This is a genomic window from Psychrobacter halodurans, assembly GCF_017498075.1.
Taxonomy (GTDB): domain Bacteria; phylum Pseudomonadota; class Gammaproteobacteria; order Pseudomonadales; family Moraxellaceae; genus Psychrobacter; species Psychrobacter celer.
In genome coordinates this window covers 1-56319 of the sequence record NZ_JAGBKN010000006.1, presented here as the reverse complement: position 1 = coordinate 56319, position 56319 = coordinate 1, and the positions used below count along the sequence as shown (strand labels likewise).

The following is a 56319-nucleotide window of genomic DNA, read 5'->3' as shown; positions in this document are numbered from 1 at the left end:
CGCGGCTAAGATCACCATCGCTACTGCGCGTCCTGGTATCGTGATCGGTAAAAAAGGCGAAGATATCGAAAGACTTCAAAAAGAATTGACCAAAATCATGGGCGTACCTGCTCAGGTCAACATTGAAGAAATCACATCGCCTGATCTAGATGCACGTTTGGTAGCAGACGGTATCGGTAGCCAGCTTGAGCGCCGTGTTATGTTCCGTCGTGCCATGAAGCGCGCCGTACAAAACAGCATGCGCTCTGGTGCTAAAGGTATTAAGGTTGAGCTGTCTGGCCGTCTTGGCGGTGCTGAGATTGCTCGTACTGAATGGTACCGTGAAGGTCGTGTGCCATTGCATACACTCCGTGCTGATATTGACTATGCGTCAATTCGCGCCGAGACAACTTACGGCACCATCGGTGTTAAAGTTTGGATTTTCCGCGGAGAGATCCTTGACGGTATGAACAGTGTTTACAATCCCGTCAACGAAGAGAAGCCTCGTGCGCCAAAACGCCGTGGTCGTGGAAACCGTCGAAACTCAGACAGAGGTTAAACTATGTTACAGCCAAAACGTACCAAGTTTCGTAAAATGCACAAAGGTCGTAACACAGGTCTTGCTCATCGTGGAAGCACCGTTGCATTCGGACAAATTGGTCTAAAATCACTGACGCGTGGTCGTATGACAGCTCGTCAAATTGAAGCAGCACGTCGTACCATCACTCGTAAAATCAAGCGTGGCGGTAAAATTTGGATTCGTGTGTTCCCAGACAAACCAATCACCAACAAGCCTCTAGAAGTACGTATGGGTAAAGGTAAAGGTCCTGTCGAGTATTGGGTATGCGAAATCAAACCTGGTAAAGTGCTATATGAAATCGAAGGGGTCTCAGAAGAGCTTGCTCGCGAAGCCTTAACGCTTGCTGCGGCAAAACTGCCCTTTAAAACTACCATTGTTAAGCGGACGATAATGTAATGAAGATCAGTGAATTACGTGATAAATCATTAGAAGAACTGACCCAGTTACTTGATGAAAAGCAACTTGATGCTTTCCGTATTCGTATGGCTAAAGCAACTGGTCAGTTGGGTAATACCCATGAAGTACGTGCCAATCGTCGTACGATTGCTCAGCTTCAGACTTTGATTAACGAGAAACAACGAGGCGACTCATGAGCGATAACAATCAAACAGCTACCAATGCTAGCGTATTGACAGGACGAGTTGTCAGCGACAAGATGGACAAATCCATCACAGTTTTGATTGAGCGTCTGGTTCGTCATCCTTTGTATGGCAAACAGCTTCGTCGTTCTACAAAAATCAAAGCCCATGATGAGAATAACGTTTGCCAACAAGGCGACCTTGTCCGCATCAAAGAAACGCGTCCAATCTCAAAAACTAAGTCTTGGACTTTAGTTGATGTGGTTGAAAAAGTAGAAAAAATCTAAGTAAATTGCATTAAAAGCCAGAAGCTGTTAAAATAGCCGCCTTTTTAAGGATGCTGATTGCGCCCGTCGCATATCACTCACATTAAGAGTAAGTCGCGGTTATTTATTAAAAAATGCCGTCTACTCATACTGTGCTAGCGGCAGCAACTGGTTTTTATTGCTCATACGTGTGGAGTAACGCTATGATTCAGGTTGAGTCAATGCTGGAAGTTGCAGACAATAGCGGTGCAAGGCGAGTTCAGTGCATTAAAGTACTGGGTGGTTCTCATCGTCGTTATGCATCAGTTGGCGACATTATTAAAGTAACGGTTAAAGAAGCCATTCCGCGTGGTCGTGTCAAAAAAGGCGACGTGATGAATGCAGTAGTTGTACGTACCAAAAAAGGCGTTCGTCGTCCTGATGGTTCTGTCCTGCGTTTTGATGACAATGCTGCGGTATTGTTGAACCAAAATAAAGCACCGATTGCAACTCGTATTTTTGGACCGGTAACTCGTGAACTACGTGGTGATCAGTTTATGAAAATTGTATCACTAGCACCAGAAGTATTGTGAGGTAATCCATGTCAAAATTACGTAAAGGCGATACAGTTATCGTGATTGCTGGGAAAGACAAAGGCAAGCAAGGTACTGTACAAGCTGTAAAAAATGATCGTATTAAAGTTGAAGGCATTAACATCGTCACCAAGCACCAAAAACCAAATCAGGCGACTGGTACTGAAGGTGGTATCGTTAAGCAAGAAGCTTTTTTGCATATTTCAAATGTCGCAATCTTAAATGCGCAAACCCAAAAAGCAGATCGTATTACTTATCAGTTTGACGAAGACGGCAACAAACAACGCGTCTATCGTTCAAACGGTGAAGTAGTGGCGACTGCGTAAGACACTAAGGGTGTAATGGTAATGGCAAGATTAAAATCTTTATATAACGATAAATTAAAACAGCAAATCAAAGAAGAGCTTGGTTTGGCAAACGTGATGCAGGTGCCTAAAATCACCAAGATCACACTGAATATGGGTGTAGGCGGCGCGTCTCAAGACAAGAAATTGCTTGAAGGTGCTGTGTCTGACATGACCGCAATCGCTGGTCAAAAACCTGTTATCACCAAAGCGCGCAAATCAGTTGCTGGTTTTAAGATTCGTGAAGAATGGCCAATTGGCTGTAAAGTAACGCTACGCGGTGAGCAAATGTACGAATTTTTAGATCGTCTCATTGCCATTGCAATTCCTCGTATTCGTGATTTCCGCGGTTTTTCGCCTAAAGCCTTTGACGGACGTGGCAACTACTCATTGGGTATCAAAGAACAAATCGTATTCCCAGAAGTAGATTTTGACAAGATCGATCGCATCCGCGGTATGGATGTGACCATCACTACGTCAGCAGGTACTGATGAAGAAGGTCGTGCGTTGCTTAAAGCATTCGGCTTCCCATTTAAATAAGGTAAAGACGTTATGGCAAAGAAGAGCATGATTAACCGCGAATTAAAACGCGAAAAAATGGTTGCTAAGTATGCTGAAAAGCGTATCAAGCTAAAACAAACTATCAGTGATATCAACGCATCAGACGAAGAGCGTATGGACGCGATGTTAGAGCTACAAGCACTACCACGCAACGCCTCACCAGTACGTCTACGCAATCGTTGTGCTATCACCGGTCGTCCTCACGGTTACTTCCGCAAGTTTGGCTTATCACGCAATATGCTGCGTGAGCGTGTCATGCAAGGCGATGTGCCTGGTGTTCGTAAAGCAAGCTGGTAAGGAGTAACTACATGAGTATGCAAGATACCGTTGGGGATATGCTAACCCGTATTCGTAACGCACAAATGGCCAATAAAGTATCGGTAGCAATGCCGAGCTCTAAACTACGTAAATCAATCGCTGATTTATTGGTTGCTGAAGGTTATGTGGCGAGCGCAGTTGTGACAGAAGAAGAAAACAACAAAGCGACACTAACTATCGAGTTAAAATATTTCGAAGGCCGCCCTGTCATCGAAACGATCCAACGTTATAGCCGTCCTGGCCTACGCCAGCATCGCGGCAAAGACGCTATCCCTACTGTTAAGCAAGGTATGGGTGTTGCTATCGTATCAACCAGTCAAGGCATCATGAGCGATCGTGCTGCACGCGCTGCTGGTATCGGTGGTGAAATCGTCGCATTCGTTGCCTAATTAGCATTTGTTGCTTAGGTAATCAGACGATAAAGTCTACTTGAACCCATTAAGCCTGTCGTAATTTATAGTGGTACATGACAAGCTTAGAAAACTAAACATCAGGTTTTAATAAAATTGTATGGTGTTTAACGGGGACAATTATGCTAAACTAGCAGGCTTTTTAGCCTGTTAGTTTTTTCGCTAATAAAAGCAAGTTAATTTTTTAAGGAATATTCCTATGTCTCGTGTGGCTAAAGCCCCAGTGACGCTGCCAAACGGCGTAAGCGTTACTTTGAACGATCGGCAGGTCGAAGTTAAAGGCAAGAACGGCACTATGTCTTTACGCCTGCATGAATTGGTCGAGCTGAAACAGGAAGATGATGCTATCATTTTCTCACCTGCAGTCGATTCAAAAGAAGCTATGATGCACACAGGCACCATGCGCGCACTGTTAAACAACTATGTAACAGGCGTGAGCGAAGGCTTTGAAAAACGTCTTCAGCTAATTGGTGTTGGTTATCGCGCGCAAGCTACTGGCAACAAAGTAACCCTAAACGTTGGTTACTCACATCCAGTAGAGTATACGCTACCTGAAGGTGTGTCAGCTGAAACCCCAACGCAAACTGAAATCGTTTTGAAATCAAACGATAAGCAGCAGCTTGGTCAAGCAGCGGCTAATATCCGTGGTTTCCGCCCACCTGAGCCTTATAAAGGTAAAGGTATTCGTTATAGTGACGAGCATGTGATTCGCAAAGAAGCTAAGAAAAAATAAGGTGAGTTGAAATGTTTGATAAAAAAGCAGCTCGTCTACGTCGAGCAAAGAAAACCCGTGCGCATATCCGTCATCTAGGCGTTCATCGCTTAACGGTTAACCGTACACCAAGACATATTTATGCCCAGATTATCTCTCCAAACGGTGGTGAAGTGATTGCTCAGGCATCTACCTTAGACAGCAGCTTACGCTCTGGCTCAACTGGTAATGTTGATGCAGCAACGTCTGTAGGCCAAATGATCGCAGAACGCGCAAAAGCAGCTGGCATTACGAAAGTTGCCTTTGACCGTAGTGGTTTTAAATATCATGGTCGAGTAAAAGCTTTGGCTGAAGCTGCTCGCGAAAACGGATTGGAGTTTTAATCATGGCTAGAAATGATAAAAATGATAAAAATGAACAGACTGACGGTCTAGTAGAACGCTTAGTTACCGTTGATCGTGTTGCAAAAGTAGTTAAAGGTGGTCGTATTTTCTCATTCACCGCCTTGACGGTAGTGGGTGATGGTAATGGCCGTGTTGGTTTTGGCCGTGGTAAAGCACGTGAAGTGCCAGCTGCTATCCAAAAAGCACTAGAAGCTGCTAAGCGCAACATGATTACTGTTGAGCTAAATGATGCAACTTTGTATCATCCGATCAAAGCACGTCATGGTGCTAGTAAAGTCTTTATGCAGCCTGCATCTGAAGGTACTGGCGTAATCGCCGGTGGCGCAATGCGTGCGGTATTAGAAGTTGCTGGTGTCAAAGATGTTTTGACTAAATGTTATGGTTCTACCAACACTGCTAACGTTGTTCGTGCAACGTTTAACGGTTTACGTGATATGTCAACTCCAGAAAAGATGGCAGCAAAGCGTGGTAAATCTGTAGACGAAATCTTGGGTTAACTTAGACTAGGTGAGTTACGATGAAAAAAATGAAAGTCACTCAATTTAAATCGGGTGCCCATCGCCTAAAGAGCCACAAAGCGAGCTTGAAAGGATTGGGTTTACGCCGTATTGGTCATAGTGTGGTCGTTGAAGATACTCCTTCAACCCGTGGTATGGTTAATCGCGTCAACTACATGGTAAAAGTGGAGGAAGCGTAATGGGTCTTAGATTAAATGAATTATCACCAGGTGTTGGCGCAAAGAAAACAGCCCAACGTCGTGGTCGTGGTATCGGTTCAGGTCTTGGTAAGACTGGTGGCCGTGGTGTAAAAGGCCAAAAGTCTCGTTCAGGTTCTAGCATTCGCTCAGGATTTGAAGGTGGTCAAATGCCTTTATATCGTCGTCTACCAAAATTCGGTTTTACCAGTAAAATGGCAATGACAACTGCAGAAGTTCGTCTGTCTGAGCTGAACAAAATTGAAGGCGATGTGGTTAGCATTGAAACACTAAAAGCAGCCAACCTTATCCGTCACGATATGAAACGTGCTCGCGTTATGCTATCAGGCGAAGTTACTAAAGCTTATACCTTCAAAGGTATCAAAGTAACAAAAGGCGCCAAGCTTGCAATCGAAGCTGCTGGTGGTAGCATCGAGGAGTAGTAACGTGTCAAAACAATCAATGACCTCAAGTGGTATACCGCTCAATCCATTTGCCTTCATACGCAAGTATGATGAGCTATGGACGCGTTTATTATTCTTAATCGGCGCATTGATTGTTTATCGTTTAGGGTCGCATATTCCAGTACCGGGTATCAATCCGGTCAACTTGGCTGATCTGTTTTCGCGCAACGAAAATACCATTTTGAGCATGTTCAATATGTTTTCAGGTGGTGCGCTAGAGCGTATGTCGATCATGGCACTTGGCATCATGCCATATATTTCAGCATCGATTATTGTACAGATGATGTCTGCGGTATTGCCATCGCTTGAAGCCCTCAAAAAAGAAGGTGAAGCAGGACGACGCAAGCTAAACAAGTATACCCGTCAAGGAACGCTTGCTTTGGCTCTAGTACAGTCATTAGGAATGTGTGCTGGCTTAATCAGCCAAAATCTTACTTTATCTACCGGCCTGACCTTTTATATTCCAGCGGTTACTTCGCTGGTAGCAGGTGCTATGTTCTTGATGTGGCTTGGTGAGCAGATTACAGAGCGCGGTGTCGGTAACGGTATCTCAATGCTGATTTTTGCCAGTATTGTAGCCGGTACGCCAGGTATGATTTCGCAGTCTATTGAGCAGGTCAATCAAGGTCAGATGAATTTGATTGTACTGTTTATTTTTGTGTTACTAGGCATCGCGGTGACCGCTGGTATCGTTTATATTGAACGTGCCCAGCGCCGTGTCCCTGTCAATTATGCACAGAAACAGCAGCAAGGGCGCAAGATTTATGCTCAGCAGCAGTCACATTTGCCGCTGAAATTAAACATGGCAGGGGTTATTCCCGCCATTTTTGCCAGCTCTTTATTGTTGTTTCCAGCCAGTTTAGGGCAGTGGGTCGGCCAATCAACAGATCCTACTTTTACACAAAAAATATTACAAAATATGGCATTGGTACTGTCGCCAGGACAACCGCTATATTTAGTACTGTTTGGCGCAATGATTATTTTCTTCTGTTATTTTTATACGGCATTGGTCTTTAGCCCGCGTGAAGTAGCAGAAAACCTTAAACGTAGTGGAGCGTATATCCCAGGTATTCGCCCCGGACAACAAACTCAGCGTTACCTCGATCATGTATTAAACCGACTGACCTTTATTGGCGCGATGTATATGACGGTTATTTGTTTAATGCCAATGGTCGTCCAGTCATCGTTTGGTGTACCTTTCCAGCTTGGTGGTACGTCTTTGCTGATTATGGTGGTTGTGGTAATGGACTTCATCTCGCAAATTCAAGCGCACTTGATGACCCATCAATATCATGATCAGACGTTAATTCAATCGCCCACTCAACCTTAAATGAGCGGTACGATATCTCAAAGGAGCATGCTATGAAAGTTCAAGCATCAGTTAAAAAGATTTGTGGTAGCTGTAAAGTTGTGCGCCGTAAAGGCCGTGTACATGTTATTTGTACAGCAGAACCTCGCCACAAGCAACGTCAAGGTTAATATCTAGTAGCAACAAACCTTCGGTTTTGTTACTATAGCAATTAATACTTGAAAAATAACGGCGGATGCGATATCATCCGCCACTTGCCGTAGTTTATGCAAAACTTTTATAATACTGTCGATGAATGGGCTTATTGATGAGTCAAAGCAGCGATAGTCATTATAAAAGCTTTCGTATTGACAGCAACAAATCTGAAAAATACAGCCTTATTGATAAATAACGCTTATTTTTCTTTAATGGAGAGAAATCAATGGCTCGTATTGCCGGCGTAAACATTCCGGATAATAAGCATGCTGTTATTTCACTAACTTACATCTTTGGTGTAGGCCGTACCACTGCTCAGAAAATTTTAGACGCAGTTGGCATCGCTCCTACTACTAAAGTCAGTCAGTTAGATGATACACAGTTAGATGCTATCCGTGCACAAGTTGCAGAATACATGACTGAAGGTGATCTTCGTCGTGAAGTGTCTATGAATATCAAGCGTTTGGTTGATCTAGGCTGTTACCGTGGCATCCGCCATCGCCGTAACCTGCCTGTTCGTGGTCAAAACACCAAAAACAACGCTCGTACTCGCAAGGGTCCGACACGCCCTCTCAAAAGATAATTAACTTAGGAAGCTAAAAGATGGCTAAAGACACTCGTAGTCGCAAAAAAGTGACTCGTCGTTCAGTATCGGAGGGCGTTGCCCATATCCATGCGTCTTTTAATAACACCATTGTTACGATTACCGATCGTCAAGGTAATGCACTGGCTTGGGCCACTTCAGGTGGACAAGGCTTCCGTGGTTCACGTAAATCTACACCATTTGCAGCCCAGGTTGCAGCTGAAGTTGCTGGTAAAGCCGCTCAAGAGTATGGTGTTAAGAATATCGATGTTTTGGTCAAAGGACCAGGACCGGGTCGTGAGTCTGCGGTAAGAGCACTAGGTGCATTGGGTTATAAAGTAAACAGCATTTCTGATGTAACCCCAATCCCACACAATGGTTGCCGTGCGCCGAAAAAGCGCCGCGTCTAATATTAAAGACGAAGCTTTTTATCATAAGAGCTTATAGGAGACATAACAATGGCCCGTTATATTGGACCAAAACTCAAATTATCACGTCGTGAAGGCACAGACTTAGGCCTTAAGTCTGGTGTTAAGCCATATGACGTAAAAACAAAGAAAGCTGCTCGTCCACCTGGTCAACATGGTGTGAGCCGTAACAAAAGCTCAGAGTACTCTTTGCAGTTACGTGAAAAACAAAAAGTTAAGCGTATCTACGGTGTACTAGAGCGTCAGTTTGCGAACTACTATAAAGAAGCTGCTCGTAAGCGTGGTGCTACTGGTGAAAACCTACTAGCAATGCTTGAGAGCCGTTTAGACAACGTAGTATATCGCATGGGCTTTGGCTCAACTCGCGCCGAAGCACGTCAGCTAGTCAGCCATCGTGCTGTTATGGTAAAAAAAGCTGGCCGTGATGAGTTTGTTCGTGTGAACATTCCATCAATTCAGTTGCAAGATGGTGATGTCATCGCTATCCAAGAGAAGTCTCGCGAACAGCTACGTATCAAAAACGCTATCGAACTAGCGACTCAGCGTGGCATTCCAGAATGGCTAGATGTTGATCACAGCAAACTACAAGGCACGTTTAAACAAGCGCCTGATCGTATTGATCTACCTGCTGAAATCAACGAAAGCTTGATCGTTGAGCTATACTCTAAGTAAATGACGTACCGCTCAATGTCATAATCATGGCGTTGAGCAATGAACGTTAATTAAACCAGTTTAATAAATCGAGGTGACATCATGATGCTAAATGCAACTGAGTTTCTAACGCCGAACGCCATTAATGTGGATACGGTGAATGAAACGATTGCGAAAGTCACGCTCGAACCGTTAGAACGCGGCTTTGGGCATACCCTCGGGAATGCTCTGCGTCGCATCTTGTTATCTTCATTACCTGGTGCTGCAGTCATTGAAGCTGAGATTGATGGTGTTGACCATGAGTACTCAACGCTTGAAGGACTACAAGAAGACGTACTTGACTTGCTTTTGAACCTAAAAGGCTTGGCGATTACCCTTCATGACCAAAATGAAGTATTTTTGACCTTGGATAAACAAGGTCCAGGCACTATTACTGCTGCAGACATCACGCTACCGCATAATGTAGATATCATCAATCCAGATTTGGTGTTGGGTACATTAAGTGACCGTGGTCATCTTAAGATGCGTTTGCGCGTAGTAATGGGTCGTGGATATGAGCCAGCAAACCAGCGCCGTGAAGATGGTGACACTAAAGCAATCGGACGTTTAAAGCTTGATGCAAGCTTTAGTCCTGTGCTACGTGTTGCTTATCAGGTTGAGAACGCTCGCGTAGAGCAGCGTACTGATCTTGATCGTCTTATCGTTGAGCTTGAAACTAATGGCACTATAGATCCAGAAGAAGCAATTCGTAAAGCAGCCACTATTTTACAACAACAGATTTCTATCTTTGTTGACCTAGAAGCTGAAGAAGCGCCTGAGCCTGTGAAAGAAAAAGAAGAGGTCGATCCGGTGCTATTACGCCCTGTGGACGATCTTGAACTAACGGTTCGCTCAGCCAACTGCTTGAAAGCTGAAAACATTTACTATATCGGTGATTTGGTACAGCGTTCAGAGACTGAACTACTAAAAACCCCAAATCTTGGTAAGAAATCATTGACCGAAATCAAAGACGTACTAGCGTCTAAAGATTTAGAGCTCGGTATGCGCCTAGACAACTGGCCGCCAGCTGACCTTCGTGTCGATGATCGCTTTTCTTATCGTAGCCGTTAAACTTTAAGGATTTTTGACTATGCGCCATCGTAAGAGTGGAGTCAAGCTGGGTCGTACCGGCAGTCATCGTAAGGCAATGTTTCAGAACATGACCAACTCATTGTTTGAGCATGAACTGATCAAAACTACTTTGCCAAAAGCTAAAGAATTGCGCCGCGTTGCTGAGCCATTGATCACTTTGGCTAAAGAAGACAGCGTTGCTAATCGCCGTTTGGCATTTAGCCGTATGCGTAGCAAAGCTATGGTCGGTAAACTATTTGGCACGTTAGGTCCTCGTTACCAAACGCGTCCAGGTGGTTATCTACGTATCGTAAAATGTGGTCATCGTGACGGTGACAACGCGCCAATGGCTTATGTAGAATTGGTTGATCGCGATTAATTTTGCATTGACGATATAATTTATAAGAAAGGCTCCAATTGAATTGGAGCCTTTTTTTATGTTTCGAGTTTGTCGCTAATTACAATAATAATGAATCAACATCGGCTGCACCTTGTCTGATGATTTCAGGCACCCCACCGGTCATATCTACAATGGTCGTCAGCTTGGTGGTCTTGATACCAGCATTGATCAAACCATCAATTTGATTGCTTAATAACTCTTCGATTTCAAAAGGATCATCAAGGATGTCGTCACGCTCAGGCAGTATCAATGAGCTGGTCAAAATTGGTTCATCCATGGCTTCTAATAATGCTTGAGCGATAGGATTGCTTGGTACACGGATACCAATGGTTTTTTTCTTAGGATGCGCCAACTTTTTAGGGACATCTTTTGTCGCATTTAGGATAAAAGTAATCGGGGCTGGGGTATGCGCTTTTAGTTGTTTATACTGAGCATTGTCTACGGTCGCATAGGTGGCAATCTCGCTTAAATCGCGACAAAGTAAAGTAAATTGGTGTTTATCATCCAGTGCGCGGATTTGCTTAAGTTTGTCTAAGGCCTCTTTTGCGCCCAAACGGCACCCAAAAGCGTAGCTGGTATCGGTAGGGTAGATGATTAGTTGATCTTTGCGCAGCAGTTCGGCTGCTTGAGCGATCAGACGAGGCTGCGGATTGTCGGGATGAATATAAAAAACTTGCATAATCGTTCCTTATTTTATAATTATAACAGTATCGATGAGCAGTACTACGTCGCCTTATTGTGAGTGATACTATGGATCAATGACTGCTGACGTAAGTATGTGATATAGGGGGATAAAGACAAGTGCAGAGCAATCCTTATGCCTATTAATACTTGTATCAAACCCATACCTTATAAAGGCGCTTTACTGGTTTAGTATAGCGCAAGGTAAATATAAGTTTAGTGGTAGGGCGTTACGATGCGTAGAAAATCGTTAACGGTTTATTTTAAGATGAATTATAAATTAATTGCACACGCACAAAAAAGTATGCAATAAGGTTTTAGCATCGCGGGGCAGGGTATGAGGGCGGGCGATATAGTCCTCAGCTTGCTGATATACGTCGAGTGCAAAGGTGCTACTGCTGGTATCGAAGTCCGCAAACAAGTTGTCTTGTGACACTCGAAACACACGCCTGCATGCTAAGGTGAATAAACACTCTAGGGCTTGCGGTTTGATCTCTACGCGCTCAAACGCTTGCTGCTGCGCTTCACTACGGCCATCTGGGGCATACCAGTAGCCAAAGTCTGCCAACTGCCGCCGTGCCTTACCAGCGATGCACCAATGGCTGATTTCGTGCAGGGCGCTGGCAAAGAACCCATGCGCGAACTCAATTCTCGCTGGTAGAGTGTCTGTTGCAGGGAGGTATTCTGGCTCACCCTGACCACGAACCAATACAACCTTTTGATGCGCAAACACTGTATTAAACAAGTCAATCAGCCAATCAGTTGCCGCTTGTTCACTATCTACTACGGAAGGCTGCTGGCCACCGTCTACCTTTGTAGTAGATATTTTTTGCCAGCCCTCTTGCCAGATTGATAGGTGCGAGTTTGTCATGATTGATGATAGCGCATTATCTGGGTGGCTAGAGGCTATTAAGCGGCTCAGACGCTGACGTAATATCGGCGCATGAATACGGGGCTGGAGGGTAGAAAAATCTATCGGATGGGTAAAACAAGTCATAGGTCGGGTACAGCGTAAATAGAGAATAAAGACAAAAGACCTTGTGAGCGAAGGCCAAGCGGCAGAGTGAAGCGGCAATGCGGTAAAATATAGCCGGTATCAAAAAATAGTAACATACTAGCGCTGGCACCCCTCGGTGCTTTCCGTTAGTATGGCAGGCAATATTATACACCGTTTTGATGAATGAGGCCGCGCATGTCAAACACTTTAGAAAATAAGCCGTCAGCAAATAACACTGACCATAAAAAAGCGCCCGTATCAAGCGTTATGCCTGAAAATATCTCGTTAGATAAATGGGCCGACAGTGGGTTTGAGTGGGCAGGAGAGGTGGAACCACGCAGTTTTGAGCGTTTGGCTGCCATATTGACCACAGAGCATGAGCAACAAACAATACAGCTAAATACTCAATTATACCGTCATAATAATGTGCTGCATCTCGCCTTTACCTTGGCGGGCGATATCTGGCTCACCTGTCAGCGCTGTTTGCAGCCAATTGCCATTGATTTGTCTGATGATTATGACATCGCGTTATTGGATGATGACAGCCAAATAAGCTTGGTCGATGAAGAGCAGGATTATTTATTACTTGATGAAATCATTCCTGAGCAATCGCCAGAAAACTTGCTGCCATTAAAAAAGCTGGTAGAAGATGAGATATTGCTCAAAACACCCATGGCCCCTAAGCACGATGATTGTGAAATGAGTGTTGAGCAGTTTGGTGAGATTCCAGAGGAAGAAGAAAACGAAAATCCTTTTGCAGCATTGGCATCGCTCAAAGGCAAACTATAATCGCGGTGGCAAATGAGCCTATGACAGATTATGATGCCTTTTATCTGCTTTCTGTCAAAGAGTGAAAGGCAGGGCTTTATTAATCCATCAAACATGCGTATAATGTCCGGTTTATTGCATTCTAGCAACAAGTTGCTTGCTGATAGAAGCTGACTGGGCAAATTTTCTATCGATTTTAGACGTAGTCAGCACTTTATGTAGGTGGCAATCTATTTAACCAATGATGCTTAAGACTTAGGTTGTTGTGATTCTATAGCCTCTGTCAGTATCGACTAAAGCTGAATTTTAAGCTTATCCCTTTAAGTATAGGAGCTATATCATGGCTGTTCAAAAAAGTCGTAAAAGCCGTTCTCGTCGTGACATGCGCCGTTCACACCATCGTATGGAAGTGGCTGAGCTAAGCGTAGATGCTACCACTGGTGAAAAACATCGTCGTCACCACATGACTAAAGATGGTTTCTACCGTGGCCGTCAGTTATTTAAGGTCAGTCAAGACGCTTAAGTCGTTGGTTTTATAATGGTCAATACAAAATAATGATAGTACAGGTGACTATCATTATTTTTGTGTCGCTGTTATGAAGCAATTCGCTTTAAGCCAAAAAAAGCCAAGTTATTTCGCTATCATAAATTATGTGGCTGGATAACTTGGCTTTTTGCTATCGTTTTTTTAGACTTTTTGTCTAAAAAGCGTATGATGTTACTCTCTTTTGTAGACAAACACCGATGCAGCTACCATCCATTAAGTCAGGGTTTTGCTCACCTTTGCCGCACCACCTACTATGATAATAGCGTGTGTCAGTGTATAGTTTACGAATGTTCCGTTTTTTAGACCAAACGTCAAATCAACGGCTTTATACAGTATTTAATAATATAATAACCCCCATTGATTTAGGGATATTTCCAATTAAATAAGGAATATTGGTTATGGCCTCTGTACCCGATATGGTAAAAAAGCAGCCGACTCGTATGGCGGTGATTTTTCCTGGACAAGGATCGCAAGTAGTCGGGATGACTAGCGAGCTTGCTGACCTCTACCCAGAGATTCGCGAAACCTTTACCGAAGCCAGCGACGCGCTTGGCGAGGACTTATGGGCAATCTGTCAAGACGAAGAAAAGCTCAATCAAACCCAATATACGCAGCCTGCGCTACTGACAGCAAGTATGGCAATTTGGCGTATCTTACAACAAAAAATCACTACGGCGCCTTGCTACCTAGCGGGTCACTCGTTAGGTGAGTACAGCGCCCTTTGCGCCGCTGAAGTGATCTCACTTGCCGATGCTGTCACCTTGGTGCATAAACGCGGCCAGTTGATGCAAGAGGCTGTGGTCGGTGTGGATACCGCTATGGCAGCTGTGTTGGGGTTAGAGGATCACCGAGTCGAAAACCTCTGTGAGCAAGCGACCGAGCATGTCGATGATGCCATCGTGGGCGCTGCTAACTTTAACAGTCCAGGGCAAGTGGTCATTTCGGGCAACGCAGCTGGCGTGAATGCCGTTATCGATAAAGTACAAAATACGGGCAAAAAATCCATACCTTTGAAGGTCAGTGTACCGTCTCACTGCGCATTGATGGCGCCTGCAAGTGACGCCCTAGCCGAGATATTGGCAGGTATCAAGTTTGATCAAGCCACCATTCCTGTGATCCAAAACCGCCATGCGCGCGTTGAAACCAGTGCCGCTGGCATCAAACAAGCACTGACTGAGCAACTAAGCCAACCGGTCTTGTGGTCACAGACCATGCAAGAGCTGGCTGATAAACAAATTAATGTATTAATCGAATGCGGCAGTGGCAACGTACTCAGCAACTTGGCCAAGCGCCAAGCACAGCCGATTACCAGCTATCCTACAGATAAGCCTGCCCGTCTAGATAAGTTAATGGAGGTGTTATCATGAGCCGCACAATTACCCTAGTCACTGGTGCCAGTCGCGGTATCGGTAAAGCTGTCGCCAAGCGGTTTGCAAAAGAAGGACACTTTGTGATTGGCACGGCGACCACCGAAAAGGGCGCTGAGCTGATTGATGAGTATCTACACGATACCGGCGGTATCGGCCGCGTATTAGACGTCCGTGATACTGCGCAAATCGAAAAGTTATTTGAAGAGATTGAAAGCGTCTACGGTGCTGTACAAGTATTGGTCAACAATGCCGGTATCACCCAAGACGGGTTGCTAATGCGTATGAAAGACGAGGATTGGGAAAACGTCGTCGATACCAACTTAACCTCAGTCTATCGTATGAGCAAACGTGCGGTACGCGGCATGATGAAAGCACGCCGAGGACGCATCATCAACATCACCTCTGTGGTGGCGCAGATGGGTAATGCAGGTCAGTCCAACTATGCTGCTACCAAAGCGGGTGTCGAAGGCTTTAGTCGGACGCTGGCGCGCGAGATCGGCTCAAGACAGGTGACCATCAACTGCGTCGCACCAGGTCTGATCGAAACGGACATGACGGACGAGTTAGACGAGCGCTTGCTAAACTCGATGCTCGACGCTGTCCCTATCAGCCGTTTGGGTCAGCCAGAAGATATCGCTGCTGCTGTACACTTCCTAGCCAGCGATGAGGCCAGCTATATAACTGGCGCAGTCATTCCAGTCAATGGCGGGATGTATATGTAAAGTGACGCACAAGTGTTACATAGAAATAATAAAAAACTGTGTGAACGAGTGTAAACTATAATAAAGGGTGTTATAATGACGGACACTTTTATGTCAAAGCACTGTATCATGACAGGACTTTAGTAGACATTAGACAGACTGTATCAGATGTCATAGAGTACTCAGACAGCGATGTCGCTGATCTGGCAAATCCCATTTTATATACCATGCTATAGAGTGTAGACCGCACGCTATAGCAGTTTATTAAAAATAATAGATGATAAAGGAGCAATCTACATGAGCAACGATACCGAGCTAAGAGTTAAATCAGCTGTGGCTGAGCAATTGGGTATGAACGTTGAAGACATCAACAACGACGCCTCATTCATGGAAGATCTAGGTGCAGATTCACTAGATTTGGTTGAGTTGGTAATGTCATTTGAAAGTGATTTTGGTATCACTATTCCTGACGAAGACTCTGCAGAGTTGACCACGGTTCAAAAAGCAATCGATTACGTACAAGCCCAGCTATAATGCTGTAGTCATCGTCATCTGAATGGCTCAGCCAGTTTAAAAAGCCGCTTGCCTTATGGGTTGGCGGTTTTTTTTGTGCTTGTCTTATTTTATATATGGACCTGAATGGTACATTTGAATGTTTAACAATCTCAAAGTATTAACATATACTTTATGAAATTAACATTACTCAACATACTCTTACTATTTAAATGAAGCGTTTTTGTTATACTCAAAATGTCGACGTGATGCAGAAATCGTTGTATATGGATTGGTGCTGTGTATAGACTAATCGCATATGAAGTCATTGCGCTAACGTTTATATACGATGAATATTACTGACATCACTGATAGTGAGACATTATCTACAACAATAACGACGCATAATAAATAACAATATCTCAAGGAGTAGTTAGATGGGTATTTTTAGTTTTGCAAAAGACATCGGCGAAAAAATCTTTAATCGTGATGATGCCAAACATGACGCCAAATCAGAGACCAAAGCAGATGCCAACACCCCAGTACAGAGCACTGAGCCTTCTGCCCAATCAGTAGCCAATATTTTGCTTCGCCGTATTCAGCAGCAAAATCTGAATATCAGCAATCTAAAGATCAAATACAATGGTACGACAGATACTGCAGAAATCAGCGGTAATGCCAAGACACAAGCAGACCGCGAAAAAGCCATTATCGCTATCGGTAACGTGCAAAATGTAGCAAAAGTCATCGATAATATTGATATCGAAGAAGATGCTCCAGAATCGACCATGTATACGGTAAAATCTGGCGATAGCTTATCGAAAATTGCCAAAGAGGTGTATGGCTCATCTGGGGATTACATGAAGATTTTTGAGGCCAATAAGCCCATGTTATCTGACCCAGACAAAATTTACCCAGGCCAAGTCTTACGTATTCCAAAACCTTAACGTGATAGCTTAATACAATAGATAAATAAGCCGGAAAGTACTGTATTAAAAAGATTGCTCACCCAATAAACAGCGTCTCTTACATAAGAGGCGCTTTTTATTGGGTAAGAGGTTGTTGACATCACTGGTTAAAGCTATTTGACTAAGCAGCGACTCATCATAAGAAGCGAATAACCATAAGCAGCTGTGATAAGACAGGATATTAAGCATCAATACCGCTGAGCTTTCGTTGTTGTTCAGCGATTGCCCAATGTATATGCTCGTCTAGCATGGCGTTATGGGTCTGCAGCTTAGCCTGCAACTGGGTAATAACTTCTTGACTGCCGTTGGCATTGCCAAGTGCAATCGCGATATTGCGTAAAAAATTAACGTAGCCTGTGCGTCTAAGCGGACTGCCTTGAGTTTTTTGCATAAAGTCTGCTTCTTGCCATTGCCACAGCTCAAGCAAACTGCTGTTGTCAAGACTGTGCCGCGGTGCAAAGTCTTCGACAGTTGTGATATTGGCATAACGGTTCCACGGACAGATGAGCTGGCAATCATCACAGCCAAAGACGCGATTGCCAATGGCGCGGCGATATTTTTCATCGATAATACCATCATGTTCGATAGTCAAATAAGAGATACAAGCAGAGGCGTTTAGCTCATAAGGCGCGACAATGGCCTGAGTGGGGCAGACATCAATACAAGCGCTACAACTGCCGCAATGCGACTTGACAGGAGCGTCGTCTGGTAGCTCGAGACTGATGAACAGCTCTCCTAGTACAAAAAAAGAGCCTGCTTGTTTGTTGAGTAGCAAAGTATGTTTGCCTGTCCAGCCAAGACCAGCGGCATCTGCGATTGGCCGCTCAAAGATGGGGGCTGAGTCACTAAATGGCCGAAAAACAAACTCTTGCGCCGAGCCGATATCCAAATGTTGCCACTCAGGAAGCATGGCTTCGATTTGTAATGCCAATTGCTTTAGGCGACTGCGCATGGTTTTATGATAGTCGCGCCCTCGCGCGTAACGCGCTATGATGCCTTGATTGGGAAAATCGTTATCAGCGACCGTCCGCGGCGTAGGCGTCTGCGTCAAATAATCCATGCGCACACTGATGATGGTTTTAGCACCTTCTACCAGTTTGTCGGGGTGAGCGCGCAGATGGTGATTGTTGTGCATAAACTGCAGCTGTCCTTCATAGCCTTTTGCCAGCCATTGCTGTAGCTGCGTCATTTGCTGAGCAAATAACGGATGATGTACGGAGAGAAAACCACAGTCCCCAAACCCCAACGCCTGTGCTTGAGACTTAATCCACCGCTTGACATCCTCGGCACTTGTGAATGGTGAGTCATTTTTGACGTCGATTTTCTTGCTGGGTACCTGCGATAGGTGAGCAGGCGGCGCAGCCGCTGTCTGGCCGTTAGAGGTGTCAGGTAAGTCGGGTTTTGAGAGAGTAGACATAAAGAATAATAAAAATCAAAGAAGTACCGCTATGATAAGGCAGTGAGTATGGAGTGCAAGCATAAAAATGAATAAAGGAGCAAATATGAAACCGGATTGTCATTTAGCAGCATTAGCGTCAATAACGCCTAATGAGGCCACGGCACTGTATAACAGTGAGCAGGTTTATGCCATGGAGCAGGCTTGGTTTGCACAAGGGCACGATAGCTTTGGGCTTATGCAGCAAGCAGCGTGGCAGATGGCGCAGTATATACAAAAGGCAAATGAACAAAAATGTGCGAGGCCGAGCGCTTCTATCAACGGTACACCTGCCCGTCGTCATAGGTATCAGCAGCGGGCCAGTATTTGGGTAGGTAAGGGCAATAATGGCGGTGATGGCTGGCTCATTGCGCATTATCTACGGCGTATGGGCTGGCAGGTACAGGTCGTGACAGTTGGTTTTAGTAAAGACGATCTTGAGACAGATAACTCCATAATAAAGGATACTGATATAAATAGTGCGACATCTATCTCTGATGCCGAAAGAGCGAAACAAATAGCATTGTCAAAGGGGTGTCGTTATCAGCGCTTTGAAGAGATGTGCGCTGAGTGGAACGCTAGCCCTAATATCGATGCTGATGCTGATGCGAGTACATGGCAAGCGAGTGGTTGTGCAGCGGATGCTGATGTCTATATCGATGCAATCTTTGGTATTGGGTTGGACCGTGCGCCAGCAGGCATCTACCAGAGCGCTATTTATCGGTTTAACCAATTGGCCAAATGCTATAAGCCGTTTGTGATTTCGGTGGACATTCCTAGTGGTTTGGTCGCGGCGACAGGTGAGGTGTTTGCTGGTGCCGCGATACAGGCAGATATGACTCTGTGCTTGGTGGCGCGTAAGTTTGGTCTGCATACCAAAGACGGTATGGATTATAGTGGCCAAGTCGTCGACATCGCGCTGATACCTTATGCGCTGGGGGATAACGCTCTTAAACCCATAGCAAAGCTGGTCACAAGTGCGTACGCTCTAACCCCTCGCCAACAAAACAGCTATAAAGGTAGCTATGGCCATGTGCTCATCATCGGTGGCAACCGTGTGGATGGCTCGCAAGGGATGGGCGGTGCGGCGATACTATCAGCTTCTAGTGCCATGGCAACGGGAGCAGGTAAGATCACTGTGGCATGTCATGAGGCTTTTCATGCAGCCTTGCTGACCTCACTGCCTGATGCCATGACGATAAACCTACATGATGCTGATGGGGTAAGGCAATTGCTTAAGGGAGCCAGCGTCATCGCTATCGGTATGGGCTTGGGACGTGATGATAAGGCCAAAAAATTATTTGTCTGCTATCTAAAAGCTGCCATTACAGAAAAAAAACCAATCGTCATCGACGCTGATGGCCTGTATCATCTGGCGGATTTGCATAAGGAGCATCACCCGCTTATCGCCGCCTTGCAGCAGCATAGCGCCCATCACTCAGTCTGCCTGACACCGCACAGTGGTGAAGCCGCAAAGCTATTAGATATTAAGGTCAGTCAAGTAGAGAGCGACAGATTGGCTGCTATTAGACAGTGTGCGACAGATTATGGTGGTGATTGGGTATTAAAGGGTGCAGGATCGTTGGTGCTAGAGCAAAGAGGGCAGCAGGCACAGATTTATGTCTGTGCGACAGGCAATGCAGGCATGGCGACAGCAGGCATGGGCGATGTCTTATCTGGTCTGATCGCTGGACTGCTGGCGCAAAAGGACTTGATAAGAGAGTCGCGCGGTCTACAGCAAGCAGTGCTTCTACACGGTATGGCAGGCGATATGTTGATCAACCAAACCAATAAAACGGCATTATTGATTGGTCAAAGAGGCCTACAGGCGCAAGATATGCCGGCGGCCATTCGTCATATCATGCAGGAACTTACCGTCAGTGATAATAGCTGGTAGTAAGACCAACAGGAAGACCGATAACGCTATAGGTAGGGTGTGCCCTCAATTGAGTCATAGTCATCCAAATAGGCGAGAGTTGAAAACACGTCCCAATCCACTGGCATAAGCGGCAAACCGCAATGCCCAGAGCGGCAGTTTACAAGGCTGCAGAGTTACCACAATATTGATCGATGGCTTGCTGCACCCGCTCACGTTTTAGCTCAATCTCTCGGCCATCCAAATATTGACGTTTGCCATTGGCATCCATTTCATAGATACGGCCACCGACATTGAGGTTGGTCAAGTTATTACGTAATGACTGACAACGCTGTGCATTGGCTTGTGCCTCTTGCTCTTTGATACGAGCCTCTAGCTGTGCCACGCGTTGCTGCTCGGCGGTCTGAGCATTGCTACTTTGACTGGCATCTGTTTTTCCCGCCATTTCTCCTGCGTTGTTTTGTCGTCCATCGCTGCGAAACTCAATCAACTCGACATTTTTGCCATTTTGCGGTGCATGTTGGCTATATTTCACCTCGCCATGCGCGCCGATAGACTTATACACTTGAATAGCATGACTGGCGCTCATCGACAGCATTAGCATACCTGCCATACTCGCACTGACAAGGAGTTTGGCAGCAGTATATTGTGAAAACGCATATGCCATAGCAGAGTTCCTCTTAAGCGGCAAAATAAAAATATCGATATAAATATAACACTTTAGTATTGGGATGGTACTAAAAATGTACCGAGGTTTGATTCTATCAAATAATTCTTATCAATGTATATTATTTAATAACCAATAGTTAGGGATAGGGGATATAAGTTTTTCTTGACAATAGCTGATAAACCATCGAATATAAGGACAGTTGATTGGTCAGTGAGCGGCTTTTATGATATTGCCGTGGCACTTGAGGACAAGGACCACAGGTTACTTATCGGTAGCTTGCAGGTTTTGTTTTCTTTGTGATGATGTGTGTTGTGAGGGTGGTCAGGAAGACCACTACAAATCACAATATACATTGTCTCCGGACTTATCTGTCTACAATGACTAAGATAAACTTGTTATTTGAACCCTACTAAGTGTCATGCTTACGTTTGTCTCAAAAACGGCTCGATATGTAATGATAATACGAAATCAATAGTCGGTTATAGGACTTAACGACCTTGTTATACGCCACTAACCATGAGTGCTATCTGATTTGTTTATGATGATTTATGTATCTTGTGTCAACGCCTTTGCATCCGTTAGTCTGACAGATGCTAAGTTTTGAAAACAACGGTTTTGAAAATGAAGGTTTTGAGAACAGCTGCTTGGTAATCCCCTTCAATAATAAGCTTCTTTTATAGATGCGCTCGCATCTTGTCATCGTACATCGATAACTTCCTGTCACAAACTGACCTCAATACCTTGCTGTATTTGAGTCTGATGCTGTGTCCAAACAGTATGACTTACGTATGGTGGGCACACATTCTTGATATGGATAAGAGTTGGCGCTTGTTTTATTGTGCTAAAAATCACACCAGTCGGTAATGGTTTTTATTATAAAACACCGCAAATTCTCGCCGCAAAAAAAGGTGATGACAGTGACGCAAACCACGCAAAGTCCGAATATGACCGGACATACCCAGACGGGTAATGCCGCAAAAAACTTCGAAGAAAAACAGCAACGTCTTGCAGAGGATAGTGCGCAGCCAGTGATGCTATCTGGTGCTGAGATGTTGGTGCAATCGCTGACCGATGAAGGGGTTGACTATATTTTTGGTTACCCAGGCGGCGCGGTACTTCATATTTATGATGCTTTGTTTCAACAAGACGCCATTGAGCATATTTTGGTACGTCATGAGCAGGCCGCAGGTCATATGGCAGATGCCTATTCACGCGTGACAGGCAAGACAGGGGTAGTACTCGCCACCTCAGGCCCTGGTGCGACCAACACGGTGACGGCCATCGCAACCGCCTTTATGGATTCAGTCCCGATGGTGGTGATTTCAGGTCAGGTGCCAAGCAGCTTGATTGGTGAAGACGCTTTTCAAGAAACAGATATGGTTGGGGTATCACGCCCTATCGTCAAGCACAGCTTTCAGGTGCGTCATGCCAGCGAAATCCCGATGATCGTCAAAAAAGCCTTTTATATCGCCCAGTCTGGACGCCCAGGTCCTGTGGTTATCGATGTGCCAAAAGACATGACGGCTCCTAGTGAAAAGTACGCTTACGAGTATCCTGCTGAAGTATTCTTGCGCTCGTATCAGCCATCACAAAAAGGCCATAGCGGTCAAATCAAAAAAGCGGTTGAGACTCTATTATCAGCGCAGCGCCCTGTCGTCTATGCTGGCGGCGGCGTGATTTGGAGTAAAGCCCACGAAGAGCTGACCGATCTTGCTCATCGTTTAAACTTACCTGTGACCAATACCTTGATGGGACTTGGCACCTTCCCAGGCTCAGATCGTCAGTTCTTAGGTATGTTAGGTATGCATGGCACTTATGAGGCCAACATGACCATGCACCACGCGGATGTCATCTTGGCAATTGGCGCGCGCTTCGATGACCGCGTGACCAATAACGTCAAAAAATTCTGTCCAAATGCGACGATTATCCATATCGATATCGATCCGGCTTCTATTTCTAAGACGATCAATGCCCATATTCCAATCGTCGGAGATGTCAAAGCGGTCTTGACAGATATGCTGGGTATCATCGGTGATGACAAAGAGCTTGAACAGCACGCCTTGCAAGATTGGTGGTCGCAAATCAACGAGTGGCGTACGCGTCATGGCTTGCGCTACGACACCAGTACCGATGAAGGGATCAAGCCGCAAAGCGTCGTCCAAGCCCTGTGCAAAGTGACAGATGGCAAAGCCATTATCACCAGTGACGTCGGTCAGCATCAGATGTTTGCCGCTTTGTATTACACCTATGATGAGCCGCGTCAATGGCTAAACTCAGGTGGCCTTGGCACCATGGGTGTGGGACTGCCTTATGCAATGGCGGCCAAGCTTGTAAGGCCTGAGCGCGATGTGGTGTGCATCACTGGTGAAGGCTCTATTCAGATGAACATCCAAGAGCTATCGACTTGCTTGCAATACAATCTACCTGTCAAAATATTAAACCTAAACAATGCTCAGCTGGGTATGGTTAAGCAGTGGCAAGACATGCTGTATGAAGGCCGTCACGCACAGTCTTATATGAATTCACTACCAGATTTTGTGAAGTTGGCAGAGAGCTACGGTCACGTCGGTATCAAAATCACCGATCCTGCGACGATGGAGGCTCAGCTGGCTGAAGCCATGGCAATCAAAGACAGACTGGTATTTATCGATGTTTATGTCGATCGTCATGAGCATGTATATCCAATGCAAATCGCGGGTCAATCCATGCGTGATATGTGGTTAACAAAAGGGGAGCGCACCTAATGCAACAACAACATCTGATTTCGGTATTGATGGAAAACGAAGCGGGTTCGTTGTCGCGATTGGTCGGTTTGTTTTCCCAGCGTGGCTATAACATCGAGACCCTCAACGTCGCGCCCACTGATGACCCAAGTATCTCGCGTCTGACCGTGACGACCATTACCTCACCTGAGCGAATCGAGCAAATCACGAAACAATTGCATAAATTAATCGAAGTGGTTAAGGTACTGAATCTGACGGATAATGTCCATGTCGAGCGTGAGCTGATGCTGATCAAAGTGCGCGCGACTGGCAGCGTACGCGAGGAGATTAAGCGTAGTGCTGATATCTTCCGCGCACAAATCGTGGATGTGACATCCAATCTATATACCATCCAAATCGTCGGTGATAAAGCCAAGCTAGACGGCTTTATCGATGTGATTGGCCGCGAGCGTATTATGGAAGTGGTTCGCTCAGGCGTCATCGGTATCGCACGTGGAGAAAAAACCCTAAGTCTTTAGTCGGCAGTAGTGACTAATACTGTTAACAAAGTAGTTTATTATCAACAGCGCGCTCATCTTAGCCCACACTCTATGAGAATGGTTGAAGTAGGAGCGCTTACTATCCATGGCACGCCATGATTGAGGAAAAGGACTCTATTTATGAACGTTTATTATGATAAAGATTGTGATCTATCGATTATCCAAGGCAAAAAAGTGGCCATCATTGGCTACGGCTCACAAGGTCATGCCCACGCGCTGAACCTACAAGACTCAGACGTCGATGTCACCGTGGGCCTACGTGCCAACTCGGGCTCATGGAAAAAAGCTGAAAATGCTGGTCTAAAAGTCGCTGAAGTCGAAGAAGCGGTAAAAGCGGCCGACGTTGTCATGATTTTGACGCCTGATGAGTTTCAAAAGCAGCTTTATAACGACGTGATCGAACCCAACATCAAAGAGGGCGCTACCTTAGCTTTCGCGCACGGTTTTGCCATTCATTACAACCAAGTAGTGCCGCGCGGTGATCTTGATGTCATCATGGTCGCACCAAAAGCACCAGGTCATACTGTTCGCTCAGAGTTCACCAAAGGCGGCGGTATCCCAGATCTTATCGCGATCTACCAAGACGCATCTGGTCAAGCCAAGCAGTTGGCACTATCTTATGCAGCAGGCGTGGGCGGTGGCCGCTCGGGTATCATCGAGACGACATTTAAAGATGAGACAGAAACCGATTTATTCGGTGAGCAAGCAGTGCTTTGTGGCGGCGCAGTAGAGCTGGTCAAAATGGGTTTTGAGACGCTAACAGAAGCAGGTTACGCGCCAGAAATGGCATATTTTGAGTGCTTGCATGAGCTAAAGCTTATCGTCGACCTCATGTACGAAGGCGGTATCGCTGACATGAACTACTCGATCAGTAACAACGCTGAATACGGCGAATACGTCACTGGTACAGAGGTCATCAACGAGCAATCACGTGAAGCGATGCGCAATGCCCTAAAACGTATCCAGTCTGGTGAGTACGCGAAGATGTTTATCTCTGAAGGCGCGACCAACTACCCATCAATGACTGCCCGCCGCCGTAATAACGCTGAGCATCAGATCGAAATCACTGGTGCCAAATTGCGCGCTATGATGCCATGGATCGGTGGCAACAAGATCATCGATAAAGACAAAAACTAAACCAAAGTACTAAGCCTACGCTTATAAGTAGCCATATGCGCTATCTTTAGACTGGCTGCGTTAAACAAACCCATGTTATCAATAGATAGCATGGGTTTTTTGTAGGTGGGTATGGGCTAAGAATAAATGATATGGGTTGAAAATCAAAAAACGCTGCCCAATATAGGCAGGCATTACGATCTTAACTATGGTAGCTAATAGTGATGATAGTCGGTGCGTATAGCAGTTAGCTGCCACGCATTTTTTGTTGATGGTTGCCGCCATCAGTATTTTGTTTTTTTATCTTTGTCTTATTGTCGCAAAGTGCTTCTTTTTTCTAGAATACAGGTTGTCTGTTGTGCAAATATCTTATCCTGACTGGCTAACGCCGCAATTCGTTTACATTACTCTGAGCGCTGTGGTAGCAGTCTTGATTTGGATAGAAGGGGAGATGCTCAAAAAAACAGACGGCAAACTGCCCAAATCAAAGTTTTTTCAGATCAGCTCATTATTGGATACATCGTGGTTTTTTGTCTCTGTCGTCATGCTCTATGCCATAGACCTAACGCCACTGGCTATTACCGTCCCAGCGGCCTATGGTATCTATACCACCTTTGGCTGGGTCTATGGCACGCGCCTGCTCAAACGCAAGGGTATTCCAGACTCACCGCAGGATCTGGTGGTTCCGGCCAAATACATCGCTTATAGCCAGTCGTTTTCATTGATATTTTTTGCGCTTTGTCTATTGGTACTCAGTGCGCCATGGCTCCCGATATCGCAGGGGTAGGTGGCTATTTAGTTATCTCGTTAGAGGGATGATTAGAAGAATAAAAGGATGGCCAAATAAAAGCAACGTCAATCATAACGAAAGCAGTTGATGTTGTTGTTGATAATTCCTTTATTATCAAATAATTATGTTGTATCAGTGCTGCCAATGATCATTGGTTTTTATTCCTCATAACTATTTACAAAAATCATCAATTTAAGCTGTTGCCGTTAGGAAAAGCTGTTATAATCGGCTTGTACCCAGAGGATTTAAAGCAATAACTTTGCTTTATTTAACAGGGGCTTGGTGGTTTTTGCCAGTCCGCTGCAACAAAAGTCATTTGGGTATATATCAATTAATCGGTGACGACACCAGTCTCGCCAACAGTTAAAGAGTTAGGAAAATTTATGTCAGATAAAGTTGAAGGCACTGTAAAGTGGTTTAATGAAGCTAAAGGTTTTGGTTTTATCGCTCAAGACAACGGCGGACAAGACGTATTCGCTCACTACAGCGCTATCCAAGGTAACGGTTTCAAAACTCTAGCCGAAGGCCAAAAAGTGTCGTTCATCTTAGGTGAGGGCAAAAAAGGTCCACAAGCTGAGCAAATCGAAGCACTATAATCTCTTTGCTGTTTGGGCACACTGATGTTCAGTACGCTCGATGACAGTTAGAGTGACGATATGCATAAAATTTTTGTTTATAAAAACAATAAAAATACTGTTTAGACTTTAAAAAAAAGCAACCTCTTATCAGGTTGCTTTTTTTGTGGGGTTTGTTTTTCGGTTATTTGCGATATAGGATTGATTGAGAATAGCGATATAAGGTTGATTTATGAAGTGGCAGACATGGTTTTCGATTGATTGGCAGCAGCTGGTGGGCATATCTTTGTCTGCTGCAGGGTTTTATGTGGGCTTGATGCTCTTTACTCGCTTGATGGGGCTGCGCAGTTTTTCAAAAATATCTAGTCACGACTTTGCCATGACGGTTGCAGTCGGTAGTATTTTAGCTTCTACAGTGTTGTCTGATTCGCCATCACTGATGCAGGGTCTATTTGCTGTGGCGGTGTTATTTGTCATGCAAGGGCTGATTTCTATAATCAGACGTAAGGTCAAACCACTCAAATCGTTGATTGACAATAAAGCCATTATATTGATGGCTCACGGCGAGTATTTTGCAGACAATTTGGCCGAGGCAAATTTAAGCACCAGTGATGTACAAGAAGTGCTGCGCAAAAATGGCCTAAAGTCCAAGACAGAAGTGTTTGCGGTGATTATGGAGACGACAGGAGACATGAGCGTCATCAAAAACAATGACGTCCCGCCTGACTGGGCGTTGTTTGATGACATACGTGACAGCGAGCTGTTGACGAGACCGAGCCACCATGAGTCAAGCTAAGCTCAGGCTGCTTTGATGAGCTATGGCGCGCCAAACACTGGTAGGGTAAGAAGTCATAACAAAGCCTTAAGCAAGCTGTATGCTAGCAATGCTATAACGGAGTGAAGAATAAAGCTTGGGTTCAAAAAAAGGAAGAGGACATCAGGGGGGAATTGTGCGTTTATAAACTATTTATTATAGAATGGTGACAAATTTATGACGCATTATTCACGGCGTTGTCTTGACCTTAGGCCTGTGCTCACGCAAGATACGTAGGTCTGATAATAGCGGCGGGCTTAGCCTTAGTGGATTTTATTAATAAGAAATATGCGACAAATATGCGTTTTGGTATTGTTTCATCTCTCTTAATTAACTACTATCTATTGACGCAGTATAAACCTTGAGTAGTATTTTGAACGACAGTTTGAATAACCATGAACCTTTGGTTCTTAACTGGCAATTTTTTAATTCATAACATTAATAAACGAGGAACGTATGAAAGCATTAGTAGCGGTCAAGCGTGTCATTGATTACAACGTAAAAGTTCGTGTAAAAGCTGATAACTCTGGCGTTGATTTATCAAACACCAAGATGTCAATCAACCCTTTTGATGAGATTGCAGTAGAAGAAGCAGTTCGTCTAAAAGAAGCTGGCGTCATTGACGAGATTATTGTTGCCTCTATTGGTCCTAAAGAGTCACAAGAGCAGATTCGTGCGGCCTTGGCACTGGGTGCGGATCGCGGTGTTTTAGTATTGACTGACGACAAGCCATACCCTCTACAAGTCGCTAAAATCCTAAAAAATATCGCCGAAAGCGAAAGCACCGATATCATTCTTTTGGGTAAACAAGCGATCGATGATGACAACAACCAAACAGGTCAGATGCTGGCGGCATTGATGGGTATCGGTCAAGGCACCTTTGCATCAGAAGTAAAAGTCGAAGGCGATAAAGTAAACGTCACTCGCGAAATCGATGGCGGCTTACAGACAGTTGCGCTTGATTTGCCAGCAGTCATCACCACTGACTTGCGCTTGAATGAGCCACGTTATGCCAAATTGCCAAACATCATGAAAGCGAAGAAAAAACCGCTTGATGAAAAAACGCCAGCTGATTTTGGTGTAGATATGGCATCTAAGCAAGAGATTATCAAAGTCGTACCACCTGCTGAACGCAAAGCTGGTATCACAGTGGGTTCTGTTGATGAGTTGGTCGATAAGCTAAAAAATGAAGCAAAAGTAATCTAATATCTTAATGATTGGATACTTCGCGGCGGCACATTGTGTACAAGACTACATCTATAAAGCTGCGTCTATAAAGATAAGTCATAGGGCCATATAGACCACGTTGTACACAAACCACTTCATGAATCGATGATACGAACAAATAAAGGATTAAAACAATGGCAATTTTGGTATATGCAGAACATGACAATGCCAGTCTAAAAAAGGCAACTTTGAACACCATCGCAGCAGCAAAACAAATGGGCGATGACGTTCATGTATTGGTCGCAGGTAGCGGCGCGCAAGCAGTCGCTGATGAAGCAGCAAAAGCTGAAGGCGTGACCAAAGTATTACTGGCAGACAACGCAGCATATGAGCACCAATTAGCGGGTAATGTGGCTCTATTGGTTGCTGATGTGGCCGGCGATTATAGCCATATCGTTGCTGCAGCGACCACCACTGGCAAAAACTTTATGCCACGTGTTGCCGCATTGCTAGATGTGAGCATGCTCTCTGAAGTCTCAGCAGTCGTAGATGTGCAAACCTTTGAGCGTCCTATCTATGCTGGTAACGCGACCGCTACCGTGAAGACATCAGAAGATAAAGTGGTCGTTACGGTTCGTACCACAGCGTTCGATCCAGTAGCTGCTGAAGGCGGCTCGGCGGCGGTTGAGACTATTGACAGTGTGCAAGAGACGGGCAAAGCAAGCTTTGTCAATGAAGAGATGGCGCAGTCTGACCGTCCTGAGCTGACGTCAGCGAGTATCGTTGTCTCTGGTGGCCGTGCATTGGCAAACGGTGAGAACTTCACCAAATACATCGAGCCATTAGCTGACAAGCTAGGCGCTGCGGTCGGCGCATCACGTGCCGCTGTGGATGCAGGCTATGTACCAAACGATATGCAGGTCGGTCAAACCGGTAAAATCGTTGCGCCGCAGCTATATATCGCAGCTGGCATCTCAGGTGCGATTCAGCATTTGGCCGGTATGAAAGACTCTAAAGTCATCGTGGCGATCAACAATGACCCAGAAGCGCCAATCGCTAGCGTTGCTGATTACTTCTTAGAAGCAGATTTGTTTGAAGCGCTTCCTGAGCTAACCAGCAAAATCTAAGCTTACATGACTAAGCACTTGTCAGTGCCTACACATAGTTAATGGTAAGTTAAAGGCCTTCGGTTTATTGGACCGGAGGCCTTTTTTATGAGTGTTGTATCACAACCGCAAAAGACGATAATGTCGTGATGATTGGCTGATAACATGCTATGTTATACGGCTGAGAGGTAACGATAGCAGTGATGACGCTGTCTATTAATGGCTTTATAAAGCAAAGACTTTATAAAACCAAAGTATCAATCAAGGAATGAGTAATCTAAAGGATTAGGAGATACCAATGAGTGCAGCACTACATACGGTAACAGCTTTGCCCCAAGAGTGGCAAGAGTGGGTGATGACCAATATCATGCGCGGCGTACAGACAGACGCTATCATCGACACCCTAAAAAACCATCGCTTTTCTGATGCTCAGATCAAAGCTGCGTTAAGCGACGAGCCAGAGCTGGCAGCGAATGAGAGCAAGCAGACCATACGCAAGCTGCCAAATAATTGGAAAGAGTGGGTCGCTAGCAATTTGCTTGCAGGAACGAGTAAGGCGGGTATAGCTAAGACGCTGGCGCAACAAGGGTTTAGCAGCGCTGAGATTGCGCTAGAAATACAAACCGCGAGCAAAAGCCCTTATCTACGAGCAGCGGCAAAAACCGCTCAGACCCTCAAAAAACGTGAATGGCTACTTGCGACTTGTGACCACCTCGCGCGGTTAGATCCTGGCTACAATCAGCAGCTTGAGGTCATCGATACGCCGGCTTTTGAGGTGTTTATTAAAAACTACTACAGTAAGCACAAACCCGTCGTGCTCCAAAACGGCATCGAGCATTGGCCAGCGCTCAAAAAATGGAGCCCACAATACTTTGCTAAGGTCTTGGGCGCGGCTGAGATTCAAGTACAGTTTGACCGTGAAAGTGATGCGTTGTTTGAACGTCATTCTGATAAATACCGCAAATCGATGCGCATGTCTGAATTTGTCGATATGATAGAAAATGATGGCGAAAGCAACAATTATTATATGACTGCCAACAATACACAGCAAAATGTCGATACCATTAGGCCTGTATTTGCCGATATTGGGGATTTTGGAGACGGCTATCGCCAGCTTTTGGCTGATGATCCAGCCTTTAGCACGTATTTTTGGATGGGACCAAAAGGCACCTTTACGCCGTTACACCATGATTTGACCAATAACATGCTGGTGCAAATCTACGGCCGCAAAAAAGTCACCTTGATTCCAGCGTGGCAGGTGCCGTGGATGTACAACGATTTGCATGTCTATAGTGAAGTGGATTTTCCTAATGTGAATCTAAAAACTCACCCGCTAATGCAGCATGTCACGCCTGTCGAGGTGACGATTGCGGCAGGCGATGCGTTGTTTATTCCGATTGGATGGTGGCACTGTGTGGAAGGATTGGATAAATCCATTAGTATCAGCTTTACCAATTTCAATGCACCAAACAGCTATGCAGAAGGCTTTAAAAAAGCACAGGGCTGAGCGGCATCATAAAGGTTTTTCGGTTTTGTGACTTAAACGAAAAAGGCCTGATAACTTACTGCGTTATCAGGCCTTTTTATGCGTATCTCGAAAGCTAAGGCACGCGTTTTAGTACAAGGACTGGTGCGCTAAAGGGTAGCGTATTTTCGTTGGCGCAATGTCTCATATAGACATAGTGAACCTGCGATGGCGACGTTGAGGCTTTCTTGACCATTGGGCTGTGGTAGGGCAATGGGCGTGGCGCATTGCATTAGCTCAGCAGACACCCCTTGACCCTCATGACCCATAATCCAAGCAATAGGCTGGGTCAAATCGTGCTGATAGATAAGCGTATCAGTGTGGGAGCTGGTGGCAAATAACGGCGCTTGCACATGATCTAAGATGTCTTGAATACTCAAGCCTTCATAGATATGTAGGGCAAACTGAGCACCCATACCTGCTCGCAAGGTCTTAGGCGACCAAGCCTGCGCCGTCGCGCTGGTGCATAAAATATGAGGGATACCAACCGCCGCCGCTGTGCGTAGCAAGGTGCCCACATTGCCGCTGTCTTGTACGTCATTGAGGATCAAACAATCCTCTGCAAGCATCGGTAAGCTGGGCGTGGGTATGGTAATCAGTGCCATGATATCGATACCCGTACCGAGACTACGAATACTCTCGTACAGCGAGTCTGATAGCGTTGTGATCGGCGTATGACTTGGTAGGCGCGTCAATAGTTGCCCAACCTCAGGATGCGTATGTGCTGATTCAGCCAGCAAGATTTGGGCAAATGGATAATCACTACGCAAGGCGGCGTCAATTAAATGTACGCCTTCGAGCACGGTTTGGCTGTGTTTTTTGCGCTGGCGGGCTTGCGTCAACAAACCTTTAACCAGCTTGACGGTGTTATTCTTATCTGAGGTAATCAGCTCGGTGGGGTTTGCTACCATAATAGATCGCTTAGAGAAAAATATAAGTGGAGCAATCAGGATAAGGTGTGATTAAACAAAATAAGCGTTATCCTGATTGCGATAAACCGATGGGTCAAGCTTATGAGTGAGCGTGCTGTACGTGCAAGTCTTTGACATAGTTGACTTCGTTTTTGCTGCCTAATACCACCGGCACACGCTGGTGAATGTCGGTCGGCTCGATGTCCAAAATACGGTTGATGGCATCTGTCGCCGCGCCGCCTGCCCGCTCAATCAGCAAACTCATCGGATTGGCCTCATACATCAAACGCAGCTTACCTGCCTTGTTAGGGTATTTGGTGTCGAACGGATAAGTAAAGAGACCACCGCGGCATAAAATGCGATGAACATCACCGACCATTGCAGCGACCCAGCGCGTATTAAAATCACGGCCGCGTACGCCCGTCTTGCCCGCGATAAGCTCATCGATATATTGCTGCATTGGCGCCAGCCAGTAGCGATAATTGGAAGCATTAATAGCATATTCGCTGGTATCGGCGGCGATTTGCACATGGTCATTGATAAGAATATAGTCGCCACTGTCTGGGTCTAGGCTAAACATAACCACATTATCATCGATGGTCAGTGCCAGCACCGTAGAGGTGCCATATAGCAAGTAACCGGCCGCCAGCTGCTGATTGCCCGCTTGCAAAAAGTCACTGTTTTCGCTGTTTTGCCCTTGACGTTCATACGGTAAGATAGAAAAAATGGTGCCGACCGCCATGTTGATGTCGATGTTTGATGAGCCATCGAGCGGGTCAAACAACACTAAGAGGCTACCATCTGCATTGGCAGGGGTGGCATCATCTAACTCTTCTGAGGCGACGCCTGCGCAGTGAGTGTTTTTTGCTAAGGCGTCCAGCAGTAAGTCATTGGCCAGCACGTCTAGCTTTTTTTGCTCTTCGCCTTGGACGTTTTGATTGCCCGCTTCGCCCAAGATATCGGCGAGCGCGCCTTTTTTGAGCAGCCCAGAGATGGTCTTGCCCACCTCCGTCACGGTGGTGATTACGTTGCTAAGCGCAGGGTCTTTAGCATGCGCGTCTAGATAATTTGCTAAGGTGCTCATAAGGCTTCCTGATAAGTTATATAAAGAGATAAAATAAAAAACGGATCATGATGAAAAGATGTCGTGGCCATCGCTCAACGGCTAAGTAAATTTTGAAATAGCTGATAGCGCGTCTTTGTCCTGACCACAAAATCAGCTACACTATGTGCATTGTTAATGATTTATGGTTTGACTCGGCGGCGTCCTAAAGGCGACAAGATATCTCACCGATAAGACGCTTGTGTCATTAGGGTAAATTGTAGCAAATAAGCGCTAAAAAGTCCCCGTGTCTGCCCATGCCAGCACCAAATGATCAAATAAAAGCCAATAAAGACTGACGGGCTGTGTATTATGGTCGTATCTTATACAGTCCCTCATATAGCCTCATATCAACTCACAATAAAGACGTGCCCTTATGCCAAACTCTATCGATAATCCCTTAACGCAGTCGGTCTCACCCACTGATTATGCCAAGATTGACCCCAATACCATTCATCAAAGGCTCAATACCTCATTGAGCCGTCCGCAGCTCAATGCAGACAGTAGTATTCGTCACTTTTTGGGCGTAGAGGGACTTAATAAGGCTCAGCTGCAAGCAATCATCGCCAAAGCAGAGACTTTTTTTGATGAAAATGGGCAACTGATTAACCGTCCTGAGCTTGAAGGCTATACGGTGATGAACTTGTTTTTTGAACCATCGACGCGTACCCGTACGACCTTTGAAGTAGCCGAGAAACGTCTTGGTGCCAATGTGCTCAATATCGATATTGAACGTTCTAGTACCAAAAAAGGCGAGAGCCTACGCGATACCTTGTGGAATCTGCAAGCCATGACGGCAGATATCTTTGTGGTGCGTCATTCGGCCTCGGGTGCAGCGCACTTTATGGCGACAGAGGTGACGCCTGATATTGCTATCATCAATGGTGGGGATGGTTGGCATGCGCATCCGACTCAAGGTATGCTCGATATGCTGACGATTCATCGCGAAGCACCGCGGCCGTTTGAGGCGCTATCAGTAGCCATTATTGGTGATATCAAACACTCTCGGGTAGCTCGCTCGGACATCAGTGCGCTGCAGACCTTAGGCGTAAAAGACATTCGTGTCTGCGCGCCGCGTACCCTACTGCCAAAAGGTATTGAGCGGTATGGTGTCAAGGTCTATGAAGACATGAATGCGTGCGTCAGTGATTGCGATGTCATCATGGGCTTGAGAATCCAAAATGAACGTATTGGCTCGCCGCTACTGGCGTCATCTAGCGAGTACTACAAACATTATGGCATCACTCCAGAGCGGGTGGCATTGGCTAAGCCTGATGCCCTCGTCATGCACCCAGGGCCGATGAACCGCGGAGTAGAGATTGCCTCAAGCGTGGCTGATGGCGCTCAGTCGGTCATCTTAAAACAGGTGAATAATGGTATTGCGATTCGTATGGCGGTATTGGCATTGGCCATGGAAGGTCAGCGCGCCCATCAGGCGTCTCGCTTATAAGCCCAAACGACTATTTTACTCTTTTTTATTTTCATTTTATCGATACGGTAATAACGCTCATGTCTACTACACTCAATACAGATGCGCCGATATTTGACCACCTGCCGGCTGCCATCAAACAATCATTACCAAGCACCGTCTATGACAAGCTCGCAAGCTTAGAGGCGGGGCGCGAGATGTGGCTGCTCCCACCATTGGTCGATCTGTGCGCGCGTTTGCGCGAGCCAGGTCAGCAGCAGCATGGCACCTTACAGTCAGAAGGGTCGGCGGCGCGTGGCAATGGGTTTTTGCATGTGGTCATTCCGCCCGACACGACCCCCATTTTAGAAAACGGCTCGTTATTAAAAGGCCTACGCGAGCGTGCGCTGAGCGATGGTGGCATTCATTTGCATATTTTAGGCGCATTGACGGCAGGTCTAGAAGGTGAGCGTCCCTCTAACATCGCTGGCCTAAAAAAAGGCGGCTGCATCGCGGTTTCTAATGCTCGCAGACCCTTTAGCAATGATCTGGTGCTGCTACGCACGCTTGAGTACGCGGCCACGTTTGGTATGAAGGTATTCTTTTATCCCAATGAGCCAAGTCTGGCGGGAGAAGGGGTGGCGCATGAGGGCTATATTGCATCCTATCATGGCTTACAAGGTATCCCGTGGATCGCTGAGACAGTCGCTTTGTCTACGCAGCTGCTGATGGTGGAAGAAACAGGCATTGCCGCCCACTTTAGCCAGCTGTCTTGTAAGTCTTCGATTGAGCTGATGCGCTGGGCAAAAGATAAGGGCTTGCCTGTCACGTGTGATGTGGCCATGCATCAGCTGTATTTGACCGATGATAATTTGGAAGGTTTTAACGCCCAAGCGTATGTGCTGCCGCCGCTGCGTAGTAATACCGACCAGCAAGCCATCCGCCGTGGCCTAAAAGACGGAACCATCGATGCCATCTGTAGCCATCATGAGCCACTCAATAGCACCGCCAAAAAAGCCCCGTTTGCTGAGAGCACCCCTGGTATCTCAAACTTTGATACCTTTATGGCGCTGGCTTGTCAGCTGGTACACGACGAGGTCTTAACGCTCGAGCAACTGGTAGATAAAATCTGTCTCAATCCGGCCAAAATCGCTGGCATCAGTGAGCAATATGAGCACATCGGTGGCGCGGTATTGGTCGATCCTACACTAAAATGGCAAGTCACCAAGGAGTCTATGCTCTCAAATGGTAAAAACACGCCATTCTTTAACCAGCAGTTGCAAGGCCGCGTCGTGGAGACTTTCTTTGGCTAATCTGCCTCGATCAGATGATCGTTTGCCGCCATCTGTCGAGGATGGCTCTTCTCATGCGCCCCACCGATTACACAAGCCGGCGAGCACCGCCAGTGAATCTATCAAAGCGGTGGCCATCTATGAGGTGGTCAAAGGGACGGGGGCTATTCTTGGCGCTGGGGCGTTGTGGTCATGGCATGCAAGCCTTGAGTACTGGCTAAGCCATGCAAATGACGCTTGGCAGCAAAGCTTCGGTCAGCTGCTAGCGCCGCAGATCGAAAGTGCGGTGCGTATTGCCCAGCAGGCCAGTAAAAACTGGCCCGTGTTTTTGCTACTGATCGTTGCGTACGCCAGCTTGCGTTTTTTGGAGGCGTATGGCTTGTGGCAAGATAAGACATGGGCGTATTGGTTTGGTGTGCTGGGCTATGGCATATTTATACCTATCGAGATTTACTATTTGCTAGCCCACCCGTTTGATTGGTTTAAGCTTGCAATACTGCTCTCAAATATCGTTATCGTGTTTGTGGTTTATCGCAATATGAAACGAAAGGGGTTGATATAGCGCTTTTATTTAGCCCATCAATTCAGTAGTACCGTCAAACATAGTCGAGTCCAAATAAATCAGATACATGGCTATCAATTCGCTCAATGAAACGTTGTTTTTCTTGCGTGCTGTGCCTACGCCGACAGAGATTAGGAAAAACAACGTTTCCTCTCAAGGTATCGTTTTTATATCGGATTGACTGGGCAGCAGGCCGGCATAGCAATAAATGCTTATGCTGGTCTTTTTTTATGGTGATAATAGAGGGCCAAACGACTTTTAAACGAATTATAGCGTGGCGGCCTGTTTATCAGGTGCAATGCTTTTTGCGACCTTACCAACGCTCAAGCCTTGTACCAAGATAGAGAAGATAACCACCGCATACGTGAGCGCCAGTAAAATATCACGCTCTGCGCCCGTTGGTAGCTGCAGCACCAGCGCCACCGAGATGCCGCCGCGCAGTCCGCCCCATGTCAGTACTTTCCACGCCCCAGTTGGCAAGTCAAGCTGCCGCTGAAGGGTCTTGGTGGTCATACCGACAACGATAAAACGGGCAAGCAAGGCAATAACAATCGTCAAACCTGCAGCGATAAACAGATTGCCAGAATATGCAATCATCACCACCTCAAGCCCAATTAAGACAAATAAAATCGCATTGAGAATCTCATCGATCAGCTCCCAAAATAGATCGATATAGTGTCGTGTTTTGTCACTCATCGCCAGTGCTCGTCCGCGATTACCGACCATCAGCCCCATCATGACCATGGCCAGTGGCCCTGAGAGATGCCAATGACTGGCCAGCGCATAGCCGCCGATCACCCCCGCCAGCGTCAATAGCACCTCTTCTTGATAACTATCAATGCTCTTTAGCATATAGTACAAAATCGCCCCGAGCACCAGACCAAACACAATACCGCCGCCTGCCTCAACGGCCAAGGTATGGGCCACATAGTTGGCTGTTGGGATATCACCGCTGGATAAAATACCAAGTAGCAGGACAAAAATAACGACGCCGATACCATCATTAAACAATGACTCGCCTGCGATGACGGTCTCTAAGCTTTTTGGAGCGCCAGCTGATGATAAGATGCCCATCACCGCGATAGGGTCGGTCGGCGAGATTAAAGCGCCAAACAACAAACACCAAAGAAACGGCAAGCCAAATCCAAAGAAGGGCAACATAAGGTAGAGCGCAGTGGCGATTAGCAGGGCCGAAACTAGGGTACCCACGCAGGCGAGAATACCAATGGGCAGTCGATAGCGTTTTAAGTCACCGATATTGACATGCAGCGCCCCTGCAAATAAAAGCATCGAGAGCATACCGTCCAATAGCACCTCGGTAAAATCTAGCTGCTCTAGTAAGCTCACTTCATAATCAATGAGCTGGTCGAACCCCAAAAAACCCAAAAAAATCGCACCGATAGATAGGACAATCGAGATGACCATGACTCCAATGGTCGTGGGCAGACCGATAAAGCGATGATTGACATAGGTCAGCAGGGCAGTAATCGATAAAAAGATAGCGCTGATTTCAAGTATGGTCAGGCTGGTTGCAGATGCCATAAAACAGGTCTCTTAGGAGTGATAAGTAGTAAAAGTAATCAGTACAAATTATTTAGCGTGCGCCTGTAGACTTTGGCGAATACTGGCGGCAAAGTCACTGACATAGTGAAAGTGTTGGTGCTGCGAGTTTTTATCAATAATAAAGGCTTTGGCTTGCTGGCACATCGCGCTTACGTCATCGATAAGCTCTTGGTAGCTTAGGTTTTCTTCTCCTGCGCGCTCAATCAGCTGTAGCTCATGCAGCAAGGTCTGCTGCTGTGCTTGATTGACACAGGCATAGTTGAGATTGACCATCGCTTGACACAGCGCCTTTAGGACCATGGCATCCGCTGCAGCATAGCGCCGAATCTCTCCAAGTGAGGTATTGATGAATTCTGATATTTTGGGTGTATAAGTCACCACGGCCAAGATAGCGACGCGCTGCTGCGCCACCACTTGTTTTGGTATGGCGGTATGCGGCGGTTTGTCACGGTGCTCGGCAGGTACATAAAAATGATAGGGGCTAGGCGGCTGACGACGCATCATAATGCTCAGGCAACTGGTGAGCGATTGCACGCAGTTGACGGCTGTTTTTGGGTCATTGATACCAGGTGAGAGGGCGCGCACCGCAATCTCGGTCATCTGCCCCAGACTATAGGCAATATCATTGGAGTGTGCCAGTCGCTGCTCGATACGAATACAACCGGCAAAGCGCTGCCAAAACATACCATCAGGGGCACGTGGTACCACGGCCAACTGCGGCGTTGCGGTTTTTTGCTGATTGTTGGGATGGTCTGTCGGACGTTGATAGAAATGCCCAATGACGTTTTTGTCAGTGACATAATCGCCGAGGTTACTCTGTAGATGCACCACGCCGCCATACTCTTGAGTCAGGGTGATTAATGACTCCAAATAAATGTGCTGCAGGTAGCCGGATTGCGGCGGATAAATCGGCGTTGCCTGCCACTGGCGAAACTGCTCGACATCGTGCTGCTCGACATCGCGCTGATGCTGAATATCACAATAATCGCCATACCAGTAGTGAATATTATTAATGGCATCGTTACTGGCGTTTTGAATGACGTGCGAGGCCTGAATAGCGTGGACCATATGCTGGACAAAATAGACCAATAAAAGCGCACAGATGATCGCCATGATAATCCCAAAGGTCACCGCCAATTGCGGTACGCCAAAGGCCACATCATACTTATGAATCGACTTGAGTACCAACAAGCTATAGCTAAAGGTGCCAATAAACGCCCCTAAGACAAACTGATTTGGTGTGTCTGTCAAAAAGTTGCGTAATAGCCGTGGGCCAAACTGGGAGGAGGCCATCGAAAGGACAGCGATAGTAATTGAGAACGTCGTACCAGCAACGCCCAATACAGCGCCAGCAATCGAGGTCATGATGGCCCGCGCCGCATCGTCATCGCCCGTAAAAGCAAAGGTAATCTCTCGAACGGTCTCGCGGTCAAAGTGCTGATCTATCGTCACCAATACTGGCGCCAGTAAGATGCCGGCGATGACGCAAGCAGTCGGAATAAACCAATAAGAGCCGATCAACTCTTGCCACAAGTTTCTTAAACGATCGGGCAGGTCAGCCAATGTCTGTAACGACCAAAGCTGCGAAAATGCCTTTATCCTTTGCAGTGAAAACATGAGTAGTCGCTTAAAAAAGCCATTTTCAGGGTGTTTGTCCAATGTTCGCGCTCCAAAAATGACTGACGAGATCGTATATAATGAATCTATTTTCAAACAGGTACCGTCCTACAGGGATTCATTGTTCTTGCGTGCTGCGTCTACGCCCTATAGCCGGTTCAAAATAAAATGGTGATAAGTTTAAGCGTGCCGCTAGGGTAATCTTTTGACTATTCATTACCTTATCATATAAATAATAACGATGAAAAACTTAGTAAAAATAAGCCCCTATCATAGGAGCTTATTTTTATCATTATTATGTATTATCAATTAGCTGATTAGACTATAAAACCAAGTACTTATCGCGTTGCTTACTTTTGCTAGCGTAGAGGGTTGCTGATGATTACTATTGGCGCTTGCCAACTGCATTTGCATGGTGTCTGTCGTCACTGCTTGTTTTTGCATACTATCTACTATCAGTGGTAGATTTTTGCCAGCGCTAGATAATATCAAACTCGAGTTTTGCGTGAGCATCGTCCATCTTTGGTTGCCGCCACCTGTACAGCTATAGCGAATGAGTCGAGCGCGATTATTACTCATATAGCCATTTTCTAAGTCAAAGCATTGATTGCCTTGCTTGATGGCGTTGGCGGATACATCCATCTGCCAAACTTGCGAGCTTGCTTGATCATCACAAGGGGCTAGGTTAATGACATTGCCACCTTGCGGCATTAGGCACTGATCTGGTGCCATTTTATTGTGGATACGACCTTTGCTGTCTTGAATCCATTGCTCAGAGTCATCTCCTGTGCAAGCACTTGGTCCGCTGATAAAGGCATTGAGCTTACCATCTTCTAATGTCTCGACCTTAAGACAGTTGTTACCATTCATGAGTGGGCTGACATTTGCTAAAGGCTGATCATCTTGCAGTTCTAATTCGTTGACAAACTTATGAAAGGCAGTGATGACCTCCGGCCCGCCATCGATTAAGTCATCACGATAAACATCGACCCAACGATTTAGGCGATGCATGGTCTGTTGTTGCTGCTCATAACGCTCGAGTACCTGAAAGGCAAGCGGGCTGAGTGCTTGACTGAGCGCATCACGATCACCTTTATAAGAGTGGTATATCAGCTCACCCTCGGCGTCCAAATTGATAGTCGAGTTGGCCGATTGATCGATAAGTTGTTGTTCTAATAGTGGTAATTCGATTTTTCTTAAGGCGCTAAAGCCATGCTCTTTACCAAAAGTAACGGCTGGCTTGATGGGGTCGCTATATGGACCAATAGCAGTTGATGATAATAACACCTGTGCGTCGTTGGCTTTTTTACAATACAAATCGACTTTGTTAGGGTTTTTAGAAATCGCTAAATTGACGTGAAATTTATTGGCATTGCTATTGCCATTCATGCGATGAGGGGCAAGGGCGATGTTATTGACCATATTATTACTATAAGTGACGGTCAGCCAGCAGCTAGCGACGTCAGCTGAAGTGTTCGCCGCCGGTAAATCAAAGACGTTACCCCAGTTACCCCGCGCTGCCGGATAGATAATACCCTTTTGGGTGACAGGGTCATAGCCGCCTAAAATAGTATAAACAGGCACGCCTTGCAGACGCGGTCTTAAATAGTTGCCATCGGCGCTGTTGTACCAAACATTATTAGATCGTGGTACTTTTGGTTGCGCGATCTGCATTCTTTGAAGATCAGAATTCCATTTTTTATAGCCGGTCGGTGAGTCACTGGCGAACATATAACGATCGAAGGCTGGCTGGATTTTGGCTTTTGTACTATAGCCGGTGTAATGAGTATAGCGCGAGATGTCACTGTTATTAGAGCCACCAGACATGGCGTCACGACCATAGCTGTATTGACCTAAGAAAGTAGGTGAGTCTTCAGTACCGGCACCGACGTCTTTTCGCCACCATTCAAAGTTACCCCGCATTCTATTTCTAAGGGGCATGTAACCCCAACCACTATCGGCATGATGTTCTGACCAGAATTTTTTATCACCAACTTTACCTGGATAATGCCCCAATCCATAATGATGACCAATTTCATGACTAAACTCATTACCGACCGAGTCAATCAAAGTCAGCATACCATTGCCACCGCTCAAGCCGTGGTTGAATGTACCGTTGGCGTATTTGCCACGGGCATGGTGTGCATTGACATTTTGGGTGAGCTGCGGCTGCTCTTGGCTTAACATCGATGCGCTAGTGACGCCCCAGTTGGCAAGGTTAATACCGACGCCAAAGGTTGATTTGCCCGTGTTTTCGCGCATATCACCCCTGTATACGCTGCCATCTGAGCTGCTACCTGAAGCCGTATCATAAATAGTACCGTTCGCTACCATCACCCGATCAAGCACGACGTCATCGTATTTAGCGACAGTCATTTTTGCTGCTGGAATGGTCTGGAAATAATCTGCGCCCGCCTTTTCTGGCTGTAGCAGCATATAATGGCCATTGTTGTTTACAGTCACTGGGCTCAAAAGACCAAGACGGATATTGGTTAAGACCAGCTCACCTGGCGCCGCAAAGTCTATTTTATTCTCTAGTAATTCACCGCTACGATTTTGTTCATCGACAATGCGAATCTTAAGGCCGCTTTGTACTTCATTCCAGTTGAGTTTGGTTGACCAAGCGCGCTTACTATAGGCGACCCGTGGTCTATCATCGCTGTTGTTTTGGTCAGATGGTGGGATGTTGGTCGGGTCGTCTAAATTGACCCTGCGTAATAGCAGACCATCTTGATAAATCTCAGCAATCAGTTGATTGATCGCACCCATCTCAAGTGTAGGCGTGACCAATAATAACGCCTCTTTTTCTGCAGTTAGGCGTGGCATGTTTTTTGCTTCGTTGCCCTGAGGATCTACCGTATGATTCTGCCCAAATTGAATCATAGCTTGGAAAGAACCTAGTAAATCAGAACGGATCTCTCGTGTTTCACCGGCACCGTCATAGTCAAAGAAGCCTAATTGATAATAATCAGCACGGTCTTTTTGTGGTTCTGGATATTTGATTGGCGTACTCGGCTCCAGCGGTGTTAATGGTTTGCTAGGTTTGATTGGCGCGCTTGGCTCAAGCGGCGTTAATGGCTCACTAGGTTTGATCGGCGTACTTGGCTCAAGCGGCGTTAATGGCTCACTAGGTTTGATTGGCGTGCTTGGTTCCAGCGGCGTTAATGGCTCACTAGGTTTAATTGGCGTGCTCGGCTCAAGCGGTGTCAGCGGCTCACTTGTATCAGGTGGAACCACCACAGGCGGCTTATCAGATGGTGCAGGCTGTGTGTTGTCATCATTACCTTCACCGCATGCAGATAGCATTATAGAGATGATGCCGATACTTATGGTTTTTAATGGAAACGCTGTGCTATGTGTCAAAAGGATACCCCAACAAATGTGTTGCTGGGAATATAACAGCTATATGAATAAACTGTACTACATTTGTTTTTTTTATTTCCAATTAGCTTTCTTTTATATATTTTAGCAAACTAATTTTTATTATTAGAGCCGTGTGTAGGGTTGTCCGCTTCGGTGATGATTGTGCTTTTGTGTCCCCATCTGCTGGTTTGTGGAGACGGCGGCGTTTTTGGGTCTATAGGAATGATGATTTCATTATCATGTGCATCACATTCAACATTACTGTCCTTGTCATAAGCGGCTGGATCAAAATGCGGGGTCGCAGCTGTGTCGGCTGACTGCTGGGCTGAGCTGTTAGGAGCGGCTTGCGATGTTTTTCTAAATTCAGGTTTTTTAAACAAAGGGTGTGGGGTGTTTTTATTCATGCCTTTATTGTCAGAACTTTTGCGCGGTTCGGCGTTGGTAAAGATAACATTCAACGGCAAATCTAGCTGCTGCTTGGCATAGGCTTCCGTATGCTCAAATCGATCCACTAGGAGGCTGAGCCATGGCTTTTGCTCTTCTACTCTCATCTCATCGAGCTCGTCTTTGATCGGCAAAGGGTAGGGCAGAGTGCGATAAAAATCCCACAATGTCATCTTGCTCAAGTCTTTTTTGAGTACATAATCCTCATCTTCGGTCATGGTGATGAGGTTGCTGTCTTGGAGATAGTTGATATAGGTGTACCATTTGGGTAGCTCTTTGCGGCCCAACACATTGCGCAGGGCTTGCTCACTGACCGCTTCGCCTTTTAGATGATGGGTGTACACAAGGTTTAACATATCGAGTAAGCTGAGCAGCGGATGGCGCGGGTAGACTTCTTCGGTCTCAAAAATGGTCAAGGTATAGCTGATCTCAACGCCTAACAAAATCAAATTCCAAGACAGGTATATCCATAACAAAAAGATAGGCAAGGCGGCAAAGGCTCCGTAAATGGCCTCATAGCTGGTAAAGTTTGCCATCACTGTACCAAACAGATGCTTCATCAGCTCAAAGATAATCGTCACAAAGACCCCAGCGATGGCTGCATTTTTTGCGGGCACACGGGCTTTGGGAATAAACCAATACATCCCTATAAAGCCGGCCATGGTGATACCAACCGACACCACTTGTACCCAAAACCCCCAATCAATACCGTAGCCTGCTATTTGACGATTTAAAAAACTCAAGCTTTGTACCGTGCTCGAAGCGATAAACGCCGTACCCAGCACCATAGGCCCCAAGGTCACAATCGTCCAGTAGCGTAGCAGACTCTTTATACCACCTGAGCGGCTCTCCACCCGCCAGATTTGATTAAAGGCACGCTCAATGGTGGTCAAGGTCATGATGGTGGTAAAAAACAGCACCATGGCGCCGATGATGGTAAGGTTCGATGATTTTTCAGCGAAGCTATTGATATACTCACTGACTTGCATGCTCGATTGCGGCAATAAGTTGCTATAAATCACCTCGTATATCTGCGCTCTGACGGATGCCAGTGCTGGTACAGAGGACAGTATCATGAGCAAAACGGTCAATACAGGCACGATCGACAGCATGGTGGTATACGTAAGGGAGGCAGCTTTTTGTTGGCAGTTGTCTTCAAAAAAGTGCCGCGTCAAAAACCGTAAAAACTGGAACCAGCGCTGATGTAAAAATGGGAGTCTTTTGCTTAAGTTTTCCATAGTGACCGTTTAGCAAGAAGTAGAGAGACAATAGTGTAACAAAGATGCGTCGTTATCATCTGCCGTTTAATTGTGTCAAAATGCACAGCGGCTCAATGCACAGCGGCTCTTTGATAAGGCATCGCGTAACCGTAGCTGGAGTAGGTGCTCGTAAAATAGTCGTCAGCTGGTTTGCATGTCGGTGAATGACTGGGGCATAATGAGCACATCATCGCATCGCCTATCGCGGGCGATATCGTTATTGATCGGTAAATAATGACACATAGATAATAATATCAATGATTTTATGAGGAAGGACGGTTAATGAGTCAGGCCAACCCTTACGTTTTGGTGCTTTATTATTCAAATTATGGCACGACGAAGACATTAGCATACGCCATCGCTCAAGGTATCGAAGAGGCTGGGATGACAGCGCGCATCCGTACAGTGCCGACCGTCGCGCCTGAGACCACGTCCAGCAAACCTGCGATTCCTGATGAGGGCGATCTGTATTGCACTATGGACGATCTCAAAGATTGTAGCGGCCTTGCACTCGGTAGCCCCACGCACTTTGGCAATATGGCCGCGCCCATGAAGTACTTTTGGGACAATACGGTCACGCTTTGGCTGGCGGGCAATCTACAAAACAAACCTGCCTCAGTATTTACGGCGACAGGTTCGATGCATGGTGGCCAAGAGTCCACATTGCTCACGATGATGTTGCCATTGATGCATCACGGTATGATCATCGTTGGGGTACCGTATGCTGAACCTGCATTAAATCGGACGCATCGCGGCGGGACGCCTTATGGTGCCAGTCATGTGAGCGGTGCATTACATGACCAGCCAGTCTCTGATGATGAGCGCGAGCTCGGTATCGCTCAAGGTCGGCGTTTGGCGATTAGTGCCCGTGCATTGGCGCAGGCCAATTGGCAACGATAAACGGCTTTTGTCTTCTACTATCTTTTATCTTCTATCTTCTACTATACTGTCAGTAGCCCCCAACTGTCGCTGCTGTGAATGAGGAAACCTGTATCTCTAATGGCTACCAACCGCTCTGATAGCGACACCCATAGCAACGCGCCAACTGTAGAGTCTGGGCGCGCGGCCACACCGCAAAAACCTATTACGCCCATGCGTCAGCGCTTGATGATGACGTGGCTGATTTGGTTGGTGTATAGACTGCTTGGGTTGCCTATCTTAATCAATGTGTTTAATGCCAGTCACCCTGATATTGTGGGCGGTATCGCATGGCAAGCACTATGGCTTTTGCCAGCTTTTATACTGACGCCATGGATCGTGCGCGGGCGCTCGCCTTATGCATTACTGGTCGGTAGTATGTTTACTCTAGTATATTTGGGCGCAAGTGGAGTGGTGCTGTTTACTCGCGCGTATGGCAGCAGCTGGGCGGAAATAGCGGTATATCTGTTTGATTTTGTATTGTTGTTTGCCATCAATGTTTGGCTGTTTATTTTACTAAAACGCCTGCCGTCGATGAATAATGTCGTCAAGAAGCCGCGCTCTCGCTAGATTGATTTTTACCTCTGCTGTTGGCATAAAAAATCTTAGATAACAAAAAGATTGGATAACAAAAAGCGGCACTCTCATGTAGAGTACCGCTTTTTTTATAAGGCTCGCTCAGCGTCAAGTGAGCGATAAGCTGAAACTTAATTGACCTTAGTCAGCTCTAGATCCATCTTTTTACCATCGTTAATCTGACTGACTTTTACGGGCAGATAATCCAAGCTTGGCGCTAACCAAAAACTGGTTGAGCGGTCATTGTCGTCATGAATACGGTCAACACGGACAGTATCAAAGGTACCGGCTGGTACCGTGACTTTGGTATTGCCCGATTTTTTAAATGGCGTTTTTTCTACCTTGTCTTTTTTGGCCATGTAGTAGTTACCAGAGAACTTACCGTTTAGTAAATCTTGACGAATTTGCACCTCAAGACTTAAGTCATCAAAGGCTTGCTGCGCCATATCCATGGTCATGGTTTTGCCTTTATAAGTACTGGTGACTTTTTTGCTGCTTGGGTTAAAGCTTAGCTTGTGCGTACGGCCGAGACCCAGCAGTTTATAAGTGGTGCTGGCCTGCGTTGGAATGACGTTGTTACCCTTGATGGTAAAGGTACTGCTTTGCGACGCATTGGCAACACCTGCCACCCGTGCTTTGACATTATACTTCCAAGTATTGCCCGATTTGCCTAGCGTACGGGTGGCGGTGCCTTTGTATTTGTCTTCTACCGTAAAGCTATAATTGGCACTAGAGGGCTGGACGGTTTTGGCGCTAGCGAGGGTGGGTGCGGTCATACTCAAGGCTCCAATAGCAGCAATGCTCACACCTGTGGTGAAGGCGGACAATACTGTCGATTTGCTGCGGGCGGGGTTGTTAATGTTAGATTTAGATATAAAGCTCATGGATAGTCCTTAATACATTCTGTTTATCACTGTCTGTTTAAAACTGCTTGAGCAGTGGTAAATTATTGCTATTATTATGATCTCAGAGACTATGATGGTCATACTCTGTTACACTTTCAAGGCAGGCGCTCCCAAGTGACGTTTGCCTCTTGTAGCCAATATTGCTAGCCATGCGGTCGTCCTATCTGTACGTAACTTGCTGTAAAATCAGTAAGGCACAGCGCTGCCTACAAAGTTACCCAATAAGGCTGCCTGATAGCTAATATACGAACAAGATAAAAAATTCTTGTAAATTTTTGGTTTTTACACTTGAACCAAACTCCCCCTGCCCCCACTTTTTGATACAAGCTCAAAGCTTATCTATGAGATGTCACTTTTTGGTCACATTTCTTATAGATACTGGTCTTGAGACCATTAATTCAAATAAACCCTTTAACGTTATAACCAACTTTTGGAGTCATATCGATGAACATTCGTCCTTTACATGACCGTATCGTCGTTCGCCGCGTAGAAGAAGAGCAAAAGACTGCTGGTGGTATCTTACTACCTGGTTCGGCACAAGAAAAACCATCACAAGGTGAAGTGTTGGCAACAGGCAATGGTCAGATTCGTGACAATGGTGACATTCGCGCGTTAGATGTAAAAGCTGGCGACAAAGTCTTGTTCGGTCAATATGCTGGTCAAACTGTGAAAGTTGACGGCGAAGAACTACTTATTATGAAAGAGTCTGATGTATTGGGTGTGCTAGAAGGCTAGTCCTTTTGAGTATGATTGAGTACTCAGCATATCTTTGACCATAGACGTCTGTAATGAACTATATTTAATGACGCTCATTTAAAACGTCAAGCTGGTCAATACACTATCGACTCATTTGAATGTATTTTTATACTTATAATAATGGAGTAAATTAACATGGCAAAAGATGTAAAATTCGGTATTGATGCTCGTAAACAAATGATGGACGGTGTCAACGTTTTGGCAAACGCTGTAAAAGTCACGCTAGGCCCTAAAGGTCGCAACGTGGTGATTGACAAGTCTTTTGGCGCACCAACCATCACCAAAGACGGTGTGTCGGTTGCCAAAGAGATCGAGCTTGAAAACAAATTCGAAAACATGGGCGCGCAGTTGGTTCGTGAAGTCGCGAGCCGTACCAACGATGTCGCTGGTGACGGTACCACGACTGCAACCGTACTTGCTCAATCAATTTTGCAAGAAGGCATGAAGTCTGTCGCTGCTGGCATGAACCCAATGGATCTAAAACGCGGTATCGACAAAGCGGTACGCGAAGCGGTTAAAGAGATTCATAACCTATCTACCCCAGCTGATGATCACAAAGCAATCGCCCAAGTAGGCTCTATCTCTGCCAACTCAGACACCAAAATCGGTGAGCTGATCTCGCAAGCGATGGAAAAAGTCGGCAAGCAAGGCGTGATCACGGTTGAAGAAGGTTCAAGCTTTGAAGATACCCTAGAAGTGGTTGAAGGTATGCAGTTTGACCGTGGTTATATCAGCCCATACTTTGCCAACAAGCAAGACAGCCTAACAGCTGAATTTGAAAACCCATACATCTTGCTAGTTGACAAAAAAATCAGTAACATCCGTGAAATCGTGCCACTACTTGAGCAAGTGATGCAGCAAAGCAAGCCATTGCTAATCATTGCTGAAGACGTAGAAAACGAAGCATTGGCTACGTTAGTGGTCAACAACATGCGTGGCGGCCTAAAAACTTGTGCTGTTAAAGCACCAGGTTTCGGCGATCGTCGTAAGGCCATGCTAGAAGATATCGCAACGCTCACTGGCGGTACGGTCATCTCTGAAGAGATTGGTCTGAGCCTTGAGACGGCGACCCTAGAGCAATTGGGTACTGCGAAAAAAGTCACTGTTGGTAAAGAAAACACCGTCATCGTCGATGGTGCTGGTAACAAAGCAGACATCGATAACCGCGTTGAGTCTATCAACCGTCAAATCGCAGAGTCTACCTCTGACTACGACAAAGAAAAGCTACAAGAGCGTGTGGCAAAACTAGCAGGCGGCGTAGCAGTTATCAAAGTCGGCGCGGCTACTGAAACTGAAATGAAAGAGAAAAAAGACCGCGTTGACGATGCGCTACATGCCACTCGCGCTGCGGTTGAAGAAGGTGTCGTCCCTGGTGGCGGTGTTGCATTAGTCCGTGCGATGAGTGCCTTGTCTGACTTAACTGGCGACAACGACGACCAAAACGCAGGTATCAACATTCTACGCCGCGCGATGGAAGCACCACTTCGTCAAATCGTCACCAACTCAGGCGAAGAAGCATCAGTGGTCGTCAATGAGGTGAAAGGCGGTAGCGGTAACTATGGCTATAACGCTGCGAGTGGCGAGTATGGCGATATGCTAGAGATGGGTATCCTTGACCCTGCCAAAGTATCACGCTCAGCATTAGAAAACGCAGCCTCTGTTGCCGGTCTGATGCTCACGACTGAAGCGATGATTACTGATCTACCAGAAGGTGATGACCCAATGGCTGCTATGGGCGGCGCTGCTGGTGGAATGGGCGGTATGGGTGGAATGGGCGGCATGATGTAATTTATGCCTCGTTATAGCAAAATAATAAAGTCATACTCGCTTTTGTAAGAATGTACAGTCAGTAGATATTTCTACTGACTGTCAACCGTCCAGTCGGGTTGCTGTCACCATATGACTGGTTTTAAGTTAAACTAGAATAGACAGCAAAGTCTGAGCTGCTTCACCCCGACTCATTATGAGACGTGGAGCAACGTTATAGGAGTGTCTGGTTTTATGGCACAACCGATTTCGACGGGTTCAGCAGCTCTAACTGTTCGTATAAGTGCTTTGATTGCTTTATATACTACTTTTATATATCTTGATCCTATTGCTCTTGTATTAGCGCTTATAGTTTTGTGGTTGCTAATAGAACGGTAAGAGTAGGGTACGTAGCTTGGGAAGTTACGTACCTTTTTTTATTAGTTTTTGTAAAACCCTTACTGATTCTTCTCATCACGACGAAACGTCCACGTCTTATCATCAGACAGCTCATCGACATAATAATATCCTGCCAAGTCAAACTGCTTTAATTGCTCAGCCTTGGTCAATTTATTGTCAGCAGCATATTTCACCATCAGGCCGCGCGCTTTTTTGGCATAAAAGCTAATTACTTTATAGTTGCCGTTTTTTTCGTCCTCAAATCTAGGCGTGATAACCTTAGCATTTAACGTTTTCTTTTTTACCGACTTAAAATACTCATTAGACGCTAAATTAATCAATACCTTGTCTTCGCTATTTGCCAGCCGCGCATTGATTACCTTGGTGACTTCCTCGCCCCAAAACTCGTATAAGTTATCTCCGCGCTCATTTTTCAGCTTAGTGCCCATCTCTAAGCGGTACGGCTGAATCAAATCTAGTGGTTTCAATACGCCATACAGCCCCGACAAAATACCCAAATGCTCATTGACGTAGATGGCAGTGTCCTTGTCCATACCATACATATCCAGACCCGTATAAACATCGCCATCAAATAGATAAGCGGCAGGCTTGGCGTTTGCGGTGGTAAAAGGTTTGTCATTATCCCATTGCCACTGCTGGTTGCGCGCTGCATTGAGCTGCGCCAAATCGTCAGAGATGCTCATCAGCGCTTGCAAATCAACCGGCTCTTTTGTCTTAAGTATTTTCATTAATGCCTGCGCATGGTCAATCAGCTCAGGCTGGCTATAGTAGTTGCCTAGGTTGACAGGGATGTCGTCTGTCTCATTTAAAGACTTGGCGGGAGAGAGTAAAAAATACATGGCTAATCCTTATTCTGTGAAGTCAATGACTTATCCATCGCGGTGTCAAGTGCTCTGATTATACCTTATATGCAATTTTAACGTGATTTGACGTCATGGTTGAGGGATTTTGCTGCTTTATCGAGTAATAATAAACATTTGAAAGGTAGTTAAGATGACCAGTAGGCTATATTTGGTAAGGGGTTAGCTTTCGTAGAAAAATAAAAGTTTTTAATATAACAATAAAAGTTATCCAGATGGTGTAAATGCCTAACTTTTAATTTTACTTGTTGGTCACCATTAGGCAATGAAAGTTGGCGGATGATGTCTCTATAATAAAAAGACATGATGGTGATGTAGTCATCATTTATTAAATTGATAGCCTTTGGTCAACATTTTGAACCAACAACGACCAAAGGTTTTTTTGTCCCCTGTGCTTTTTAAATGTGCGTTGAGGGTATTAAAGGTAGTCATTGAGACGTAAATAAAGTCATTAGACGTAAGTAAGGAGACGGTATGAAAATCGGTGTAATCAGTGCAGATATCGCAAGCGAGAGCCGTGTCGCGCTAACCCCAGACGCGGTCAAAAAACTGCGTAAGCTTGGGTTTGAGGTCGTCATCCAGTCAGGTGCAGGGCAGGCAGCCTACTATGCTGATGCGCTGTATCAGGCGGCAGGAGCCGACATTGCCAGCAGCAGCGCCGAGGTGATTGCCCAGTCTCAAATTATTACCACCATTCACGACTTGCCCACCGAAGTGACAGAGCATTTGAGAGCAGGCCAAATCGTCGTCGGTATGCTAGACCCTTACCGCAATACGCAGCTAGACACTTATGCTGCTAAAGGCGTTACGGCCTTTGCGATGGAGCTATTACCGCGCACACTGTCACGTGCCCAAAACATGGATGTGCTGTCGTCACAAGCCAACCTTGCAGGCTACAAAGCAGTGCTGCTGGCCGCCAATGAATACTCGCGCCCATTTCCGATGTTTATGACCTCGGCAGGGACAGTAAAACCCGCTAAAGTAGTGATCTTGGGTGTCGGTGTTGCAGGGTTACAAGCCATCGCGACAGCCAAGCGTTTGGGCGCGGTGGTAGAAGCCAGTGATCTGCGCCCTGCTGCGAAAGAGCAGGTGGAGTCGCTGGGCGGTAAGTGGCTGGATGTGCCGATGAGTGACGATGAAGCACAAAAAGCCAAAGCAACGGGCGGCTATGCGTGGACGCCATCAGAACAATATATCAAAGATCAAGCTGCAGTCGTCGATAAGGCGTTGAGCAATGCCGATATTGTCATTACCACAGCACAAATCCCTGGTCGCCAAGCTCCGCGCTTGGTTCATCAGGCAACCCTTGCCAAAATGAAAGCTGGCTCGGTGCTGATCGATATGGCAGCTGGCACAGGCGGTAACGTCGAGGGCAGTGCACCAAATGAGACTGTCACCACAGACAATGGCGTGCGTATCGTTGGCGCGGCCAATATTCCATCACAGCTAGCGGCGCAGTCTTCAGACTTGTATGCCAATAACCTTGTCAATTTTATCACCACCTTAATTGCACCAGCTGCTACAGATGACGCGTCAGCAAACAAACTGGCACTGAACTTAGATATGGAAGATGAGATTCAGGGTGCACTGGCAGTGACCCACGACAACCAAGTACGCTTGGCCAAACGCTAGCCCTTGCTGATCGCCATGCATTTGCCAGACACGAATAAATTTTTAGGAGGATAAGATGATTGCCACCATTTTAGCGGCAGCGCCTGCCGGTGCCGCCATGAGTAGCACACCATTTGTCGCGATTTTTACCGTATTTGTACTCGCTATCTTTGTTGGATATTACGTCGTCTGGGGCGTGACCCCAGCGCTACATACGCCATTGATGGCGGTGACCAACGCCTTATCAAGTATCGTGATCGTCGGTGCGATGCTACAGACCGTCCATATCGACGGCTCGATGATTACCCCGACCAGTTTTCTTGGTGCTTTTGCGGTATTTTTGGCCAGTATCAATATCTTTGGTGGTTTTGCGGTGACTGAACGTATGCTCGCGATGTTTAAGCCCAAAGCAAAAAAAGCGCCAGTAGCAACATCTGAAAATGGAGGTGATGCATGAGCGATTTAACCCAATTTATTGCCACCAATGCAGATTGGTTTTATTTAGTCGGCGCTATCCTCTTTGTTTTAACGTTACGCGGATTGTCGAGTCCAAAGACGGCGATTCGTGGCAACCGCTTTGGTATGGCAGCGATGGCCATTGCTGTTATCACCACCTTTTTCTTAGCAGAAGGCCCTGTACTGTGGTTAATCATCGGTGCGATGATCTTAGGTGCCATCGTCGGCATGTGGAAAGCAAAAACCGTTGCGATGACGCAAATGCCAGAAACGGTGGCGTTGATGCACTCATTTGTCGGTCTGGCGGCGGTGGCGATTGCACTGGCCACAGTACTGCATACCGAGCAGCAGCATGGTGCGGTTGCTCGTGTTGAGCTATTTATCGGGTGCTTTATCGGTGCGATTACTTTTTCTGCCTCTGTCTTTGCTTTTGGTAAGCTTGCGGCAAAAAGCTGGGCAAAAACAGTCACTGGCGGCTGGGTAAAACCTGTTCAAGCCTTGCTATTTATAGCGATGATTGGGTTTGGCGGAGTGTATTTTGTCACGGATTCCTTGCCCGCGTTTTATGCGATGGCAGTGATTGCAGTGATTTTTGGCTGGATGTGGATTGCGCCCATCGGCGGCGGTGATATGCCAGTGGTCGTGTCGCTACTGAACTCATTTTCAGGTTGGGCGGCAGCAGGTATTGGCTTTACGCTGGGCAACTCGATGCTTATTATCGCAGGTTCGCTCGTCGGCTCCTCAGGTGCGATTTTGTCTTATATCATGTGTAAAGCCATGAACCGCTCTCTACTAAACGTTTTGTTTGGTGGTATGGGCACGTCAGCGGCCGCTGCAGGCGATGATGATGGCGCACCAAAAACATATAAAGCAGGCTCAGCAGAAGACGCAGGGTTCCTTATGTCCAATGCCAGCAATGTGGTCATCGTACCAGGTTACGGTATGGCACAAGGCCGCGCGCAAAATGCGGTAAAAGAGCTATACGAGCTGCTAAAAGAAGAAGGTGTCAACGTTCGCTTTGCCATTCATCCTGTTGCTGGTCGTATGCCAGGGCACATGAACGTACTATTGGCAGAGGCCGACGTGCCTTATGACGATATCCTAGAGATGGATGAGATTAATTCCGACTTTGCCAGTACCGATGTGGTCTTGGTCATCGGTGCCAACGACGTCGTCAACCCGTCAGCAAAAGACGATCCGACATCTCCTATCTTTGGTATGCCCATTTTAGAAGCCAACAAAGCGCAAACGGTAATGGTCATCAAGCGTTCGATGAGCACCGGCTATGCAGGTCTTGATAACAGCCTCTTCTATATGGACAAAACCATGATGATCTTTGGCGATGCCAAAAAGATGGTCGAAGAGATGGTACGTAGTATCAATGGCGGCGGTCATTAATCGCTAAAATCAGCTTTTTAGCACAAGTTTTGAGTATGTTTTCTTAAATAAAAAAGTCACTTAGGTGGCTTTTTTGCGTTAAGGTAGGCCATCTTTCTATTCAGTTAGACTTTATACAAAATCAGAATTAAGAGAGTCATTTATGAACATGTTGATACGTTTTTTTATTATGATCAGTTTGCTAAAACAGCAGCGTAATAAACAGTCAGTAAAACAGTGTCTGAGCGCCGAGATGTTGGCCGCACCGATAGTACGTCAGTACCGTGTCTTGCCGCACGATATGGGGTTTCGCGATCATCTGCCCAATTATCGTTATTTGTCTTTTATAGAATTAAACATCACCAATTGGCTGATGACTTGCTGTCATCGAAAAGGGATAAAAAATCTTGGCTGGATTATTGCTATGCAAGAGATGGTCTATCTTAAAGAAATTAAATTTCTTAATAAAATGACAGTAAATAGCGTACTTGTCGGTTGGGATACAAAATACGTGTATTTTGAAACGCGGTTTTTTGTCAAACATCAATTGATGGGTATTGGGATGACGAAGTTTGTCTTGACCGATAAAAAAGGCAAGTGCGCGCCGGCGGTATTGGATATGCTCGGCGAGCAGACACATGACGTCATCGACTCATGGAATGCGCATCAAGTAGCGATAAAGTCTGCGCCAACTGTTCACTAGCTGACCGTAAGACAGTTTGGTGAAACAACATGGCTATAATCGGCTGCCGAAGTTTGGTACGATGTAGGCTGCTAAATCGTCGATAAGAGAACTGACAAAAGAGCTGACAAGCGATCGCGCCACTCAACGTAATATTTTTAACTGACACAAGCTAAGGAGCCACCATGACCCCGCAAAAACTAAAATGGACAGACAGCCTCGATATCGCCATTGAGCTTTATGAGAAGTTTCCAGAGGTCGACCCGCAGTACATTCGTTTTACTGATTTGCACCGCTGGGTGACTGAGCTTGAAGGCTTTGATGATGATCCGCAGCGCTCAAACGAAGGTATTTTAGAAGCCATTCAAATGAATTGGATCGATGAAGCCGATTAAGGCGATTTTCTTCTTTAACAGTACATCCAATAACAATAACAGAGAACAACAGGGCAGGCAGCATCATGACGTCTCAAATTAAAGAGTTAGCCGAAGCGATAGCTTGTAATGGTATTAGCATTCGTACCACCAATCACGCTGAAATTAGCCATGAAACGGCGAAACTGGGCCGCTTATGGCAAAAGTTTTATCAAAATCACATGGGCGACTTGCCTGAAGGTGAAGATATTTATGGCGTTTACCACAATTATGAGAGCGATGATTTGGTCGGCGCTTTTGATGTGGTGGCCAGTTGGGAGGTGACGGGTGAACCTGAGGCCTCAAACGCGCCTAATCCTGCAGGCGGCTTGGTCGCGGTAAACATTCCTGCAGGCAAGTATTTGGTTTTCTCTGAAACAGGCAATATGCCAAATACGGTAATGAATGCATGGGAAAAGGCATGGGAGTACTTTAACGATCCAAACTGTGAACACACTCGCAACTTTGATGTAGACTTTGAGCACTATATCGATGGGAATTTAGAGTACGGCCAAGTCGACCTTTATATAGGTATTAAATAAAGCCGTAACTAGGGCGTGTCCTTATTTTAAAAATGGCGATAAAAATGAGATAAATCGCCGTCAAACAAGGAAAATAGCGCAGATAATATTGAGATATTAGTCAGCTATTTGACACCGT

At 46.0% G+C, this 56319-nt stretch carries 62 protein-coding genes (1 of these 62 only partly in view); 50 read left to right on the top strand and 12 right to left on the bottom strand.

The window, feature by feature from the left end; translation table 11 throughout:
• The 21 genes from rpsC to rplQ all read left to right on the top strand — a co-directional run.
• On the top strand, nt 1-538 hold the 3' portion of the coding sequence (rpsC, locus tag J3491_RS04285) for a 30S ribosomal protein S3 (protein ID WP_075102273.1). Its footprint begins 185 nt before the window's first position; 538 of the gene's 723 nt are visible here — the last part of the coding sequence; its start codon lies off the left edge, out of view; the stop codon is at nt 536-538.
• A gap of 3 nt (nt 539-541) precedes the next feature.
• Entirely contained in the window at nt 542-955 is a 414-nt protein-coding gene (gene rplP, locus J3491_RS04280) for a 50S ribosomal protein L16 (RefSeq protein ID WP_075102274.1), read from the top strand.
• Nucleotides 955-1152 carry a 50S ribosomal protein L29 gene (gene rpmC, locus J3491_RS04275; RefSeq protein WP_025644397.1) on the top strand — a complete coding sequence of 66 codons (198 nt, stop codon included), beginning with the start codon at nt 955-957 and terminating at the stop codon, nt 1150-1152. Before rplP ends, rpmC begins: the two co-directional genes overlap by 1 nt.
• Nucleotides 1149-1424 carry a 30S ribosomal protein S17 gene (gene rpsQ / locus J3491_RS04270; protein ID WP_021813375.1) on the top strand — a complete coding sequence of 92 codons (276 nt, stop codon included), beginning with the start codon at nt 1149-1151 and terminating at the stop codon, nt 1422-1424. The genes rpmC and rpsQ overlap by 4 nt, the downstream gene beginning before the upstream one ends.
• A gap of 182 nt (nt 1425-1606) precedes the next feature.
• On the top strand, nt 1607-1975 hold the full coding sequence (gene rplN / locus J3491_RS04265) for a 50S ribosomal protein L14 (protein ID WP_010196702.1): 369 nt from the start codon (nt 1607-1609) through the stop codon (nt 1973-1975).
• A gap of 8 nt (nt 1976-1983) precedes the next feature.
• Entirely contained in the window at nt 1984-2301 is a 318-nt protein-coding gene (gene rplX / locus J3491_RS04260; protein ID WP_075102275.1) for a 50S ribosomal protein L24, read from the top strand.
• Between the two features lie 21 nt (nt 2302-2322).
• A complete protein-coding gene (gene rplE, locus J3491_RS04255; protein ID WP_075102276.1) occupies nt 2323-2859 on the top strand; it encodes a 50S ribosomal protein L5 in 537 nt (178 codons plus the stop codon).
• A 12-nt stretch (nt 2860-2871) separates the two neighbouring features.
• Entirely contained in the window at nt 2872-3177 is a 306-nt protein-coding gene (gene rpsN / locus J3491_RS04250; RefSeq protein ID WP_075102277.1) for a 30S ribosomal protein S14, read from the top strand.
• 11 nt (nt 3178-3188) lie between these two features.
• Nucleotides 3189-3587 carry a 30S ribosomal protein S8 gene (rpsH, locus tag J3491_RS04245; protein WP_100749085.1) on the top strand — a complete coding sequence of 133 codons (399 nt, stop codon included), beginning with the start codon at nt 3189-3191 and terminating at the stop codon, nt 3585-3587.
• A gap of 220 nt (nt 3588-3807) precedes the next feature.
• Complete coding sequence (rplF, locus tag J3491_RS04240; RefSeq protein WP_075102279.1) at nt 3808-4341, top strand: 50S ribosomal protein L6; 534 nt, start codon at nt 3808-3810, stop codon at nt 4339-4341.
• An 11-nt stretch (nt 4342-4352) separates the two neighbouring features.
• The gene (gene rplR, locus J3491_RS04235; protein ID WP_075102280.1) at nt 4353-4703 is read left to right on the top strand and encodes a 50S ribosomal protein L18; all 351 of its coding nucleotides are present in this window, start codon (nt 4353-4355) and stop codon (nt 4701-4703) included.
• 2 nt (nt 4704-4705) lie between these two features.
• Nucleotides 4706-5221, top strand: coding sequence for a 30S ribosomal protein S5 (gene rpsE, locus J3491_RS04230; protein ID WP_075102281.1), 516 nt, complete (start codon nt 4706-4708; stop codon nt 5219-5221).
• A 20-nt stretch (nt 5222-5241) separates the two neighbouring features.
• Entirely contained in the window at nt 5242-5421 is a 180-nt protein-coding gene (gene rpmD / locus J3491_RS04225) for a 50S ribosomal protein L30 (protein WP_071003155.1), read from the top strand.
• Entirely contained in the window at nt 5421-5861 is a 441-nt protein-coding gene (gene rplO, locus J3491_RS04220) for a 50S ribosomal protein L15 (protein WP_075102282.1), read from the top strand. Before rpmD ends, rplO begins: the two co-directional genes overlap by 1 nt.
• Before the next feature lie 19 nt (nt 5862-5880).
• Nucleotides 5881-7212 carry a preprotein translocase subunit SecY gene (gene secY, locus J3491_RS04215; RefSeq protein WP_178377954.1) on the top strand — a complete coding sequence of 444 codons (1332 nt, stop codon included), beginning with the start codon at nt 5881-5883 and terminating at the stop codon, nt 7210-7212.
• Nucleotides 7213-7244: 32 nt separating this feature from the next.
• Entirely contained in the window at nt 7245-7361 is a 117-nt protein-coding gene (gene rpmJ / locus J3491_RS04210) for a 50S ribosomal protein L36 (RefSeq protein ID WP_011279805.1), read from the top strand.
• A gap of 251 nt (nt 7362-7612) precedes the next feature.
• Nucleotides 7613-7969 carry a 30S ribosomal protein S13 gene (rpsM, locus tag J3491_RS04205; protein WP_075102284.1) on the top strand — a complete coding sequence of 119 codons (357 nt, stop codon included), beginning with the start codon at nt 7613-7615 and terminating at the stop codon, nt 7967-7969.
• Nucleotides 7970-7989: 20 nt separating this feature from the next.
• Nucleotides 7990-8379: a 30S ribosomal protein S11 gene (rpsK, locus tag J3491_RS04200; protein WP_058368279.1), complete on the top strand. Its 390-nt coding sequence runs from the start codon at nt 7990-7992 to the stop codon at nt 8377-8379.
• A 48-nt stretch (nt 8380-8427) separates the two neighbouring features.
• Complete coding sequence (gene rpsD / locus J3491_RS04195) at nt 8428-9069, top strand: 30S ribosomal protein S4 (protein WP_075102285.1); 642 nt, start codon at nt 8428-8430, stop codon at nt 9067-9069.
• 81 nt (nt 9070-9150) lie between these two features.
• Complete coding sequence (locus J3491_RS04190) at nt 9151-10158, top strand: DNA-directed RNA polymerase subunit alpha (protein WP_075102286.1); 1008 nt, start codon at nt 9151-9153, stop codon at nt 10156-10158.
• A 19-nt stretch (nt 10159-10177) separates the two neighbouring features.
• Nucleotides 10178-10537: a 50S ribosomal protein L17 gene (gene rplQ / locus J3491_RS04185; RefSeq protein ID WP_075102287.1), complete on the top strand. Its 360-nt coding sequence runs from the start codon at nt 10178-10180 to the stop codon at nt 10535-10537.
• 79 nt (nt 10538-10616) lie between these two features.
• On the opposite strand, the gene J3491_RS04180 is transcribed toward rplQ, so the two are convergent.
• Both J3491_RS04180 and J3491_RS04175 read right to left on the bottom strand, forming a co-directional pair.
• Nucleotides 10617-11237, bottom strand: coding sequence for an L-threonylcarbamoyladenylate synthase (locus tag J3491_RS04180; RefSeq protein WP_075102288.1), 621 nt, complete (start codon nt 11235-11237; stop codon nt 10617-10619).
• Nucleotides 11238-11519: 282 nt separating this feature from the next.
• Nucleotides 11520-12236: an elongation factor P hydroxylase gene (locus tag J3491_RS04175; RefSeq protein WP_075102289.1), complete on the bottom strand. Its 717-nt coding sequence runs from the start codon at nt 12234-12236 to the stop codon at nt 11520-11522.
• Nucleotides 12237-12431: 195 nt separating this feature from the next.
• Between J3491_RS04175 and J3491_RS04170 the strand changes: the two genes are divergently transcribed.
• From J3491_RS04170 to lysM, 6 genes are all read left to right on the top strand, one after another.
• On the top strand, nt 12432-13025 hold the full coding sequence (locus tag J3491_RS04170; protein WP_075102290.1) for a YceD family protein: 594 nt from the start codon (nt 12432-12434) through the stop codon (nt 13023-13025).
• Between the two features lie 319 nt (nt 13026-13344).
• The gene (gene rpmF / locus J3491_RS04165) at nt 13345-13527 is read left to right on the top strand and encodes a 50S ribosomal protein L32 (protein ID WP_010196743.1); all 183 of its coding nucleotides are present in this window, start codon (nt 13345-13347) and stop codon (nt 13525-13527) included.
• A gap of 422 nt (nt 13528-13949) precedes the next feature.
• Nucleotides 13950-14918, top strand: coding sequence for an ACP S-malonyltransferase (gene fabD / locus J3491_RS04160; protein ID WP_075102291.1), 969 nt, complete (start codon nt 13950-13952; stop codon nt 14916-14918).
• Nucleotides 14915-15643, top strand: coding sequence for a 3-oxoacyl-ACP reductase FabG (gene fabG, locus J3491_RS04155; RefSeq protein WP_075102292.1), 729 nt, complete (start codon nt 14915-14917; stop codon nt 15641-15643). Before fabD ends, fabG begins: the two co-directional genes overlap by 4 nt.
• 276 nt (nt 15644-15919) lie before the next feature.
• A complete protein-coding gene (gene acpP / locus J3491_RS04150) occupies nt 15920-16156 on the top strand; it encodes an acyl carrier protein (RefSeq protein WP_068034635.1) in 237 nt (78 codons plus the stop codon).
• Nucleotides 16157-16551: 395 nt separating this feature from the next.
• A complete protein-coding gene (lysM, locus tag J3491_RS04145) occupies nt 16552-17061 on the top strand; it encodes a peptidoglycan-binding protein LysM (protein ID WP_105244917.1) in 510 nt (169 codons plus the stop codon).
• A 202-nt stretch (nt 17062-17263) separates the two neighbouring features.
• Here lysM and queG read toward each other — a convergent pair whose 3' ends face one another.
• Entirely contained in the window at nt 17264-18499 is a 1236-nt protein-coding gene (gene queG, locus J3491_RS04140) for a tRNA epoxyqueuosine(34) reductase QueG (protein ID WP_207969318.1), read from the bottom strand.
• 85 nt (nt 18500-18584) lie between these two features.
• Here queG and J3491_RS04135 point away from each other — a divergent pair, with 85 nt between their 5' ends.
• Nucleotides 18585-20414, top strand: a complete 1830-nt coding sequence (locus J3491_RS04135; protein ID WP_243456121.1) for an NAD(P)H-hydrate dehydratase — start codon at nt 18585-18587, stop codon at nt 20412-20414.
• A gap of 139 nt (nt 20415-20553) precedes the next feature.
• Here the strand turns inward: J3491_RS04135 and J3491_RS04130 are convergent, their stop codons facing one another.
• A complete protein-coding gene (locus J3491_RS04130; RefSeq protein ID WP_207969316.1) occupies nt 20554-21060 on the bottom strand; it encodes a DUF4124 domain-containing protein in 507 nt (168 codons plus the stop codon).
• 1034 nt (nt 21061-22094) lie between these two features.
• On the opposite strand from J3491_RS04130, the gene J3491_RS04125 reads away from it, so the two are divergent.
• The 9 genes from J3491_RS04125 (at nt 22095) to J3491_RS04085 (ending at nt 31400) form a co-directional block, all read left to right on the top strand.
• Entirely contained in the window at nt 22095-23807 is a 1713-nt protein-coding gene (locus J3491_RS04125; RefSeq protein WP_075102332.1) for an acetolactate synthase 3 large subunit, read from the top strand.
• Entirely contained in the window at nt 23807-24304 is a 498-nt protein-coding gene (gene ilvN / locus J3491_RS04120; protein WP_075102296.1) for an acetolactate synthase small subunit, read from the top strand. The genes J3491_RS04125 and ilvN overlap by 1 nt, the downstream gene beginning before the upstream one ends.
• Nucleotides 24305-24445: 141 nt before the next feature.
• Nucleotides 24446-25462, top strand: coding sequence for a ketol-acid reductoisomerase (ilvC, locus tag J3491_RS04115; RefSeq protein ID WP_100749093.1), 1017 nt, complete (start codon nt 24446-24448; stop codon nt 25460-25462).
• Nucleotides 25463-25799: 337 nt separating this feature from the next.
• The gene (locus tag J3491_RS04110; protein WP_075102299.1) at nt 25800-26228 is read left to right on the top strand and encodes a hypothetical protein; all 429 of its coding nucleotides are present in this window, start codon (nt 25800-25802) and stop codon (nt 26226-26228) included.
• Nucleotides 26229-26614: 386 nt separating this feature from the next.
• Entirely contained in the window at nt 26615-26827 is a 213-nt protein-coding gene (locus J3491_RS04105) for a cold-shock protein (RefSeq protein WP_058025376.1), read from the top strand.
• A gap of 211 nt (nt 26828-27038) precedes the next feature.
• Complete coding sequence (locus J3491_RS04100; RefSeq protein WP_207969315.1) at nt 27039-27602, top strand: DUF421 domain-containing protein; 564 nt, start codon at nt 27039-27041, stop codon at nt 27600-27602.
• Between the two features lie 474 nt (nt 27603-28076).
• Nucleotides 28077-28826: an electron transfer flavoprotein subunit beta/FixA family protein gene (locus J3491_RS04095; protein ID WP_075102301.1), complete on the top strand. Its 750-nt coding sequence runs from the start codon at nt 28077-28079 to the stop codon at nt 28824-28826.
• A 155-nt stretch (nt 28827-28981) separates the two neighbouring features.
• Nucleotides 28982-29914 (top strand): electron transfer flavoprotein subunit alpha/FixB family protein, encoded by a 933-nt coding sequence (locus J3491_RS04090; protein ID WP_207969314.1) that lies wholly within the window; start codon nt 28982-28984, stop codon nt 29912-29914.
• 277 nt (nt 29915-30191) lie between these two features.
• Nucleotides 30192-31400 carry a cupin-like domain-containing protein gene (locus J3491_RS04085; protein WP_207969313.1) on the top strand — a complete coding sequence of 403 codons (1209 nt, stop codon included), beginning with the start codon at nt 30192-30194 and terminating at the stop codon, nt 31398-31400.
• A 128-nt stretch (nt 31401-31528) separates the two neighbouring features.
• Here the strand turns inward: J3491_RS04085 and J3491_RS04080 are convergent, their stop codons facing one another.
• Both J3491_RS04080 and J3491_RS04075 read right to left on the bottom strand, forming a co-directional pair.
• Nucleotides 31529-32329: a TrmH family RNA methyltransferase gene (locus tag J3491_RS04080; protein ID WP_207969312.1), complete on the bottom strand. Its 801-nt coding sequence runs from the start codon at nt 32327-32329 to the stop codon at nt 31529-31531.
• Nucleotides 32330-32429: 100 nt separating this feature from the next.
• Complete coding sequence (locus J3491_RS04075; protein WP_075102305.1) at nt 32430-33413, bottom strand: class 1 fructose-bisphosphatase; 984 nt, start codon at nt 33411-33413, stop codon at nt 32430-32432.
• Nucleotides 33414-33807: 394 nt separating this feature from the next.
• Between J3491_RS04075 and J3491_RS04070 the strand changes: the two genes are divergently transcribed.
• The 3 genes from J3491_RS04070 to J3491_RS04060 are packed head-to-tail and all read left to right on the top strand — an operon-like array spanning nt 33808 to nt 36693.
• On the top strand, nt 33808-34881 hold the full coding sequence (locus J3491_RS04070) for an aspartate carbamoyltransferase catalytic subunit (RefSeq protein ID WP_207969311.1): 1074 nt from the start codon (nt 33808-33810) through the stop codon (nt 34879-34881).
• 59 nt (nt 34882-34940) lie between these two features.
• Nucleotides 34941-36152 (top strand): dihydroorotase, encoded by a 1212-nt coding sequence (locus J3491_RS04065; protein WP_413772318.1) that lies wholly within the window; start codon nt 34941-34943, stop codon nt 36150-36152.
• Nucleotides 36145-36693 carry a DUF2127 domain-containing protein gene (locus J3491_RS04060; RefSeq protein WP_243456119.1) on the top strand — a complete coding sequence of 183 codons (549 nt, stop codon included), beginning with the start codon at nt 36145-36147 and terminating at the stop codon, nt 36691-36693. Before J3491_RS04065 ends, J3491_RS04060 begins: the two co-directional genes overlap by 8 nt.
• Before the next feature lie 267 nt (nt 36694-36960).
• Here J3491_RS04060 and J3491_RS04055 read toward each other — a convergent pair whose 3' ends face one another.
• From J3491_RS04055 to J3491_RS04040, 4 genes are all read right to left on the bottom strand, one after another.
• Nucleotides 36961-38235, bottom strand: coding sequence for a cation:proton antiporter (locus J3491_RS04055; RefSeq protein ID WP_075102308.1), 1275 nt, complete (start codon nt 38233-38235; stop codon nt 36961-36963).
• 48 nt (nt 38236-38283) lie between these two features.
• Nucleotides 38284-39873 (bottom strand): DUF2254 domain-containing protein, encoded by a 1590-nt coding sequence (locus J3491_RS04050; protein ID WP_207969309.1) that lies wholly within the window; start codon nt 39871-39873, stop codon nt 38284-38286.
• A gap of 309 nt (nt 39874-40182) precedes the next feature.
• Nucleotides 40183-43179 (bottom strand): M66 family metalloprotease, encoded by a 2997-nt coding sequence (locus J3491_RS04045; RefSeq protein ID WP_207969345.1) that lies wholly within the window; start codon nt 43177-43179, stop codon nt 40183-40185.
• A 167-nt stretch (nt 43180-43346) separates the two neighbouring features.
• Nucleotides 43347-44918, bottom strand: coding sequence for a YihY/virulence factor BrkB family protein (locus J3491_RS04040; protein WP_207969308.1), 1572 nt, complete (start codon nt 44916-44918; stop codon nt 43347-43349).
• Nucleotides 44919-45221: 303 nt separating this feature from the next.
• On the opposite strand from J3491_RS04040, the gene wrbA reads away from it, so the two are divergent.
• Nucleotides 45222-45839 carry an NAD(P)H:quinone oxidoreductase gene (gene wrbA / locus J3491_RS04035; RefSeq protein ID WP_207969307.1) on the top strand — a complete coding sequence of 206 codons (618 nt, stop codon included), beginning with the start codon at nt 45222-45224 and terminating at the stop codon, nt 45837-45839.
• 99 nt (nt 45840-45938) lie between these two features.
• Entirely contained in the window at nt 45939-46427 is a 489-nt protein-coding gene (locus J3491_RS04030) for a hypothetical protein (RefSeq protein ID WP_207969306.1), read from the top strand.
• A gap of 137 nt (nt 46428-46564) precedes the next feature.
• On the opposite strand, the gene J3491_RS04025 is transcribed toward J3491_RS04030, so the two are convergent.
• Entirely contained in the window at nt 46565-47317 is a 753-nt protein-coding gene (locus J3491_RS04025) for a DUF3108 domain-containing protein (protein ID WP_075102315.1), read from the bottom strand.
• A gap of 465 nt (nt 47318-47782) precedes the next feature.
• Here J3491_RS04025 and J3491_RS04020 point away from each other — a divergent pair, with 465 nt between their 5' ends.
• Nucleotides 47783-48073: a co-chaperone GroES gene (locus J3491_RS04020; RefSeq protein WP_075102316.1), complete on the top strand. Its 291-nt coding sequence runs from the start codon at nt 47783-47785 to the stop codon at nt 48071-48073.
• Between the two features lie 156 nt (nt 48074-48229).
• Nucleotides 48230-49882 (top strand): chaperonin GroEL, encoded by a 1653-nt coding sequence (groL, locus tag J3491_RS04015; protein ID WP_207969305.1) that lies wholly within the window; start codon nt 48230-48232, stop codon nt 49880-49882.
• A gap of 416 nt (nt 49883-50298) precedes the next feature.
• Here groL and yaaA read toward each other — a convergent pair whose 3' ends face one another.
• Entirely contained in the window at nt 50299-51099 is an 801-nt protein-coding gene (gene yaaA, locus J3491_RS04010) for a peroxide stress protein YaaA (protein ID WP_207969304.1), read from the bottom strand.
• A gap of 495 nt (nt 51100-51594) precedes the next feature.
• On the opposite strand from yaaA, the gene J3491_RS04005 reads away from it, so the two are divergent.
• From J3491_RS04005 to J3491_RS03980, 6 genes are all read left to right on the top strand, one after another.
• Nucleotides 51595-52752 carry a Re/Si-specific NAD(P)(+) transhydrogenase subunit alpha gene (locus J3491_RS04005; RefSeq protein ID WP_207969303.1) on the top strand — a complete coding sequence of 386 codons (1158 nt, stop codon included), beginning with the start codon at nt 51595-51597 and terminating at the stop codon, nt 52750-52752.
• A gap of 97 nt (nt 52753-52849) precedes the next feature.
• Nucleotides 52850-53188: a proton-translocating transhydrogenase family protein gene (locus J3491_RS04000; protein ID WP_207969344.1), complete on the top strand. Its 339-nt coding sequence runs from the start codon at nt 52850-52852 to the stop codon at nt 53186-53188.
• On the top strand, nt 53185-54585 hold the full coding sequence (locus J3491_RS03995) for an NAD(P)(+) transhydrogenase (Re/Si-specific) subunit beta (protein WP_207969302.1): 1401 nt from the start codon (nt 53185-53187) through the stop codon (nt 54583-54585). Before J3491_RS04000 ends, J3491_RS03995 begins: the two co-directional genes overlap by 4 nt.
• 142 nt (nt 54586-54727) lie before the next feature.
• Nucleotides 54728-55267 (top strand): acyl-CoA thioesterase, encoded by a 540-nt coding sequence (locus J3491_RS03990; RefSeq protein WP_207969301.1) that lies wholly within the window; start codon nt 54728-54730, stop codon nt 55265-55267.
• Between the two features lie 164 nt (nt 55268-55431).
• Nucleotides 55432-55641: a Fe-S cluster assembly protein IscX gene (gene iscX, locus J3491_RS03985; protein ID WP_071003236.1), complete on the top strand. Its 210-nt coding sequence runs from the start codon at nt 55432-55434 to the stop codon at nt 55639-55641.
• Between the two features lie 65 nt (nt 55642-55706).
• The gene (locus J3491_RS03980; protein ID WP_075102323.1) at nt 55707-56201 is read left to right on the top strand and encodes a GyrI-like domain-containing protein; all 495 of its coding nucleotides are present in this window, start codon (nt 55707-55709) and stop codon (nt 56199-56201) included.
• Nucleotides 56202-56319 lie beyond the last annotated feature (118 nt).

What these genes read in the sequence shown, in the direction of transcription:
- J3491_RS04000 (WP_207969344.1), top strand. Translation starts at nt 52,850, where the DNA reads ATGAGTAGCACACCATTTGTCGCGATTTTTACCGTATTTGTACTCGCT.
- iscX (WP_071003236.1), top strand. Translation starts at nt 55,432, where the DNA reads ATGACCCCGCAAAAACTAAAATGGACAGACAGCCTCGATATCGCCATT.
- acpP (WP_068034635.1), top strand. Translation starts at nt 15,920, where the DNA reads ATGAGCAACGATACCGAGCTAAGAGTTAAATCAGCTGTGGCTGAGCAA.
- J3491_RS04040 (WP_207969308.1), bottom strand. Translation starts at nt 44,918, where the DNA reads ATGGAAAACTTAAGCAAAAGACTCCCATTTTTACATCAGCGCTGGTTC.
- fabD (WP_075102291.1), top strand. Translation starts at nt 13,950, where the DNA reads ATGGCCTCTGTACCCGATATGGTAAAAAAGCAGCCGACTCGTATGGCG.
- J3491_RS04125 (WP_075102332.1), top strand. Translation starts at nt 22,095, where the DNA reads ATGCTATCTGGTGCTGAGATGTTGGTGCAATCGCTGACCGATGAAGGG.
- J3491_RS04085 (WP_207969313.1), top strand. Translation starts at nt 30,192, where the DNA reads ATGAGTGCAGCACTACATACGGTAACAGCTTTGCCCCAAGAGTGGCAA.
- rplQ (WP_075102287.1), top strand. Translation starts at nt 10,178, where the DNA reads ATGCGCCATCGTAAGAGTGGAGTCAAGCTGGGTCGTACCGGCAGTCAT.
- J3491_RS04080 (WP_207969312.1), bottom strand. Translation starts at nt 32,329, where the DNA reads ATGGTAGCAAACCCCACCGAGCTGATTACCTCAGATAAGAATAACACC.
- J3491_RS04100 (WP_207969315.1), top strand. Translation starts at nt 27,039, where the DNA reads ATGAAGTGGCAGACATGGTTTTCGATTGATTGGCAGCAGCTGGTGGGC.
- J3491_RS03980 (WP_075102323.1), top strand. Translation starts at nt 55,707, where the DNA reads ATGACGTCTCAAATTAAAGAGTTAGCCGAAGCGATAGCTTGTAATGGT.
- rpsN (WP_075102277.1), top strand. Translation starts at nt 2,872, where the DNA reads ATGGCAAAGAAGAGCATGATTAACCGCGAATTAAAACGCGAAAAAATG.
- queG (WP_207969318.1), bottom strand. Translation starts at nt 18,499, where the DNA reads ATGTCTACTCTCTCAAAACCCGACTTACCTGACACCTCTAACGGCCAG.
- rplN (WP_010196702.1), top strand. Translation starts at nt 1,607, where the DNA reads ATGATTCAGGTTGAGTCAATGCTGGAAGTTGCAGACAATAGCGGTGCA.
- J3491_RS04180 (WP_075102288.1), bottom strand. Translation starts at nt 11,237, where the DNA reads ATGCAAGTTTTTTATATTCATCCCGACAATCCGCAGCCTCGTCTGATC.
- rpmD (WP_071003155.1), top strand. Translation starts at nt 5,242, where the DNA reads ATGAAAAAAATGAAAGTCACTCAATTTAAATCGGGTGCCCATCGCCTA.
- rplP (WP_075102274.1), top strand. Translation starts at nt 542, where the DNA reads ATGTTACAGCCAAAACGTACCAAGTTTCGTAAAATGCACAAAGGTCGT.
- rpsH (WP_100749085.1), top strand. Translation starts at nt 3,189, where the DNA reads ATGAGTATGCAAGATACCGTTGGGGATATGCTAACCCGTATTCGTAAC.
- rpmJ (WP_011279805.1), top strand. Translation starts at nt 7,245, where the DNA reads ATGAAAGTTCAAGCATCAGTTAAAAAGATTTGTGGTAGCTGTAAAGTT.
- J3491_RS04025 (WP_075102315.1), bottom strand. Translation starts at nt 47,317, where the DNA reads ATGAGCTTTATATCTAAATCTAACATTAACAACCCCGCCCGCAGCAAA.
- ilvN (WP_075102296.1), top strand. Translation starts at nt 23,807, where the DNA reads ATGCAACAACAACATCTGATTTCGGTATTGATGGAAAACGAAGCGGGT.
- J3491_RS04135 (WP_243456121.1), top strand. Translation starts at nt 18,585, where the DNA reads ATGAAACCGGATTGTCATTTAGCAGCATTAGCGTCAATAACGCCTAAT.
- J3491_RS04070 (WP_207969311.1), top strand. Translation starts at nt 33,808, where the DNA reads ATGCCAAACTCTATCGATAATCCCTTAACGCAGTCGGTCTCACCCACT.
- rplR (WP_075102280.1), top strand. Translation starts at nt 4,353, where the DNA reads ATGTTTGATAAAAAAGCAGCTCGTCTACGTCGAGCAAAGAAAACCCGT.
- J3491_RS04130 (WP_207969316.1), bottom strand. Translation starts at nt 21,060, where the DNA reads ATGGCATATGCGTTTTCACAATATACTGCTGCCAAACTCCTTGTCAGT.
- rpmC (WP_025644397.1), top strand. Translation starts at nt 955, where the DNA reads ATGAAGATCAGTGAATTACGTGATAAATCATTAGAAGAACTGACCCAG.
- J3491_RS03990 (WP_207969301.1), top strand. Translation starts at nt 54,728, where the DNA reads ATGAACATGTTGATACGTTTTTTTATTATGATCAGTTTGCTAAAACAG.
- J3491_RS04065 (WP_413772318.1), top strand. Translation starts at nt 34,941, where the DNA reads ATGTCTACTACACTCAATACAGATGCGCCGATATTTGACCACCTGCCG.
- J3491_RS04030 (WP_207969306.1), top strand. Translation starts at nt 45,939, where the DNA reads ATGGCTACCAACCGCTCTGATAGCGACACCCATAGCAACGCGCCAACT.
- rpsD (WP_075102285.1), top strand. Translation starts at nt 8,428, where the DNA reads ATGGCCCGTTATATTGGACCAAAACTCAAATTATCACGTCGTGAAGGC.
- rplF (WP_075102279.1), top strand. Translation starts at nt 3,808, where the DNA reads ATGTCTCGTGTGGCTAAAGCCCCAGTGACGCTGCCAAACGGCGTAAGC.
- J3491_RS04005 (WP_207969303.1), top strand. Translation starts at nt 51,595, where the DNA reads ATGAAAATCGGTGTAATCAGTGCAGATATCGCAAGCGAGAGCCGTGTC.
- J3491_RS04020 (WP_075102316.1), top strand. Translation starts at nt 47,783, where the DNA reads ATGAACATTCGTCCTTTACATGACCGTATCGTCGTTCGCCGCGTAGAA.
- fabG (WP_075102292.1), top strand. Translation starts at nt 14,915, where the DNA reads ATGAGCCGCACAATTACCCTAGTCACTGGTGCCAGTCGCGGTATCGGT.
- rpsK (WP_058368279.1), top strand. Translation starts at nt 7,990, where the DNA reads ATGGCTAAAGACACTCGTAGTCGCAAAAAAGTGACTCGTCGTTCAGTA.
- J3491_RS04170 (WP_075102290.1), top strand. Translation starts at nt 12,432, where the DNA reads ATGTCAAACACTTTAGAAAATAAGCCGTCAGCAAATAACACTGACCAT.
- J3491_RS04055 (WP_075102308.1), bottom strand. Translation starts at nt 38,235, where the DNA reads ATGGCATCTGCAACCAGCCTGACCATACTTGAAATCAGCGCTATCTTT.
- groL (WP_207969305.1), top strand. Translation starts at nt 48,230, where the DNA reads ATGGCAAAAGATGTAAAATTCGGTATTGATGCTCGTAAACAAATGATG.
- J3491_RS04190 (WP_075102286.1), top strand. Translation starts at nt 9,151, where the DNA reads ATGATGCTAAATGCAACTGAGTTTCTAACGCCGAACGCCATTAATGTG.
- rplO (WP_075102282.1), top strand. Translation starts at nt 5,421, where the DNA reads ATGGGTCTTAGATTAAATGAATTATCACCAGGTGTTGGCGCAAAGAAA.
- J3491_RS03995 (WP_207969302.1), top strand. Translation starts at nt 53,185, where the DNA reads ATGAGCGATTTAACCCAATTTATTGCCACCAATGCAGATTGGTTTTAT.
- rpsQ (WP_021813375.1), top strand. Translation starts at nt 1,149, where the DNA reads ATGAGCGATAACAATCAAACAGCTACCAATGCTAGCGTATTGACAGGA.
- J3491_RS04175 (WP_075102289.1), bottom strand. Translation starts at nt 12,236, where the DNA reads ATGACTTGTTTTACCCATCCGATAGATTTTTCTACCCTCCAGCCCCGT.
- lysM (WP_105244917.1), top strand. Translation starts at nt 16,552, where the DNA reads ATGGGTATTTTTAGTTTTGCAAAAGACATCGGCGAAAAAATCTTTAAT.
- rpsM (WP_075102284.1), top strand. Translation starts at nt 7,613, where the DNA reads ATGGCTCGTATTGCCGGCGTAAACATTCCGGATAATAAGCATGCTGTT.
- rplX (WP_075102275.1), top strand. Translation starts at nt 1,984, where the DNA reads ATGTCAAAATTACGTAAAGGCGATACAGTTATCGTGATTGCTGGGAAA.
- rplE (WP_075102276.1), top strand. Translation starts at nt 2,323, where the DNA reads ATGGCAAGATTAAAATCTTTATATAACGATAAATTAAAACAGCAAATC.
- yaaA (WP_207969304.1), bottom strand. Translation starts at nt 51,099, where the DNA reads ATGTATTTTTTACTCTCTCCCGCCAAGTCTTTAAATGAGACAGACGAC.
- rpsE (WP_075102281.1), top strand. Translation starts at nt 4,706, where the DNA reads ATGGCTAGAAATGATAAAAATGATAAAAATGAACAGACTGACGGTCTA.
- J3491_RS04090 (WP_207969314.1), top strand. Translation starts at nt 28,982, where the DNA reads ATGGCAATTTTGGTATATGCAGAACATGACAATGCCAGTCTAAAAAAG.
- J3491_RS04050 (WP_207969309.1), bottom strand. Translation starts at nt 39,873, where the DNA reads ATGTTTTCACTGCAAAGGATAAAGGCATTTTCGCAGCTTTGGTCGTTA.
- secY (WP_178377954.1), top strand. Translation starts at nt 5,881, where the DNA reads ATGACCTCAAGTGGTATACCGCTCAATCCATTTGCCTTCATACGCAAG.
- ilvC (WP_100749093.1), top strand. Translation starts at nt 24,446, where the DNA reads ATGAACGTTTATTATGATAAAGATTGTGATCTATCGATTATCCAAGGC.
- J3491_RS04095 (WP_075102301.1), top strand. Translation starts at nt 28,077, where the DNA reads ATGAAAGCATTAGTAGCGGTCAAGCGTGTCATTGATTACAACGTAAAA.
- J3491_RS04075 (WP_075102305.1), bottom strand. Translation starts at nt 33,413, where the DNA reads ATGAGCACCTTAGCAAATTATCTAGACGCGCATGCTAAAGACCCTGCG.
- rpmF (WP_010196743.1), top strand. Translation starts at nt 13,345, where the DNA reads ATGGCTGTTCAAAAAAGTCGTAAAAGCCGTTCTCGTCGTGACATGCGC.
- J3491_RS04105 (WP_058025376.1), top strand. Translation starts at nt 26,615, where the DNA reads ATGTCAGATAAAGTTGAAGGCACTGTAAAGTGGTTTAATGAAGCTAAA.
- J3491_RS04045 (WP_207969345.1), bottom strand. Translation starts at nt 43,179, where the DNA reads ATGCTATCTGCATGCGGTGAAGGTAATGATGACAACACACAGCCTGCA.
- wrbA (WP_207969307.1), top strand. Translation starts at nt 45,222, where the DNA reads ATGAGTCAGGCCAACCCTTACGTTTTGGTGCTTTATTATTCAAATTAT.